The following is a 57,671-nucleotide window of genomic DNA, read 5'->3' on the forward strand; positions in this document are numbered from 1 at the left end:
AGTGAGCTCGGGATCGATCATTGCGCAGTCCGCCCAGAAGCAGTCGTTTACCATCGGCATTTTGATCCCGGCCCTCTGATTGGTAAACACGCCGACATTTGTAACTTCACTTCCGGTACCCGCCGTTGTAGGTATCAGAATCAGCTGTGCTTTCCTTGATTCAAGCACACGGTTTCCGCCGGCGTAGTAATCGTAGATACTTCCCGGATTGGTCACAAGGCAGGAAACAATTTTGGAAACATCCATTGCACTTCCGCCGCCCAGTCCGATCACGCAGTCCGCCTGAATTTCCCGGGCGGCCCGCGCCGCTTTATCCACACTTTCGCAGGATGGGTTTGGCTCGATTTCACTGAAATACACAGTGTTCTTTTCAGTCATAGCATCGCCCAGCGTTTTCGCCACGCCGGACTTGTAAAGGAACGGATCGCAAATCAGGAGGACGCTGTTCCCTTTCACATATTGGCTCAATTCTTTTGTTATGCCGTTTCCAAACCGGATATTAACCGGCATATAAAAACTGAATTGTTCTTTCATTTTTCTTTTACTCCTTCCGTCACGGTATTTTGCTGAAATTGGCTTTTTTTCTTTTGCTCCAGAAGAATTCCCAGAGCTCCGAGAAGGACTACCGCCATACCACCATATTGCATCGGTACCAGCCTTTCACCGAAAGCCATGTAGGAGACCAGCGCCGCCACAACCGGCATCAGCAGCAGAAAGACCTTTACGATCCATACGGGAAAACGTCTGAGGTTATCATAGTAAACGATATAAATCAGGGATTGGCCAACAGAGCATATCAGCAGTATCACAATAATAAATGCGTTGCCGCCGATTTTTGCAAGCTGCCGGAAATCCCCGGTAAACAGCGCAGACAGCGCGAAGAGCGCCATGGTGATAAAATTGTTATAGAACGCAACCACATGATCGCTTACCGCGCTTACTTTGCTGGTCTGTACGCTTTTGATCAGGAAAGCGTTGATAGATACGAACAGGGCGCTGAGGATGAAAAAAATATTGCCCGCATCGCCCAAACGGAAGCTGGAAAAATTGATCCCCATCACCAGAAAAACCCCAAAGAGCATTACCATGGAGCAGGCCCAATCCGCGCGAGTAAACCTATATTTGTAAATCAGTACCGAAATGATATTTACAAACAAAACATCGCATTTCAAAAGCGCGGTACCGCTGCCCGCCGGAGAAACCGAGAGGCCGATAAAAGCGGTCAGGTCCAGAAGATAGCCGAAGCCTCCTATCAGAAACAGCCTTTTGGTTACCCCCTTTGTATGGAACAGATCCGTAAACTTTCCCTCGGCCAGCATGATAACTGCCAGAATCATCATGGTGATAAAACGAACTACAATTCCTACTGAAAAAACCGACAAAACTCTGACAGCTCTTTGGGTGGCGACATAGTAAACGCCCCAGATTACTGAAAGCAAAAGCAACGATGTTACAGATTTTAGTTTCATGATTTTTCTCCTCAAAATTTTATCGATTTCGATACAATTCAGCAGCCATGAGGAAAATTTCGCACTTCCCTCAAACTTCTTCCTGTGCCACCTGGTATTCGTTCTCCATAATCATCATAGCGGCTCCGACCGCACCGATATTATCCTGCGCCTTGATGCATTCGACGCTGAAATTTTCAATGAGCTCGGAGGGCACACTGTCCTGAATCACACTATAGACCATATTGGAAAAGATCTCTCCGCCCATTCCGCTTTTGCTCGCAATAATCACCTGCTTGGGGTTAATGGCTGCCAGCGCCATTGCAAGGCTTTCGCCTAAATAAGCAGCTGTTTCCCTCATCAGATCTACGGAATCGGGATTTCCCTGCAAAGCGGACTCCACAAACATGCTCATAGAAAAGCGGTCCATATCACCCTGAACCATCTCTTTGATATCGGCAAAATATCCGCATTCCATCCGTTCAACAATTTTGGTCTTTATTGCTTTGAAGGAAGCCTCCGTATCCAAACATCCTTTTTTGCCACAGGAGCAATAACGGTAACCGTTTACCAGCCGGACATGGCCAATTTCACCCGCTGTGCCATTATTTCCGGAATACAGCTTATTCCCAATGATCATACCCATTCTGAGACCGTATTTCATGGAGAGCAGGACAAAATCATCCGCTCTTTCCCCATACTCCATCCAGCGATAGGCTATCGTCATGGTATTGATGTTGTTTTCAATGATGACCTTATAGCCGAATTTTTCTTCAATCATCCGTTGAATGGGGATGTTCCTCCATCCGTTGATATAGGCGTACTCCACACCGAGTCCTTTTTCCTTATTCACATAGCCCGGCAATCCGAGGCCGATTCCCAAAACTCTGGATTTATCTTCCCCCACGAAGTCCAGCGCACGGCGAATGGCGGTTTCAATTTTTTTAAGAATAGTCTCCGGCGTATCTGTTGAATAAAGCCTGTCATCTGCGGAAAAAATAACCTGAAACGCAAAGTTTACCACTACACAGTTCAGGCTGTCCGCATTGAATTCCACGCCAATGAAATATTGTCCATCCGGACAGATATGCAGCCATGTGGGCCTGCGACCCACCCGGACAGAATCGCAGTCTTCCTCAACGAGCAGCCTTTTTTCAATTAAATCATTGATTGTATTCAGCACAGTTGTCATACTGTAGCCAGTCCTTTTTTTGACTTCATGCCTTGAGATCATTTCGTTGTACCGGACTGTACTGATTATTTTATTTCTTTTCAGGTCTTTTCTGCTCTCTACGATTCCCTGTTCCATGGTACTGCCTCTCTTTGCTTTTTTCATCATTATAAATTAATTATGATGAATTTTGAATAGTCCACAAAGAATTTTTTCCATTGGGTATTGTTCTGACGCTCAACCCAAACCTTTTTAATCGTCTTCTTACCACCACTTGATCTGATCTGTAATATACTGCCTCTTTGCGATAAAATCAGGACTGGAAACATTTCTCGGTCTGGGAAGATCAATCACGGTTTCTTCTTTAATGTGTGTGGGCTTATTGGAGAGGATCAGACAGCGTTCTGCCATATAGACCGCTTCTTCAATATTGTGCGTAATAAAGATGATGGTTGTTTTCTCCTTCTGCCAGAGCTTGATCAGCTCATCCTCCAGCTTAAAGCGAAGCTCGATATCGAGCTGGCCGTAGGGTTCATCCATCAGCAGCAGCTCCGGATGCACTGCAAACGCCCTTGCGATAACCACTCTTTGCAGCATACTGGCGGAAAGCTGTTTTGGATAGTAGTCGCGGAATTTAGTCAGTCCCACCATTTCCATTACCTCTTCCGCCCGCTTTTTTTGGTCTGCCTCAGGTACTTTTTTAATATTCAGGCCAAACCGGACGTTTTGTTCCACGGTCAACCACGGCATTGTGGAATATTCCTGAAAAATGTAAGCGATGTTATGCTTTTTCAGATTCACCGGTTCACCGTCAATATAAATTTCGCCCGCGGTAAGCTCATTAAGTTTGGTCAGGCTGTTGAGAAAGGTCGTTTTGCCACAGCCAGTCGGTCCGACAATACATAAGAACTCTCCTTTTTTCACTTCAAAGGATATATCGTCCAAAACAAGCAAATCACCGAACTTTTTTGTAATGTGGTCTGCCTTTACTTTGATTCTGTCTTCAGCCACTTGAACTTCCCCCTTCCGTTTAAAGTGTCTTGTCCACTATATTTGTGATTTCTTCCCTAAGGCGTAAAAATTCAGGGTCCACATAGTCTCTCGGACGTTTCATGGTGATATTGTATTCACACTTTACACTCGCGGGGCAGTTTGTGAGCACGACGATCCGGTCAGCCAGATACAGGGCCTCTTCAATATTGTTTGTAACAAAAATCGCGGTCCTTTTTTCGGATTCCCAGATACGAACAAGTTCTTCTTGCATCAGGTATCTTGTTTGAGCATCCAGATGGCCGAACGGCTCGTCCATCAGCATCACGACCGGTTCGTTGCAGTACGCCCGGGCAATGCCGACGCGCTGCTGCATCCCTCCGGAAAGTTTGACTGGATAGGAGTTTTCAAATCCTTCCAGGCCGACTAATTTAATATAATGGGCCGTTCTTCTTTCTCTCTCCGCTTTTGATATTCCCCTTACCTTCGGTCCAAACTCCACATTCCCTTTGACGGTGAGCCAGGGAAACAGCGCCGTCGTCTGGTAAACCACTCCGCGTTCGGGATTCGGTTTGTTCACTTCCTTATTATTAACGATTATTTTTCCGGAGGTGGCGGGCTCAAGTCCCGCAATCAGGTTCAGCAGAGTGGTTTTACCGCACTGACCGGGGCCAAACAGAACAAGAAATTCATTTTCTTTCACCTTCAGTGAAAAGTTATCGGCGACCTTAAGGGTTCCCCGTTCCGTTGTAAACTCCTTCGTGACGTTTTCACAATCGATAATAAAATTATCCTTTATACTCCCCTGTTGTTCCATGCGCATAGTCTGGCCTCCGCTTCTCTCATAATAATGGCAAGGATAAACCCTACAATACCGATCGCAAGGATTCCCACCAGAATCTGTGTTGTGTCGTTCGTCTGCATTCCGCCGAAAATCAGCCATCCGACTCCTTCGGAGGAACGAACCATTTCAGCCGCCACAACCGTTGCCCAGCTGCTGGAAAGCGCGATCTGCAGGCCGGCAAAAATGTACGGAACGGAAAAAGGCATTACAATCTTGGTAAAGAGCTGCCGGTTGTTGGCCCCCAACATTTTAGCGGCCCCAACCAGAACCGGATCAACCGCTTTGGCACCCGCATATGCGTTTTGGGTGACATTTGTGAACGCCGCTAAAAAGATCAGGAAGAATTTCGTCATCTCTCCGATTCCGAACCACAGGATGGAAAGCGGAATCCACGCGATCGGAGGAATCGGGCGGATGACCTCAAAAATCGGACGGAAAATCGCCTCGATCGTCCGGTTCCAGCCCATTCCCATTCCTAAGGCGACTCCCGCAACACAGGCCACCACATAAGCAAGCATTACGCGTTCCAGACTCCAGAAAATATGCCCAATCAGCGTATACTGGCCAATATTGGAGTAGCAGTCCTTAATAAAATCCTGAAACACCACGACCGGTGTCGGAAGGAGCTTTCCAACTGCCGTACAGGCCGCGCCGTACTGCCAAAGCAGGATAAACAGCAGGATAGAGACAGCCCCGGCGATGACTTTTGTCATATTTTTCGATTTAAGCTTTTTTCCCATTACTGTTCTCCTCCTTTCAGCACGATCTTTTCAATCACGGAAAGCAGCTGCCCAAGCAGGGCGCCGATCGCGCCGATGGAGATCATCCCGACAATAATAACGTCCGGGCGGGATAGTCCTCTGCACTGCTGAATCATAAATCCGAGCCCTTTTGTAGACGCAAGCAGTTCGGCGGCTACCAAGGCTGTCCATGCGGAGCCAAGCGCAACTCTGCACGCCGTCATGACCATGGGCATCGCCGTAGGAATCGCGATCTTAAACAGCAGCTGCATGTTGGAGGCGCCGAACGTTTGCCCGACCCACAAATGAACTGCTCTTGTCCGTTTGATTCCCGAATAAGCGTTCACAATACACGGAACCAAAGCGGAAAGGAAAATAACCGCAGCCTTGGAGGCAATCCCGATCCCGAGAAAGATGATCATGAGAGGAATCCAGGCAATACCTGGAACAGGTCTCAGCAAGTCAAACAGGGGACGGAAAAACATGTCGATCTTTTCGCTCCATCCCATCAGTATGCCTAATGGAATGCCAATCAGAAGCCCGAGAAAGTAACCCAGCAGGGCGACCTGAAGACTTGCTCCGATATGCTGCGGCAGGGTGGCGCCGTCAGGGTTAACATCATACATTTTAATAAAGAAGGTTCTGACAACCTTAAGCGGACTTGGGAAAATAGAAGAGGGAAACATTTTTAATATATCTGTGACAAGATACCACACGAATATAACGATAACTACGGATAACACAGACAGCAGCAGGTATTTGGCTCCGTTCTTCTTGTTTTTCATTTTGCACCTCGTTTCTTTATCCGTTAAAATACGCTTATTTCGCAGTGTTGATCTTTACGCCAAACGCTTCCTCAATAACCGACGCATCAAAGTTCTTGGGAACATTGGGAAGAAGGTCTTTTTCAATTTTTCCTGCGTCGGCGAAGAAATTTGCCAGCAGCATATAGCTGTCACCCAAAGTATACCCGGACTGCTTGTAGTCTTCCTTGGTGATATAATCGCGTACGGAGATTTCATCATCCATCATTTTGTCCGTATATACCAGACCATTATCTTTGAAGAACTTCATGGAGAAGGTGTGTCTTTCATCTTTATCCTTCGCAAGTGCTTCGCAGGCTTTTTCGTAAACCTGAATAAATTTCACAACATCTGCTTTTCTGTCTTTGAGAACGCTTTTCCGTACGAGAATTCCGTCCTTCATCTTCATACCGGAAGCTTGTTCAAACGAAATGGCCCTTACTGCTCCGGCGGCTTCCGCCTGGAAGGAGAACGGAGGAGGAACGGAGATCGCGTCGCCCTCACCAGTTTTGAACGCCTGAAGAGCCTGTGCAAATTCCATGGAAACCTGCTCGATATCCGTTTCTTTAAGACCGAATTTCTGCGCATAGTTTATCGTAACATATTGAGATACGGTTCCCAGAGACCCGAGCACTTTGATTCCCTTAACCGTATCCTTGGAACCCAAAACGTCCGGGTTATCTTTCAGCTGCCCTTTTATCTTTGCGATCGGGCTGTCCTTTCTTACATAAAGTCCCATGCCGCCGGCCGTATTCGACTCATAAACCAGCGTACTGATATCGTTTGCCATAGAGAACACCGCCGCGGTCCCCGCAACTCCGATATCAAGCTGCCCCGCGGAGAGAGACTCGTTCATCGGCGTACCATTCTGGAACATAACAAATTTTACATTCAGTCCTGCATCCTTGAACCAGCCCTTTTCGTACGCATACTGTGCCGGCACGTTTACGGTAAACGGCATCATCCCAACATTCAGTACCACTCCGTCCGTTGCCGCGCCACTCACGTTCGCGGCGGCGTTTGTGTCTGAAGTGGAGGTTTTCGCTTGACACCCCGCAAAAGTGCTGATTAACAGTACAGTTGATAAAATCGCCGAAACAATCCTTTTCATTAACAATTCCTCCTTAATTTTTAGTGAAGAAAATTAAAACTCCCCGATGTTCCAAACAAAATCCCGATAACCTGATTCACACTTCCTTCCCGATTTTATTATGTTTCAACAGGCTCCAGTCGAACGGCAGAATCCCCCAAATTATCTGCTATTCTATTGAAATACACTGCTTGTTGTCACATTAATTTATCGTTTTCGATTATATTTTATCATAATTATATGTAATGTCAATATATTATTTCAATATATTTTAATTTATTGTCGAATATTATTGATTATTCGATATTTTTTTAACTAAATATTATTTTTTCGATATTTTATAAAAATCTCTATCAGTCTGATCAGTGGATCAATATTATCGCCAGATTCTTGTAAAGGACTTGAGAACAAACGGGAGCAAGATAAAGGGGCTGTTGCAAAACTTTCGTTTCGCAACAGCCCCTTTATCTAATTTTAGATCCATCTTCAAAAACAATTCAGATATTTTTCCACAACCCTTCCATTGCAGTTTGGGCATATTCCATCGCCTTATCCATCCTGGCAGTTCCTGCCTGCGCGTCCAGAAACGTTTTTACCAATTTTGCCGCTTCCACCGCCATATCCGTATTGACGTTTATTTTCCGTATTCCACATCGAATTGCTTTTCGAATATCATTGAATGGGATTCCAGAGCATCGACCCCGGTTTTGGCAGCGAACAGGGCTGCCTGACCGGGACTTGTATAATAATCGCTTTGAATTCGGGAACCAGTTCCGTCTTCCGGATTCACATATCCAAGTTCGCCTTCTACCGTCACGCCGTATTTTTTTGCATAATCTACGATTTCTTTTGTGTTCTGTATATTTTCTTCAATCGGTAAATGGGAACTGTCATACATCACAGAGGAAAAGCCTAACGTAATCGCCTGGAAGACTACCTCTTTGCTGCGAGCATGGTCAAGATGGAGAACAAACGGCATATTGTATATCCTGTCAAAGACACCGGCGAGTCCGGCTGTCAGTTCGAGAGGCATATGTGACAGATATCCCTCTCCGAATGCCGCAATCACTGGTTTTCCGTCCTTTTTTGCCACATTTAAGATGGCTGTCAGACTTTCTATATTATAAAAGTTGAAAGAAACAAGGCAAAGACTGCTTTGGAAAGCCGAATCTAAATTTATAAGCATTTTTACACCCTATCCAAAATTCAGTTACATTAATTTCGACACAATCCGAAACAGGCTTTTTTCATTTCCGACATTACCGGGGAAAATAATATAAGCCATACCTGGGAACTTACTTTCCGGCCCGGCGAGCCAAACAGGAATCCCCGGTTCGATTTGCCCCATTATTTTCGCCCTCCAGATATGCAGGGCTTTTGTGGCAATGTCGCTGGATGTGATTCCGCCCTTCGCAATCAGGAAGCGAGGCCGAACATCCAGACCGGCAATCACCCGGACGATAGCATCTGAAATTTTCGTGGATACTTCAAGCTGTTTTTCAGAGTCGTCCGTATCCAGATCCAGCCGGTCACGCCTTGTATGAATAGCGACGATCCTGCCCGCCCTGACAAGTCGTTCCGCCTCGGCGGCAACTTTCCGCGTCTCTTCCTGCAGTCCGTTTTTTTCTAAAACCCGGTGCTGGTCATACTGAATAAATTCCACCGGCAGATTTCCGTTTTTAAGGTATTCCAGCTGATCCGTCGTTTTTTTGCACATGTGAACCCACGATAATGATCCCGCCGTTTTGACTGGTATTGGCAAGCTCCTTTCTGCAGTCCAGCAGCGGGCGGCATGGCATCAAACTGTTTCTTCCCAAGCATACCGCGCGTTTCAGGAGTAGAAGGCATATGCAGGGAAATTACGCTGCATGCCGACAGGCATTCCTCCAATTGACCGTGATAGACATACCCGTACTTTTCCACGGTTTCTTGATTTATATAGGGATCAAAAACATGGACCTACATATCGTTGCGGAAAAACAACCCCGCCGTAATGCGTCCGATATTTCCAAATCCGATTACACCGACCTTATGATGCTCCAGCTCAATTGCCCTATACTGATTGCGTATCCCAAAATTCCCTTTCGCCGTTTGGGCATAACTTTCCACAACGTTTTTCGTTATGGTATAAGTCAGTGCGATCGCATGTTCCGCAACGGAACGCGCATTGGTGCTCGGTGCAATCACGACCGGTATTCCAAGCTCTGTCGCGGCTTTCATATCCACATTGTCAACACCAACACCCGGGCGGGAAATCACCCTGAGCTTTGGGCATCGTTCCATTAACTCCCTGTCTATTTTTCCTACGCGGATAATCAGACCGTCACATTTTTGCAAATCGGTCAATACCTTCCAAAAATCGGAAGTATCCGCGACAATCACATCGGCGTGCTCTCGCAGAAGCAGCATCCCGTCGTCATATAAAGCATGGGAAAGCATAATAGTCAGCATTCTTTCTTTTCCTCCTGTCGCCAAAATAAAATACCGTCTGTCCAGAATCGTTTATGAAGGAGGCAGAGCCGCCTTATGTGGCGGCCCTTCCCAGAGAAGGGGTTACCACAGCTATCTATCAGTATGCTGTTCGGCGCATCCCATTTTAGATGGCATACCCTCTTATCGGTTGTTTTAAGCAAGATATTCTTTCAATTCCACAAATATGCAATTACAACAAAACTATTTTTCCACATATTTTAAGGAATGCGTTGGATACACTCCTCAAAAGTATATCAATAAAAAGAAAATGGAAAAAGCGATCTCCCTGATTATGTCCGGTGATAAAACAATCACGCAGGTTTCCGAAGAACTGGGCTTTACCAGCATTCATTATTTCAGCCGCCTTTTTAAGAGAGAACTCGGTGTGCCGCCGAGTATTTTGGAAGAACCAGTATTGATATAGGGATTAATATCCAAAAGAACAAATATATTCCCCAATCGGAATTTGAATTTCGGGCTCAAAAAATGTGTTAATGCTCAAGTTCCATCATTACTCCGACAGCTTTCTTATATGTCGGAATCGGCAAAAGCAAAACCGGCAACCAGCAGTCTAACAGTTCTTGCAGATAAAAGCTAAAAATGAGAAATTCGCACCGAATCAAAGAATATGCAAAATCCGAATTTACATATCTTTCAGGGCGCGACGCCTATGTCTATCCTCAGGACAATTTGCTCTTGGATAAAGTTCGAGATCATCTTCAAAAACATAGGGTATGCGATATTCGAATTCTAAAGCCTGTAAGAATTGCCCTGCGAAATCGTCATGTACGACAAACAAATCTGTGAGAAATATGGCCTTCATCTTTTCCTGTACTTGCAAATGTTTTGAACCCGGATTACAATGGAATGAATTACATGGAGAACCGCTGTGACAAATTGCTCAAGGCAATCGGCAGCTCAAAAAACAGGAGTGATCAGTTTTTAATGGATAATCCGCAGACGCTGCTGAAACGTTATTTCGGCTATGATGCGTTCCGCCCCGGGCAGCGGGAAATCATTGACAAAATACTGCACGGAGAGGACGTCATGGCGGTTATGCCGACAGGCGCGGGGAAATCCGTGTGCTACCAGATTCCGTCGCTGCTTTTTCACGGCATTACGATTGTAATCTCCCCGCTTATTTCTCTCATGAAGGATCAGGTCGACGCTTTGTCTCAGTCGGGAATCCACGCGGCCTATATCAACAGCGCGCTTTCGTCCGGCCAGCAGTATGCAGTATTTGAGAACGCAAGAAGCGGAAAATACAAAATCGTCTATGCTGCTCCTGAAAGACTGGAAACCGATAACTTTCGCGAATTGATTGAAAAACTTGACGTTTCCATGATCGCCGTCGATGAAGCCCACTGTGTCTCGCAGTGGGGGCATGATTTCAGGCCAAGTTATACAAAAATAGCGGAAAGGATTGCTTTGCTTCCGTCCCGCCCAGTTGTTGCGGCCTTTACCGCGACGGCAACTCCGCAGGTACGGGAGGACATTGTACGATTTTTACAGCTTCGGCAGCCCTTTACGCTGACGACCGGATTTGACCGGGCAAACCTCTATTTTGAAGTGGAAAAGCCCCGGAAGAAAACCGCCGCGCTTCTTGAGTTCCTTGATAAACACAAAAACAAATCCGGGATCATCTATGCTTCCACAAGAAAAACGGTGGATTCCCTGTGTCAAAAGCTCAAAAGCAGCGGGTACCCGGCCACGAAATATCACGCCGGAATGCCGGAAGCGGAACGAACCGAAAATCAGGACGACTTCCTCTACGACCGCGTAAATCTGATGGTTGCAACCAATGCGTTCGGCATGGGAATTGACAAGTCGAACATTTCCTTTGTGATCCACTACAACATGCCGCAAAGTGTCGAAAGCTATTATCAGGAAGCGGGAAGAGCGGGACGCGACGGCGAAAGAGCCGAATGTATTCTTTATTATTCCGTATCCGACATCGTTACGGTTAAATTTCTGATTGAGAACGGCGCAAACGACAGCGATAAGGCGATCCGTTTTCAAAAGCTGAACGATATGGTCGATTACTGCAACACCGATAAATGCCTGCGTTTTTACATACTGAAGTATTTTGGAGAGCTGGACACAGAAAACAAATGTGAAAATTGCGGCAACTGCAACAGCCGGGTTGAGAGCACGGACATCACGGTGGAATCACAGAAAATCATGTCGTGCATTGTCCGCATGGGCGAGCGGTTCGGGAGCGGGATGATCACCGGTGTGCTGCACGGAAGCAACACGCGAAAAATAAAGGAAATGGGCTTCGACAGGCTCAGCACCTTCGGTATCATGAAGGAATATTCCCCGGAAACGATAAAGGAACTCCTGTCGTTCCTGGTTGCGGAAAAATATATCGGGCTTTGCGGGGATCAATATCCGATACTGAAGTTAACGCCCTCAGCCCGGGATGTCCTGCGCGGCGAAACTGCCGTTTCCATAAGACGTGCCATCCGGAAGCAGGATTCCGCCCAAAGAAGCGCAGCTCATCCGGATGAGAGGCTTTTCGAAATTCTTCGCGGAATTCGCGCCCAGCTTGCGCAGAAGGAGAGCGTCCCGCCCTTTGTCATCTTTTCGGACGCAACCTTAAATGAAATGTGCGGAGCCTATCCTGTTGATCAGGAAAGCCTGCTTGGAATTTCCGGCGTGGGCAGCGTAAAACTGAAAAAATTCGGGCGCTGCTTTGCGGAAGCCATTCAGACGTATGTCGAGGAAAACCATATTCAGGTCCCCCGGAATATTTTTGCGGACACCTCCAAAAAGCAAGAGCGGAAAGCGCCAGAAGCCGTCAGTGATACAAAGGAAGAAAGCTACCGGCTTTATAAAGACGGCCTTACTATTGACGAAATCGCAAAGGGACGCGGGCTTACCCCGGATACTGTGGAAAAGCATCTGCTAAGCTGTCTTCAGAACGGGCTGCAGATTGACCCACGCCTGTTTGTAACCGAAGGAGAGGAAGAACTGATTACGGAAGCCGTAAAACACTGCGGACGCGAGAGGTTAAAGCCCATCAAGGAAGCTCTGCCTGAAAAAATAAGCTACGGAGCTATCCGATACGTTCTATACAAAAACAGGCCGGATTGAACCGTCTCGCTTTCTGTTCGCCAGACGTTTCCCGCAACCGAGCGCGTCTGAGCTTTTCTCCCTTTCTTATTTGTCCATACCGGACACACAAAAGAAGATTGCTGCAAAATGAACCGCACCCCATTCGTAAGACAGTATGCTATACTGAAAACAAATGGACTATACCCGAAAAAATGGACAGTGAAAAAAGAGACCTCCTGTTGTAGAATGGAAACTATCACAGGAGGTCATTTCATGTCCAGGAAATATGCAAAAGTTGAAATTCTAAGCGAAGAAGTGTTTCGGAGAAAGGCAGCAGGCGAAACCAACCGAGAAATAGCGGAAAGTTATGGATTGACAAAATATCAAATTAAACAGTTGGTCAGCCGTCAACATCGGAAAGCACGTCTGCTTGCCAACGGCTATATTTCGCGCCCCAAAGGCAGACCACGACGGAAGAATCCGATTAATGATGAAACGTTGCGAAACAACGAATTGATTGAGCTGCGGATGAAAGTAGAACTGCTGCAAAATTTTCTGTCCGAAGCTGGAAGGAAGTGAAACTGAAATATCGCGTCATTGAACGATTTCGTGGTAAATACAGCATTGAGGCCATGTGCCGTTCCTTCGAGGTTTCCCGCAGCGGCTACTATGCATGGCGAAATCGGCAGGCAAAAGAAGCAAAGGACCAATGGCTGACGGACTTGATTACGGACTGTCAGCAGCGCTGCAAACAGACCTACGGCTGCCGCCGGGTGCGCCGCTGGATCCTGCGGCAGACCGGAAAGAAAGTCAATTTGAAAGCCATTCTGCGCATCATGCGAAAGGATGATCTGCTTTCACAAATACGTCGGCGCGGACCCTATGTCCATTACAAACAGGCAGTACATAAATATCCGAACCTGTTGCAGAGAACCTTTGAGCAGCCCTTGCCCAATCGTTTCTGGGTTACGGACATTACCTGCATCCCTACTGCAAAAGGAATGCTGTATCTGTGCGCGGTAGTAGACCTGTGCGGCAAAATGGTTTTGGCCTATCGTATCGGCAATGACATGACCGCCTCACTGGTGACGGATACCATCCGGGATGCCGTACAAAAAGAGAAGGTCGCTGGTGGACTTGCCCTCCACAGCGACCAAGGGTCTCAATACACCTCGCAAGCATACTTTGACCTAAGTCAAGAATATCATTTTCAGCCGTCCATGTCCAGCCCCGGGTGCCCTTATGACAACGCCGCTATGGAGAATTTCTTTGGTACACTCAAGACGGAATGCCTATATCGTATGAATTTTTCCTGCCGTACCGAAGTGGAACAGGCAGTGGCTGAATATGTTCAGTTTTACAATTATGAGCGAATCAATCTGAAAAACGGCCTCACTCCGTCCGAAATCCGGAGCAAGGCCGCCTAAATCCTAGCTATTCTGCGACAGGGCTTTTATTTCTCTGTCTGTTCGTTGGGGATCAGTCCATCTGCTTTCAACAAACCGGGCCTTTGTCCTTCCATAACTAGGAAAGCACCTTCTTGCGCCTTAAAGAACGGATAAGAATCTCATTAAATTATCCATGGTTTTTGCAAGATCGCTTTGACTCCTGTTCTTTAAAACAGAAAAGTCCAAGGCTACCTGATTGATACTGAAAATCGCGGAAACACCCATATCGTATGCGGGTTCGATATGATCGCCGATGTCGCCGACCACAGCAATAAGCGGAATCCCCAGCTTCTTTGTGCGTTTGGCAACACCGATAACCACCTTGCCCCGCAGGCTCTGGGAATCCAGCCTGCCCTCGCCACTGATCACGAAATCAGCGCCATCCGCGATCTCGTCGAACCGCACGGTGTCCAGTACGGTTTCAACACCCATCTGGAGTCTCGAGCCTAAAAACGCCACCATGCCCGCTCCCATTCCACCGGCTGCCCCGGCCCCTGGAAGATCAGTTATGTCTTTTTTAAGATCTTTGCGGATCACTTCGGCAAGATTAGCAAGGTTTTGATCCAGCCTCTTTACGGTGTCCTCATCGGCGCCCTTCTGCGGTCCAAATACCGCGGACGCTCCCTGCGGTCCACATAATGGATTGTCAATATCGCACATGGCAACCATTTCCACACCATTTAGCTCGGGACACAGGCCGGATGCATCGATCGTCCGAATCTGGTCCAGCGTACCGCCTACCGGTACGAATGAATTCCCCTTTCCGTCCAAAAAACGGATTCCCAATGCCGCCGCCGCTCCGGTTCCTCCGTCATTTGTCGCGCTGCCGCCCAACCCGATTACAATCTTCCGGCAGCCGGATTTTGCCGCGTGGGAAATCAGCTGTCCGACTCCGTACGTGGTGGTCCTTTCTGCGTGCTTATTGTCGCCAACCAGGGGCAGCCCCGCGCACGCGGCCATTTCAATGATGGCCGTGCGTCCGCTGTCTACCAGCCCGTAAAATGCGCACAGGTCTTCGCGGTACGGACCTTTCACGGTAAGGAACACTTTTTTCCCGCCCATCGCGGTCAAAAAAGCGTCCACCGTGCCTTCGCCGCCATCCGCGACGGGAATCTGCACAATCTGAGCGTCCGGCTGGTAGCGCCGTATCTGTTTGGCCATAATAGAACAAATTTCAGCGGAATCCATGGTTCCCTTAAAGGAATCCGGAATCAGTACCACTTTTTTTAGTATTGACACTTCCTCAGCCCCTATTTACAACATTGATTGGGGTGCCATCCTTAAATTTCTGAAGGTTATCCACCGCGATATCCATCAGTCGCTGGCGGCTTTCTTTTGGCGCCCACGAAATATGCGGTGTGATAATAATATTTTTTGCCTGTAAAAGCGGGTTATCCATCTTGATCGGCTCTGTGGAAACCACGTCGACCGCAGCTCCGGCCACCTTACCGCTATTCAGGGCGTCACGAAGGTCCTCCTCCACGATGAGCGGGCCGCGGGAATTGTTGAGGATCATTACGCCGTCCTTCATTTTTGCAATGGTATCCTTGTTGATAATCCCCATTGTAGAGGGAAACAGCGGGCAATGCAGGGCAATCACGTCGGATTCTTTCAACAGCTCGTCCAGCTCCGCATAGCGGCAGGTTGCGCTTTCCATCGTCGTGTCCCGGAAGGAATCGTATGCCAGGACCTTCATGCCGAGCGCCTGTGCGATCTGGCCTGTGCGGCGCCCAATCCTGCCGAAGCCGAGTATGCCCATGGTTTTCCCTGCCAGTTCTACCAGAGGATAGTTCCAGAAGCACCAGTCGGCGTTATTCGTCCAGTCACCTTTTTTTACACAGTCCGAATGTTCTCCTATATGATGGCACAATTCAAGCAGAAGTGCAATGGCGAACTGGGCGACCGCGTCGGTTCCGTAAGTCGGGATATTGGAAACAACGATTTTCTTTTCCTCTGCGGTTTTCACGTCAACAACATTGTATCCGGTCGCCAGTACGCCGATAAATTTTACATTGGAACAGGCTTCCAGCACTGCCTTTGTAATGGGAGTTTTATTGGTGTAGACCGCGTCGGCGTCACCGATCCGTTCAACAACCTTATTCGCGGGGGTACGGTCATATACGGTCAGAAGACCGAGCTTTTCAAGGCCTGACCAGGAAAGATCTCCAGGGTTTTCAGTGTATCCGTCCAAAACTACGATTTTCATTTTCTATTCCTCCTGAATTTGCAGGGAAGCATCCGCTGAATCGCTGAATGGTCGATGCAGGGGAATCCTCAGCCCGTACTTCCCAAGTTTCTATGGAATCTTTTTTCATAAAACCGTTCCCGAGGATACCTCCCCGGACATAGCAATACGCCGGCAGCGGAGTCTGATCCGTAAGCTTGAAATGAAACAGGCAGACCGAAATCCGCTAACGTTCATACTCAATGACGCCGTCAATCATGGTCATGTCAACAGCGATTTTATAAATATCCTCCTTAGGGTATGTAAGAATATCCTCAGACAGTACGATAAGGTCAGCGAGCTTGCCTGTTTCAATACTGCCCTTGATTTTTTCTTCATAAGCCGCGTAAGCTCCGTGCAGGGTATAAGCACGGATTCCTTCCAAAACAGAAATGCACTGTGTTTGGTCAACTTGAAAATCGGACATTCGGTCTACGCGGTTTACCGCCGCGTCAATCACAGACATGCCGCAGGGTCCGGAAGGTGAATCACTGTTGATACAGACCTTGAGCCCCGCGTCAAGCATACTGCGCAGAGCAAACATATATTTCATCCTTTCCGATCCAAAAAACGACGTGAAGCTTTTGCCAAGGTCTGAAAGCATTGACACATGGCACGTAGGACACAGCTCCAGCTTTGCCATGCGGTCAATCAGATTCTGATCAGTCAGCGAAGTATGTTCGATTCTGTGCCGCAGTTCCGGGCGGGGGTTACTTTCAAATGCTTTCTCGTAGCCTTCCACCATATATTCAACAGCTAAATCGCCGATGGCATGGGCGGTTGCCTGACAGCCCGCGTCATTGATGCGTTTGATATAGTCGGCAACTTCCTGGCGTTCCCATCCGAGGGTATACGGGAGCTCCGGATCGTGAGAATACGGCTGCCGGACGGCGCACGACGGAGTTGACGTCCCCCCGTCAATCATGAATTTACAAGTGCCGATCTTAAAGAAATTGTCTCCAAGCCCGGTTGTAAGCCCCAGTGACAGAAAATGTTCGTTGTCGGAGTAGGAATACGGTTTTCCGTAAATACTGTGGAGCATCATGTAAGTCCTCGGCTTGAACGTGCGCTCCCTGCACAATTTCTGCATAGCTTTGTAGGACGGGGCGTCACAGGCGCCAGGATCATGGATGGAGGTAATTCCGTGTTCAAGACACACCTTGTTGGACTTTAACGCAGCTGCATACTGCTGCTTCTGCGTATAATCCACCTTGCTCCACAGAAGGAAGGTCGTCTGATCCTTAGTCAATCCCGTCAGCTTTCCGTTTTCTACAATAAGCTCGTTCGACGGAAATCTTTTTGCATCCTCGGCGTTAAAGACGCCGATCGTAGCAAACGCCTTTGAATTATATACTGCACCGTGCCCTCTGTCCATGCACTGCACCGGATTGCCGGGAGCCACCGAATCCAGTTCTTCCAGCGTTACCCAGCGTTTTTCATCCACCAGAGCCGGATCAAAATTAACCATGGAAACCCACGCCCCGGGCGTCCGCTCGGTAATCGCCTTTTTTACCGTCTCCAGCAGCTGTGCGATCGATTTACAGTTTCTGTAACTCACGTCTATGATGGAAGCGGCCTCATCGGTGCCGAATAGCCCGCCTAAAATGGCGTGAAAATGGCTGTCGACAAATCCTGGGAGAAGCGATCTTCCTTTTAAATCGATTATCTTTGTTTTTTCGTCTATGATCTGTTCCAAATCTTCGTTGGAACCGACAAAAACAATCCTGTTACCTTTTACGCCAACCGCCTGTGCGATCCGATCTTCTTTATCCACCGTAACTACTTTACCGTTTATAAAAGCAACATCCACATAGGAAAAATCAAAATTCATAATTATCTCCTCGGTATTCTAAGTAAAATCCATCTTATATGGCTTTACAGGTGCTTCCGTCTGCATTTGGGAGCATGCAGCGACGACGGCAACGCGTGCCTAGTCTTATGAGGGATTGCCACAATGCAGCTTACAAAATCAGACTCCCAAATACGCGCGCTTAACGATATCGCTGTTAAGCAATTCTTTGCCTCCGCCTTCGGAAATGATCTTTCCGTTAGAGAGAATATAGGCGCGATCCGCCAATTTCAAGGACTGTTTTACATTTTGCTCTACCAGCAGTACGGTTACGCCGTTTCGTTTTATTTCCTTTATCAGCTTCATGATGTCCAGCACCACAATAGGAGCCAGTCCAAGAGAAGGCTCGTCCAAAATCAACAGCTCAGGATTTGCCATCAGTCCTCTGCCGATTGCACACATTTGGGCTTCGCCGCCGCTCAGGGAGCCCGCCAGCTGTTTTTCTCTTTCCTGAAGCCTGGGAAGCAGATGATACACAAAGTCAAGATTTTTTTCGCGATTGGCACGGCTGCGTTTATTATAGGCGCCAAGCACCAAATTTTCCTTGACCGTCAGCGCGGGGAACAGCAGACGTCCTTCCGGCACCTGCACCAGCCCCATATCGACGATTGTATTGGTTTCTGCTTTGTCGATTCGTTTTCCTTTGAATGCAATACTGCCTTCAAACGAAGTCATCGTTCTGGAAATACACGACAGCGTTGTCGTCTTGCCCGACGCATTCGCTCCAATAAGGGCGACAACCTCTCCTTCCTTTACTTCCATAGATACATCGTACAATACCTGTACTTTACCGTAAAAAGCATTTACTCCGGAAAGCTTAAGCATCCTCGTCACCGCCTTCTATCCCAAAATATGCGTCGATTACCTGCTGGTTTTCTGAAACCTCGTTCGGGGCCCCCTCCGCGATTTTTTTGCCAAAGCTGAGAACCACAATATGCTTTGACAGTGACATGATCGCTTCCATAATGTGTTCGATCACCATAATAGTTACTCCGGAAGCATTTATCTTTTTAATGATCTGCACCATCTCCATGACCTCTTGCGTGGTCAGCCCCGCCATAACCTCGTCCAATAAAAGCAACTTTGGTTGCGTTGCTAGAGCTTTCGCGATTTCCAGCTTTTTTCTTTCTCCTAAATTCAGTGTTTTTGCAACACTGTCCTTTTTATTTTCCAATCCGACCGTTTTTAAAGCGGATATCGCAATTTGTTCGGCATCTTTATAGTCGGAATGTTTGCAAAACCCGCCGACCATAGCATTCTGAAGCGTCGTCATGTTGCCGAAGGGCTGCACGATCTGGTAGCTCCGGGCAATGCCCGCTTTTGCAATCTGATGGGGCTTTTTACCCGAAATCTGCCGACCCTGAAAAACGATTTTGCCGTCACTGATCGGAGTAGAGCCTGTAATACATCCAAACATCGTGCTTTTCCCTGCGCCGTTCGGCCCTATAATGCCTAAAATGGTCCCTTCTTCCAAATCAAAGGAAACATCGGAAAGGGCGCACAGACCGCCAAACCGCTTGGTCACTGATTCAATTTGCAGCAGCATAACTTTACTCCTCCTTTCTTGATTTATCCTTGACAAGAGCGATAATTTGCGGCAGCAATCCGCTCGGCTTAAACAAAATTACGGCCATAAGAATCAAAGAAAAGATAAATCCATGCAGGCCGCTGATATAGGATAAATACCCGCGGAGCAAATTGGACAGCGGCGTTATAATCAGTGAACCCAGGAAAGGCCCGAACGCTGTTCCCAATCCGCCGATAATCGAGATAAGGATAAAATTGTTGGAGATTGAACCGGCTAAAACGGATTCCGGCTCAATGTACATATAATACTGGGCGAAAAGCGTGCCTCCGATCGACGTAAAAGCCGCACTTAACAGATAGGCCCATGTCATGGTTTTTGTAGAGTCCACTCCCAGGCTTTCCGCCGCGTTCTTGTTTTCTCCTACCGCGATCAGATAGTATCCGAATTTGGAATGTTCCAGCCTGCAGGATATAAAGATGACAAGCAGCATATAGGCCCATGTAAGGACGGCATATGCGATTTTACCGTCAAATATCATGTTCCCAAAGCTCGGCTTAAAAGGAATAAGCAAGCCGTTTGAACCGGCTGTAATATTCTCCTGCGTAACTACAGTAATCCGCGTAATTTCACCGAACGCGATGGTTGCCAGAACAAAAAACGTACCCTGAAGGCGCAGGGTCGCAACACCAATAACCAGAGCAAACAGCATGGATATCGCCACGCCCACAATCATTCCGATCCATGGAGAAAGACCGAAATGCAGGTACAGCAGTGTGGATGTATAAGCGCCGATACCCATGAATGCGGCGTGTCCAATGCTTGTCCTGTTGCAGTAGCCGCAATAAAGATTCCAGGATGATGCCAGTCCGGCCCATAAAAAAGTAAGTACGGCAATGTCTTGAAAATAAGTGCTTTTTGTGAAAAGAGGCACTAAAATAAGCAGAACCGCGATGATCCAGAGCACAGAATTCGGCTTTTTTAACAGCTTTTTTATCATATCGCAATTCCTCCTTTACGTAGACAATTTTCCGAACAAGCCGGTGGGCTTTACGAGCAGTACGATGATAAAAAGTACAAAGTAAGCTGCCTGCTGATAGGCCGGCCCAATGAAATACCCCGCAAGACTTTCTATTACCCCAACCAAAAGTCCGCCGAATATAGCGCCGGGAACGCTGGACAAGCCACCGATGACAACCACGATGAACGCCAATGTGCAGAAGGTATTCCCTATCGTCGGAGAGGCCGGATACATTGGCATCAGCAGACTGCCCGCCACGCCAACCAGCACAATTCCGATAACAAACGCGAGCAGGTAGGTTTTCTTCAGCTCTATGCCCATCAGCTGCGCTGATTTTGTATTCTGGGAAATCGCCCGCATTGCTGCGCCGGTATAAGTTTTTTGCAGGAATACGTACAAGAGGACGGAAAGCCCGATTGCTATAACAAATGCAATGATTCTTGGCAGACTTAATACAATTCCGCCCAGATTCAGTGTTTCATTATTGATCGGAATGCGCACATTGCGATAATCTGCTTTCCAGATCATCAGGGCAAAATTCTGAAGCAGCATCGACAGCCCTAATGTAAGGATGGTCTGTATGGAATGCTCCGAGCTTAACACCCGCTCAAATACAACCTTAAACATAAACAGAGCAATCAACGCCATTAATACAATATTAATCAGCAAAGACTGGTAAGGGTCCAAATTGAGAAGATTGAACGACCAGAAGGAAATATACATTGCCAGCATCAGGAACTCACCGTGAGCGAAGTTTACCATTCCCACAACGCCGAAGGTCAGGGTCAAACCTACGCTTATCAGCGAATACACACCGCCGGCCAGTAGTCCGGAAATGACAACTTGAATAATTTGTTGCACTTGATACTGCTCCTTTACTTGAAATATACACATCTCCTTCCAGCCACGCGGGCGGAAGGAGATGCAAAAGTGTAGCCGTTTTTATTTGCTGGCAATCGGCAGCGGAACATCCACGAGCTCGCCGTTCTTCAGCTTATCCGGATACACCGTTATGACCTTGCCGTCCTGCCATTGCCCTATATTGGCGGTGGCCAGCTTATTCTGTCCGTCTTCACCAAAGTCGAGTCCAAAACCAAGACTTACCAGATCAAGCTTTGTGCTTAACGCGGCTTCGCGCAGGTCATCCGCAGAAAGAGACTTTGCCTTTGGCAGAATATCATTGAGGAAAGTATAAGCGCCGCAGAAGGTGCACTCGGTTCCAACCGGAACAGAGTTAACCGACTGATCCATTTCAAGGTACTTTTTACGGAATTCCTCAACGGCAGATTTCAGTTCCGGGTCTGAATTGTAAACGTCGATTGAGAGATTGGTAGGCATATCCATGCAGAAAATACCGTTTGCGTCTTTACCGACGGTAGACGCAAAGTTCGGGTCTGTTGTTCCCGCGCCGCAGCCGAAAATGACCTTGGGCACGGCCTGATACTGACGCAGCGTATCCATCAGCAAAATCGCGTCGTTAATGTAGCTGACCGAAATAAGGATGTCCGGAGCAGCTTTTTTTACCTTCACCGCCATAGCGGACATATCGGTGATCTTGGCGGCATTGTAGCTTTCCTTATATACGATATTTACGCCCAACTCTTTTGCGCGGTCAACCGCGCCCTGCGCTACGGACGTACCATAACTGGAGTCTTCGTTCAGGATGGCCACCTTTAAGTCCTTAGGGTCCTTCCCGATCTTGGCCGCCAGGGTGTCGTAGGAATACTGGATTCCAAGCGCGCCGCGGTAGCTGCCTTTATCAATAATACGGAAAACGTGCTTGTTTCCAACGTCGGTAAGCTGGTCCGCGATTCCGTTGGACTCGATGAGCAGCGCGTCGCTTTTTGCAACAACGCTGCCGATTGCGACAGCATTGCCGCTCGACATGGAGCCGAACAGGATCTTAATGCCCTGCTGGTTGATTAATCGGCCCGCCTCGGTTGTGGCGGTAGTGGCGTCAGGAGCGTCCGCCGTTACGAGTTCAATCTTTTTCCCGTTAACGCCGCCCTTTGCGTTAACCAAGTCCACTGCGATCTGTGTGCCTCTGAGATTCTGCGTTCCCAGCAACGCTTTTTCACCGCTGGACGGATAAATAGCGCCGACTTTAATCGTTTCTCCGTTGGCCGCAGCAGCAGAATCCGTCGCAGACGCCGTTTCGCCGGCAGACGCGACAGCCCCGCTTGCCGCGGCACCGTTGCTGTTTGTTCCGCATCCGGTAAATAAGCTTGTAGCCAATGCTGCAACTAACACAATACTTGCTATTCTTTTCAATGATTTCTCCCCCTTATAAATATATAATATCGATTAACGCTGCAATGAACATTCGAAGCGGACGGATATTATGGCCATATGTCTTACAATATCAAACCTTTTAGGTTCATTCTTTTCCATCTGCATTCTTTCGCTCATTGTGTCGCTAATAATATTTAAGTGGATGGATGCAACCGCATCGGTAAGTGGAAATATGCGGACCGATCAAATGAATTCTGCGGGATATGTAAAATTACCTGAAAGATTTGGCCATTACTGTCGATTACGCATTCGTTTTTTGCGGGTTTTGTTTTCCAAGCAGAAGAACGATTGCATTGATCAGCAGCACTCCTCCCAGCAGCTGAACGCCTGAAAACCGCTCCCCCAACAACAGGACAGATAAAATTGTGGAAACCAGCGGTTCCAGTAAGGACGCAATCGACGCACTTGTTGCCCTGCACGTCCTCAACCCGAACTGGAAGAGCGCATAGGCAAGGGCCGACGGAACAACACCCAAATAAACGATGTAAAGCCAGCCGTGCCACGGTAAACTCGGAGTAAAGAAAATAATTGGAACAAGAAGCAGAGCGCCCAGGCTGAATACTCTTGAAATAATATATTGCGGTGGGTACTCTCCGGACAGCTTTTTCCCGCAGAGATTATAAAAGGCGTAGCATATTCCTGCGGCAACTGCCAACAGATACCCGAACTGCGTGTTTGTTCCGCCCCTGAAATTTTGAACGCCGATGACCATAACCGTGCCAATAACGCTCAGTGAAATCGCTATGACCGTGATTCTGCTGATTGGCTCTTTTACCAGAAACGGAGCCAAACAGGCTACAAAGATTGGCGCAAGACATAATGTAATAATGGATACCACGGAAACGGGAGCTATATTCAGAGCGGAAAAGAAACACAGCTGATAGGCCGCAACGGCAGCCCCATAGATGAAAAACCACGGCAGATCCTTCTTGCAGATGTTTTTTTTAGTTTCCCCCCTGTTGGAAAATTTTTCCCAGAGCATCAGGCAGGGCGCCGCAATCACAAGACGCCACGCAGCCGTACACAAAGCCGGGACATGATAGGATTCAATCAGCTTTCTCCCCACGACACCCGTCGTTCCCCAAAGAACCGCCGCAAGGGCAACCAGAAGCAAACCGTAACTCAATCTGTTTCCCGACGCCTGCCTGTCGTTTACACTTTCTCTTCTCATTGTGCCTCCAAAAGCTCTTACAGAGACTCCCATTCCCCAGGAAGAAACTCTGTACGATTAGAATTCAGCCCGCAAGAAGCTCAAATCTGGGGATTTTCCGGATGAAGCATGGTGGCAATGACTTTTTCGAGCACCTCGTCATCCCATATCTTCTTCCAGTCTTCACGCAGCACAAGACGGTTGCCAAGATCAATAGCTACTTTGCAGGCATCGGATACGGGCGGTTTGCCGGGCAACAGTCCCAGGAAGTTTGCAGTCAGGTTGTAAATGTGGCCAGTCAGGAAAGAGATAGCGGCATCACGCTCAATACCTCTCTCCTCCGCTTTGTCCACGGTTTCCGCCATGGCATACAGGCAGGTGGCGCCAAGCAGCTCAACAAGGGTCGGCTCCAGAAATGCGATCTGTTCAGATGACATGACATAGGCGTGCTCAACCGGCGCATACATATTTTTGGCTACCTCCACCATCTGCGCAAAACGATCATCCTCTCCCTGAATCTTGCTCATGACAATATCCTGCTTGCCTCCGCAGCCGCCGAAGCGATCCTGGCGCGCCTCATAGGTATCCTGATCCAAAAAATAGGAAGGATGGCAGGGATGGGCCACACCGAACGTGCAGTCATCCCGCAAGCTCAGTTCTCTGGCTACCGCGGCGGCAGGGTCCAGGATCAGCAGACCTGCGCCCGGATTCATCATGGGAACATAAATTGCGGAAAGCTTTTTGATCAGGGTGTCCGGTACGGCAAATACGATGATTTCGGAATTGGCAAAGGCGTCTTCCGCCGGGGTAACGTCCAGACCGCGGACACGAATGCTTTCAATGCCCTTGGGAGAATTCTCCACCAGTTTCAGGTCGAAAAGATCCGTCCTTTTTGCCAGATTATTGCTGGTACGCGTGCCCATTTTCCCACCGGCGCCAATAACAGCTACTTTGATTTTTTCCATTTTTATACGCGCTCCTTCAAAATTATAAACTTTTTGTTTTTTGATATTTTTATTTTGTCCAGTGATTCTGGGTTTGGGTGAGTTTACTTGCTTAACGCCGCACGGACGGCTTCTGCAATGGCTTCCGGGGAGAAACCGTAATAGTCCGCAAGGGGCTTGGCCGGGCCGGATTCGCCGTAAGTAGTGAGCGCGATGCGCCGAACCCTTGCTGGTTTGTTTTCACAGGCAAGACGGCTGATGTAGGAGCCGAGGCCGCCGTTTATATTGTGATCCTCCACAGTGAAGAGCCTCTCACTGCCGGCCATAACTTCCAGAAGCTTATCCGGATTTTTGCCGTACAGGATGTTAATATCGACTGCCGTTACGTTGATTCCCTGCTTTTTCAGCAGATCGGCCGCTTCCAGCACGCGATCCAGCACAAAACCATTCGAAAACAGCACCGCATCATCGCCGTAATTTCTCCATACGGTAATCCCGTCCGGAGAAAACGGCGTGTTCCTGTCATACACATCTGTTTCACGGCCGCTGCCGGCGCGGACATAAACCGGGCCTTCGATCTTCGCCGCCATCTTGACCGCGTGATAGCACTGCGCGGGGTCAGCCGGCGTGAAAATTGTAAAATTCGGCATGCTTGAAAGAATCCCCAGATCTTCATAGAACTGATGAGTTACACCTTCCCGCTCGCCGCCGAGCAGCCCGGCGTTTACACCAACAAATTTTGCGTTCAGGTTCGTGTATCCCACGAAAGTACGCATTTGCTCGCAGGCGCGCATGGTCAGAAATCCGCAGTAAGTACCCACAAAAGGCACCATACCGGCACTTGCCAAACCCGCAGCCACGTCTACCGCGCACTGCTCGGCAATGCCGCACTCCACATAACGTTCCGGATATTTCTCACCGAACGGTACGGCGCGCATGGCCTTTAAAGAGTCCGGGGAGATTACCATAACTTTATCGTTGGTCTCAGCCATATCCAGCATGGCGGCGGCGAACGCCTCTCTGGTTCCTTTAAATCCGGTCATCAGTCAGCACCTCCCAGTTCTTTTACAGCAGTCTCATACTGCTCGTCCGTCGGCACTCCTTTATGCCAGGCATTGTTGTTTTCCATGTAGCTTACGCCTTTCCCCTTTATACAGTCGCAGACGATGCAGCTGGGACGTCCCTTTACGCTTTTTGCTATCGTCACGGCCGCCCTGATGGCGTCGATATCATGTCCGTTGATTTCCTGCACATGCCAGCCAAAGGCGCGGAAACGGTCCGCCGGGTTGTTGCGGCCTACGGTAAATTCAATGCTCTTGTAGCTCTGCCAGCCATTACGGTCAACAAAAACAGTCAGGTTGTCCAGCCTGCGCCCCGCGGCCATATTTGCGCCTTCCCAGCATACGCCTTCCTGAAGCTCTCCGTCGCCGCAGATCACATAGGTGCGGTAGTCCTTCTTCTGCACTTTTGCAGCAACCGCCATGCCCGCGCCGATTGCGATACCGTTGCCCAGAGAGCCTGACGTCATATCGACGCCCAGAGTGCTGCGCATGGATGGATGTCCCTGAAACATACTGTGCAGCTGACGCAGATTGAAATGCTCTACCTTAGGCTCAAAGTAGCCTTTCTCGTTCAGCGCAGCATACCAGATGGGGCATGCATGACCCTTCGACAGCACGAACCGGTCACGATCCGGCCAATTTGGATCCCTGGGATCTACTTTCATGATATCAAAGTACAACGCGGTCACGATATCCGCTATAGATAGCGCGGGTCCGGGATGACCGTCTTTTCCCTCGTACACCATCCGGACTGCTTCCAACCGTAGTTTGCTGGCTAATTTTTGCAGTTCTTTCGTTTCCAATTTTCTTCCTCCTTTTTATTGAGAAACTTTATTTTTGATAACGGATTCAAGCAGATGCCTGAAATCCATTGGTAAGCTGTTTTATTACCGCCATTGGATTTACGCAAATCAGATCTCTAAATTTTGTTGAATTTTTAACAATATGTATATATTTCTATTTCTAATTTCGAATATACTGGTTAGATCATTAACCAACGTAGGATATTATGTTCCCGAATAAAAGGAGATACTTCATTCAGTAATCTCCCTTTTTATTCTTCATTCTGCAGGGTGATTCCCCAATATTTGTAGCAATAATCCAACACACTGTCCAAATCAGCGGTTCTGCGCTGTACAATGGTTTCTGTCAGCTTGCGGTGGGAATCCACCATATGAAAACGGTCATTGCAGGCAATCGCGTCCTCAATGGAACGCCTGCGGGAATTCATGCTTGCATATGTAATCATGTCGTTAAGGCGGGTCATCAGATGGTTGTGGGAAGCCTCACAGATTTTATCTCTGTATTTTATGTCGGCATAAAGGATATCGGATGAGGTCGCTTTTTCATCCTCTGCCCGACGGACAAAGTTTTCAAAAGCTTCATGAATCGCTTTCATATCCTCCTGGCTGCCTTTCTGAATTGCCAGCGAAAAAATTCCCCGCTCGATTTGCATACGCAACTCCAAAAGCGCGCGAGAATCGTCGTCCTCCAACAGCAGGCTGCACGCCCAAGGTGTCATCATTTTTTCAGAAAAGTGATTGACCACATACGTACCGTCCGCACGGCGGATTTCCAGCAGGCCCAAAGCCTCCAATACCTTAATCGCTTCGCGGACTGTGTTGCGGCTGACATCCAGCGTTTCCATCAGTTCAAACTCCGTCGGAATTTTTGTTCCCGGCTTCCATTGCTTATTGCTCACCTTGTCCATAATGTAGTCTACAGTAATGTCTACTACAGACCTTTTTCTGTGTTCTGTTGCCGAACTGCAATCGACTGAGTCCATGTAAAGTATCATAATTCAATGTCCAATGTCCTACGTTTATTTGATGACCTTATTATAATATAGGCCTTTCTCAAAGTCAACCTATTTTTTAAAAACAAGTAAACTTTTTTGTCTAATACACACTAACATACGGTATTATCAACCCGTCGCCCAGCAGCTTCAAACACTGGAATTTTGTCAGTGAGGTCAATCCGCCGTTCATCCGCGAATATAGGAACCATTTCAATGTGCAATGCTGTATCCGGCCCAAACAGGAACAAACCATTAACAACACGCAAAGGAGGAACACACAAATGTTAGATGAATTTCCCGATATCATAACCGTGCGCGAAGCGATGCAGGCGCCCGGCATCTTCAAAAGCACCGTTTTATCTACTGATACAGAACCGCCAGATTCCGGCTGGGCGGTAAGCGGTGGTGGATTAGGGATCACAGCCTATTGAAATATCTCAATTCCTTGTAATGCGGCTAGATTTCACTATTGACGCAGCAGAACGTCGCTTCGCGTTTTACTGAGGGCAATCAGATCGTCAGTAAATCCGTTGATGCTAAATAGAACATAGTGGTTATGACGCACCCGATTATTCCAGTCCACCTCTTTGGCCTTTTCTTCCAGAGCATTTAAAACATCCGGGCCAACCTTACCGTTCCAATATTTGCACTCACCAAAAATAATGTTTCCGCCTGTATTGTCAAGAGCCAAAATATCAATTTCGGTGCTGTTGCTCCACCAACGGCCAACCTTGTCAAAATGAAAACCCCACATGTTGTCAGAATTCATCTGCCACATTTCTTCAATGCAGATATCCTCGTACACATAGCTGACATGGCGATCGATCAGATTTTGACGGATTTTTCTCATGGCAAGCTCTTCGTTTCCGGATTCGATATAGCTCAGATTCGGGTAAATAAACTGGAACCAGAATAGAATAAAGTTATCTTTTATTTTATACAAACCCCGCTTGCTTTTTCCGGGGTTCTCTTCCGTCACCGGTACTTCACGCTCGAGAATATCAAGGTTTATTAATGTCTTTAAATATTTGGTCAAACCGGTTTGCTTGATTTCAAGAACGGTAGAGATTTTAGACAGCTTCTGATTCCCGGCGGCAATCGTTTTTATGACGGAAAAATAACTGCCGACCTCCGAAACCTCCCGCTGAAGCAGAAAATTGGGTTCATCATACAGAAAGCTTGCTTTATTTAAAATATTCGCTTCGATTGCACTGTAAATATCGCGGTTATCATAAAAAAGCTCTATATACTTGGGAACGCCTCCGGTAATACTGTAGTATTCAATCAACTCCTGACGGCTTTTTTCTGGAAAGAATTCCTTATAATGCCGGAAGGGAATTTGTTTCAATTTGATTTGCCCGGTTCTGCGGCCATACAAAGGACTGTTATAGTTCAAAGTCTGTGATTCCATCATCGAAATCAGCGACCCACAGAGGACCACCATCACATTCGCATCTTTCAACATAGTATCCCATATATGTTGAAAAACGGAGGGAAACGCCGGATTCGATTTGCCGAGATATTGAAATTCATCGATTGCGATGACGATCTTTTTGCCTGATGTATCAATTTTCGTATTCTGCAGTAACGTTTGAAAAATGAGTTTCCAACTGTCTACCGTGGCGTTTTTCAGCAAGGAGTCACCCGTAAAATCTGCAACAATATCCTGAAAGGCTGAGCGATTTTGTGCCTCGGACTCCTCTGTCACCAAGAAGTAAATCGCTCTCTTCCCTTTTATAAATTCAGACAATAGGGCAGTCTTGCCGACACGACGTCTGCCATAAAGGATTATCAGAGAGGAATTTTCACGTTGAAATTCGCTTTCCAAAAAGTTAAGTTCAGAATTACGATCAACAAATTTTTTCACTTAAACCACCTCATTAATTATTATACCAAAAATTATTATAATTTCAAGTATAATAATTTGTTGAATTGGTTCATTTTTTCTTCCTATTTGTCAAAAACAATACAATTATTTTTTGGCCGTAATCTCTTCCCAGATCAATATCAGAAAACCAAAGCAGTTCTCCGGACCCCAGAATTGTTTCCCCCACCGTCAAAAGATAATCGGCAGATGCTCTTATTGGCTGAATACGGAAATTCCATAGAAAGACTCCCGGAATATTTTGATCCGTGGTGCAGCGTATAGCCGATTTTGTCGGTGTACACAGCAAGGGGTTTGTTTGCCGATATCATCGAATCACGGAATTTCCTGTCCTACGATTGTTAACATAACCTGTACCTCATTCTCATAAAATTTAACATCCAGTGCGAGGGAGGAATCAGCTGTGAAAAAGCAATCTATCCATATTACGTTCCATAATCCCAATACCGACGAGGAAACCGCTAAATACCTGACAAAGCTGATCGCGGCGAATATTGCGGATAAAATTATTCAGGCGAAGGCAAGCCGGCAGTACATAGCGGATTCCAACTTATCCTCCTCCACGGTCGGCTTGACAATGTGATAGATTTCCAATAAACTATAGGCGTATCACGTCATACGTCTTGACTGAAATTTATAATTGCTGGGCGGGGACGAAAACGACTTCGCCCCGCTTTTGTTTTGTAACTATAAAGCAGCCATTATTTTGATAAAAAAGGTGATCGTATGAAAGCAGTTGCCTACTGCCGGGTATCCACCAATAAAGAAGAACAACTCGACAGTCTGGAAAGTCAACAGCAATTCTTTCTGGAATATGCAAGGCGCAATGAATATAACCTTGTAAAGATATACGCAGACGAAGGCAAAAGCGGCACAAAAATGAAAAACCGCACCCAATTGCTCCGTCTGCTCGCGGACGCCCAAGTTCATCAGTTCGATATTGTACTAATTAAAGACGTTTCCCGTCTGGCGCGCAATACTGTAGACTTTCTGACCAGCATTCGCAAGATGAAGGCACTCGGAATTAAAGTGATCTTTGTCAACTATGACCAGACCTCTTCCGACAGCTCTGAATTTATGCTGACCATGCTCTCCGCTATCGCACAGGAAGAAAGCTCGAACACTTCAAAGCGTGTCAAATTCGGCAAAAAACAGAACGCAGAAAAAGGCCGTGTTCCGAATCTGGTTTACGGTTATGACAAAATTCCGGATGATTATTTCAGCCTGAGCATCAATGAACAGGAAGCAAAAACCATTCGTGAAATTTTCAACATGTATCTGGAGGGGAACGGTGAAACCGTAATCGCGGTCGAGTTGAACCGCCGTGGGCTGAAAACCAAACGTAATTGCAACTGGAGCCAAAACGCGGTTGCCCGTATCCTGAGCAACCAAATCTATGTCGGTAAAATTATCAACGGAAAACAGGAAGTTTCGGACTTTTTAACGGGAAAGCGTCGTCAGCAGGACGAAGCCAAATGGCTGGTTACAGAGCGTCCCAAGCTCAGGCTGATTGATGATATTACCTTCCGGCGCGCACAAGCTATCATTGCGCAGAAAAGGGATACCTTCAACCACAGTGGGGAACGCAGCAGCCAGAAAAACACATTCAGCAAACTGATTAAATGCACCTGCTGCGGCAACTCGTTCCGGCGCTCCGTTCGTACCTTTAAAAACACCTACATCAAGTGGTCCTGCACCGGACGCAGTGCAAACGGAGTGGATACCTGCCCGAACCGCACGATTCTGGACGAACAGGAGCTGCTGGATTCCATCCGTTCCTATTTCCGTAAAATTCTGTCGGACAAGCCCAATGTGATTCGCGGCATTGTGGCGGAGTTTAACCGGCAATATCAAACCAAGGACGAGAACCAGATTTCCGAACGGGAACTGACCGCCCGACTGAACAAGGAAACGCGTTCAAAACAAAAGTATTTGGAAATGTATGAGAATGAGATTATCTCCATGGAAGAGCTGCGGGAAAAGACAAAGGAACTCAACGGCTCCATTGTCAAGCTGGAAGAGGAATTGAAGCTGGTACAAAATCACATCAGCAAAAGCGACTTACTGGAAAGCGGACTGAACGAAACATTCCGGGACATCGACACCGTTCTGAAAGCGGATACCATCACGAACGGCCTGCTTCACCGGGTGCTGGACAGCATTCAAGTGGACGAAAAAGGGAATGTGGATATTTACCTCAAGGTGCTGCGTGAAATCGGTCTGCCGGAAACCGTCCAATTAAGCAACGACTGTACATAAGGATGTGGCGCAGCGTTTGAAATATGTCGATCCCCAGCTATACAGACAGGTTAAGCAAATCCTTGAGATCAACAAGGCGCAGCGTCACATCCGCGGCGGAATGGCCACAAGGCTGAAATACAAGAAGACATAATAGAAACCCGTATGCATGGGATGAAATTCCGTGCATACGGGCTTTTATTAAAAATCGGAGGAATCGTATAAATTTCCCGTTATTACAAATAGTATCAGATGTATTGTTTTAACCGGGAAGGTGAAAAAATGGAAAAGAAAAGCGCGGACCAAAAGGAAGAAAAAGCTGCCTTTACCGGCAGGATCAGCGTCAACAAAAAACTGCTGCAGGGCATTTTTAAAAACGATGAAACACTGACTTTCAGGCCGGTCGAAAATCCGGCGTTCCCGTCCGTAGGATTCTGCCTTGTTTATATCGACGGAATGGTGAATAACAAGCTGATAAACGAGGACGTTATCAAACCGCTGGTCGAGTACAGACCGGGGCAGAAGGATGCCGTATCGCTGGATATCATCGCGAAGCAGGTAATGCTGTCCGACAGTGTGGAACGCACGTCGGACACGGACGAAATCCTGCAGGCGATCGTCTACGGAGACTGTATCCTGATGATGGACGGCTTTTCCGACTTTTTGATTCTGAACACAAAGGGCTGGGACAGCCGATCTGTTTCAGAGCCGGAAAACGAGAAAGTCCTGCGCGGCCCGCGCGAAGGATTCAACGAGGCGCTGATGATGAATCTTTCCATGCTGCGCAGAAAGCTGAGAACGCCGGATCTGAAAATGGAGTTCCAGCGTTTTGGGACAAGGTCCAATACAAAGGCCTGCATCTGCTATCTGGACAAGGTCGTCAACAAGGACGTGCTTGCAGAACTAAAGAAAAGACTTCGGACCTTTTCTATCGATGGTACTTTAGATGCAAATTATATAAACGAATTTATTAAAGACTCCCCGTACTCTCCGTTCAAAACGATCGGAAGCACGGAAAAGCCGGATATTGTCGCGGCAAAGCTTCTGGAGGGAAGAGTCGCCCTGTTTCTGGACGGCACCCCGGTCGTTTTAACCGTTCCGTTCCTTTTCATAGAGAATTTTCAAAGCGACGAAGATTACTACATCAACTATTTTTTTGCGTCCATCGGACGCATGCTGCGATTAATCGCCTTCTTTGTCGCCACCAGTGTTCCGGCGATCTACGTCGCCCTGACCACCTTTCACGACGAAATGCTTCCGCTCGCCATGACAATGAGTATTTCGGAGGCAAGGCAGGGCGTTCCTTTTCCCACTGTGCTGGAAGCGGTCTTAATGCTGATCGTCTTTGAAATGCTCCGGGAATCCGGGGCCAGAATGCCCGGAATGATGGGACAGGCACTCAGCATTGTCGGCGCGCTGGTCATCGGGCAGGCTGCCGTGGAAGCGAAGATCGTAAGCGCCCCGATGATTATTATCGTAGGAGTCACGGGAATCTCCGGCCTGATGATTCCCCGTGTAAAAGGAGCCGCCATTATCCTGCGTTTTATCCTGCTTGCCATGGCGTCCATTCTCGGGCTGTACGGTTATATGTTTGGAGCACTGGGACTGTCGATCCATCTTTTTAATCTCAATTCTTTCGGGATCCCCATTATGAGCAGCGCTTATGAAAACACTTTACAGGATAAAAAGGATATTGCGGTCAGAGCCCCGTGGTGGTTTATGAAAAAAAGGCCGAAATACCTCTCCCCAAACGAGACGAGGGAAGCTTCGAGGAGCGAAAAATGAAAACCGGTAAACGACTTTGCATCCTCTTGTTGATCCTGAGCACGCTCCTTTTAAGCGGCTGCTGGAATTATCAGGAAATAGAGCGCCTTTCCATGGTCTCCGGCTTCGCGATCGACAGAGGAACGAACGGGCATAAATATCATCTTACCTTTGAATTTTTGGACTTGTCCGGAGACAATCCGGGTTCCAAGCTGCTGGAAACCGAAGGGGACACCGTGTTTGAAGGAATCAGGAACGCGATCAGCAAAAGCCAGAAAAAACTGACGTTCAGCGAGTGTAAAATAGTAGTAATCAGTAAAGACCTCGCTTCGGAGGGAATCACCCCTCTTCTGGATTTTGTTTCCCGTGACGCCGAGCCCAGGCTGACATTGCTCCCCATGATTTCAGAGGAAAAAACAGCCGGAGAAATCCTTCAGCAAAAACCGGTAACAGATCACCTGATCTGTCTGGAAATCGACCAAATGCTGGCACAAAACGTAGCCAGCCTTTCGAAAACGCCCAGAATCAAGCTTTACCAGGCCAACAATATGCTTGCCGGGGAAGGCACCTCCCTGATTCTTCCCTCCATTAAAATTACGGAACAGCAGACGGCAACCACTGTTGAACTGGCCGGTACGGCCATTTTTAAAAAGGACAAGCTGCTTGGTTTTCTGAATACCGACCAGTCCCAGCTGATGCTGTTCATTAAAAACCAGATAAAGGGAGGGCTGCTGCTGACGAGCCCTGATTCCGACGGCAGGAACATCTCCCTTGAGATAGAGGAGAGCGGAACAAAAATCACCCCCGTCGTTACCCAAAATCCTCCGGCATTCAGAATCGACATCAAAACCGTATGTGCGCTCGGAGAAAACCAGACTGCTAAGAGCCGCATCACAACCGACAGAATTCAGACGGTTGAAAAAAGCGCGAAAAGCGGTTTGGAAACCAACGTGTCCAATCTGATAAAAACAGCCCAGGATCAATACAAATGCGATGTTTTCGGATTCGGGAATCTGATTTATCAAACCGATCCCCAGCTATGGGAGCAGGACAAATCAAAATGGGACGAAATTTTCACTGCGATGGATATCGCCGTAACGGCGGACATTAAAATCAATAACACGGCGAGAGTTGGTGACTGATATGAGCTCGGTGGTTGTTTTTTTGATTCTTTACGCTGTCCTGGTTGTCTTCGACCTGATCCCCGCTTTTAAAAAGGGGGACAAAAAGGCTCTTTGGTTTTCCGTTCCCGTCTACCTGATTACTCTGACGGTCAACATCATGATGAGCTTCGGCGCTGATATTACGAGTCCTAATAAAATCATCAGCCGGATCATTTCGTCTATTTTTCATTAGAGGTAAAAAATGAATCATAAGATAACGGAAAAACAGATTCAGTCCACGGTCATCATGTTTTGGCTGGGCAGCCTGGTGGTCATCGGCATCGACCCGCAAGCCAAACAGGATTCCTGGATCGCCGTCCTGTTTGCGGGAATTATGATCCTCCCCCTCCTTTTTCTGTATATCCGGCTGACGTCCCTGTATCCCGGAAAAAATTTGTTTGAAATCCTGACGCAGATTTTCGGCAAGGTTTTCGGCCGGATCCTGATCTCGATCTATGTGCTTTTTTCCATCCATCTCGGCGGCATCGTATTGAAGGTTTTTTCCACCTTCATTCATATCCTGAATATGCCCGAAACACCCGAACCGGCGATCCTGTTTTTCATTATCCTTTTATCCGTCTGGGCCGTAAAAAGCGGGCCCGAAAGTATCGGCAGAATGTCAAAATACACTTTCCCGATTCTCATGGTATCCGTTGCCGCCACTTTCATACTCGGCACCAAAGATATGGATATCGGCAACCTGAAGCCCATCATGAATACCGATCTGAAGACGCTGCTCGGCAGTGCTTTTTCCCTCTGCGTCCTGCCCCTGGGCGAAGCCTTTCTCTGCCTCTCCCTTTTCTCCGCACTCGACCCGCAGGCGAAACCGTCCCGGTTTTTTTTGAAAGCCCTGATCATGACACTGGCGATCATGATCGTGATCAATCTCAGAAATATTCTGATCCTTGGCTTTCCCTCTGCGACCATGTTTTATTTTCCTTCCTACGAGACCGTCAGCATTATTTCCATAGGCGACTTTTTTTCCCGTGCGGAGGTCCTGACCGGCGTCAACCTGATGCTGGCCGGATTTATTAAAATTGCCGTCTGCCTGTATTCCTCTTCTCTGGGTCTCGCCAAGCTGCTGAATGCAGCCGACCAAAAGCTCTATGTCGTTCCCTGCGCTCTGCTTATGGTTACCCTGTCCGGCATCCTTTACGAAAACACGGTGGAATGGGTGGAATGGATTCCAACGTACAAGATTTATGTGATTCCCTTCCAGATCATCTTCCCCATTATGATCCTGATCGGCGCGGAGATAAAGGCAAGAGCGCACCCCGAGACAAAAAATCCCCCCGCTGCAGACAAGGAAGCGGGAGGATCCTGAAAATATTTATTTTACGGCAGCTTCCCGTTTCAGCACCGTCTTGGCGCTGACCGGAATGCTGATCACGCGGCTCAGCGGCTTCCACACAAACAGGGCGATCCCAAAATCGATCATGCTGTGAACGATGGTGCCGACCCCGACCAGCAGAATCACGGACATAAAGTATCCGTTGGCATAATAATTTTTCGGCATGTTGTTTCCGAAATAAAACAGCGTAACGACGGTCACTTCACTGACTGCGTGAATCAGCGCCAGAAGGAGCCCAAACATTGTGGCCGTTCCAACGGAAGCGAGCATATCCTCTTTTCTTTTCAGAAGGAACGCGCCTGTCAGCGCAAAAAACAGATGGCTGAACGCGCGCAGCACCACCACGATCGGAAATCCGGCAAAGAAAAATCCGAACGCTGTTCCGACGGAAACCGCAGCAGCCACCGGCGGGGAAATAAACAGGGCGATAAAAATCGGCACGTGGCTGGCAAGGGTAAAGGACGCCGGTTCCAAAATGATTTTCGGGGCGAACATCGGAATGATGATCCCAATGGCGCAAAGCAGCGCCGCAATGACCATGCTGATTAGTTTCGTTTCACGATTCCTCATAATATCCCTCTCTGACAATCCTCATATTTTATCTTTACATCTGTCTTGACACCTGTAATTAGAATTGTAAAGAAAATTTTCGGATTTGTCAAGAGGATCTACCGGGAAAACAAAATTCCTTTTTCCTCCAAAGCGGCAAGAACCCTTTGATACGCGTCCTCCGACCGGCAGGAAATCGTATGCAGATGCACTCCGCCCGTCAGGTCGCACAAGGGCGACGCGTGGTCCTTCGACAGCTTTTCCAGAAAGCAGTCGGCGTCGTAGCGGGAAAAAATATGCAGCTGGCCGGAAAGCTGGCCGTAAACCGCGTGCTCCACGATCACGTCGATCAGGCCGCAGCCGTTGTCCACAATCGTATACAGCTCTTCCTTAAGGTTTTCCCTGCTGTGCCTGCAGGCGATCGTCCGGAGAAGCTGATCCCTGTCGCCGGCGCCGTCCGTCAGGATATAACCCCGCGGCGTGGCGGAAATAGCGATGTTCGCCGCCCGCAGGAGCGCGACGTCCCCCACGATAACCTGCCGGCTCACTTGGAACTGCCCTGCAATGGTACCGGCGCTGACAGGCTGCGCGCTTTTTTTCAGAATCTCAAGAATCTCCCGGCGCCTCTGCGCTGCATCCATCGGTATCCCCCTTCCCGCTGTTTTTCAGTATGGTATCATTTTATCCGGCGGTTTTCCACCGTCCCCTTATTTTGTCCGGGGCGTTTCCCCCTTACGCTTCTTGCCAGAACGCGCTGGGTATCGAACACGCGGCGGCCCGTTCCCGGTCGGATTCGGAAATTCTGGTTATTTCCACGCGGATTCCTCCACTGTCACGAAATACTTTTCCAGGATGTGAACGGGGTGATAGGACAGCTTGGAGGTTCTGAGCCCCAGGTCGCCGATATCCTCCTCACGATTAATATACGTCACTCTCTCATCCGCCTCATGTACGGCAAACTCCTTCACCATCACCTGATAAGAGCCCTCATATTCCTTCAGCGCTTTTTCAATATGGACAAACAGGGTGTCTCCCACGATTTCCCCCACGGAGAAGGAAACGATTTCCCCCTCCACCTCGATAAAGCCGCCGCGCAGCCCGAACCGCTCAAAATACGGGAGGATTTCCTTCGCTCGGAAGGATTCTTCTTTGGCGATGGGGTTGTCCTTGACGTGCTCTTCCGCATAGCTTCCGAAAAATTCGATCACTTTGTCAATATTTCCGTTTTCAATGGGAACATAGCGGTAATCGGGATATAGCTTTTTAAACTTATTGATATGGTTGCGCTGGCCGCTGAACCTTCTTCCGGCAAACGTCTGCATGTCGGAACACAGGTACAGATAGTCGAACCAGTCGCGGTTTTCCGTGTGGGTAATTCTGCCGCCGTACCTTTTTTCCAGTACGCCGAGCGCGTTCAGCGGCACCGTACAAAAACAGAGGGGGATGTCCTTTTCCCTTGCGTAATTTTCCAGCTGCGTCAGCGCGCCGTCAACGGAGCCGGGGCCGACCGGGAAAGTGAACGCGACCGCCCCGTTCAGATATGTAACTTTAAAAAGCAACATATTCTCATAGATATCATACTCGCTGTAGAAAAATTTCCTCCACATAAAGATTCCTGCGATAGAATAGTCGCAGGTCCTGAACTGCTGGTACTCGAAATACTTGGATAAAGCCAAAATATTATCGGCTTCGATTGGTTTGAACGAAAGCATACATTCTCCTTAAATTTTCTTTTTCTTTTGAGGATCATTCCTATTATACCACAAAACTCAAAAATTCAGCCCACGGGCAGCAAATTTTTTACGGGGCAAAAACTCCGCGTCGGCAAATAAGCGGAAGAAAACAGAAAGAGCATATGCGGAAATCGCCCGTTCCAGGGCTTTTCCGGATATGCTCCCTGATATCGAAGCCGGCCTTTTCACGCGGCCGCGGCTTTGCTACGCCGCCGCGATCAGCCTTGCGCTCACGCCGTGCGGCTTGGCGCCGTTTTCCACGGTGATCTGTGTCTGTACCGACTGGCCGCCGATGATTTCAAAAACAACGGCGCCGACCCCGGTCTGCCCGCCGGTCACCACATACAGGTCCAGCCCGCTTTTGTTTTTTCCGGCATAATCGACCGTAGTGCAGGCGTTCTGGGAATGGACATTGAGTTTCTTGCGGTCGATCCCGCCGATTTTAACGCCGATATAATATTTTCCGCCCGGGCTCATGGTATAAGAGGAGGTATCCACCACGATGCTGCCCGCGGCGATGGCCGTTATCATTTTTTCCCCGCCGACATCGATGGTCACTCCGCCCTTCGCAACGCCGGTAACGGGATACAGCCATCCGATTTTCCCGTTTTTGTTATACGCGGCGCCGGCTCCCACCGTCGCCACGGGGGAGTTGTAGGACATGGCTGCCGGCGGCGTTTTGGAATCCGTCACGGCCAGAACCCAGTAGGTGTCGCCCGCCCCGATGGTGACGGCATAGGTATCCAGCGTCAGCCCGGAGCCGGAGGACTGCGACGGCGCGCCGTAGGTCAGGACGCAGGAGTCGGACCGGTAGTCCGCCAGCCTGTCGCCTCTTTTGTCCACAAGGTAAGCGATCAGCGTCGCCCTATAGGATTCGGACGGCGTACCCTTTGCGGAAACCTTGCAGGAAAGGCCGCTCGCGCTGATCGTGAAGCCGCCGGTTTCCCCGTGCAGCTCCCAGACGACCTTCGTTCCCTCCGCGAACTGCGAGAAGGAGGGCTTTACGCTCGCCGAGACCGTGACCGGGTTTTTGCCGTCCAGCGCAACGGAGGATTTGCTCAGGGTGACTCCCTCTTTCAGGCTGTTGTTCAGCACAAATTCATCCATATCGCCGTCGTCCGACGTTTCTCTTTCCAGCTCAAAATCATACAGGAGGACCTCGTCTTCACCCACCATGCCTCTGTCGGCCTGAAAAGCCGTCTGGCCGTTTCGGGCGGAATTGTTGAAATTCAGCAGCGGCTTCCCCGATATCCCGTTGTGGATGGTCAGCTTTCCGGTATTGAAGGAGAGCGTTCCGGGTCCCGTCAGCGTATCCAGCTCCAGCCAAGAGGCGGTGACAAATTCCCCCTTCTGGGCAATCGTCAGATTGCCTGCGTACACGCTGCCGTTTGCCGTCACCGTGCTGCCGGCATCCACCACAATGGAGCCCATGTCCGTAAGGTAGGGCAGCTTTCCGCTGTAGCTCTTCAGATTGAGCGTCGCCGTATCTTCCCCGTCCAGTTCTTTGACCTTCAGTCCGTTTCCGGTCAAAGTAATGGCGCCGTCGGCCTGAATGGAGCCCGAAACCGTACTGCCCGTGCTGCCGGAGGCCGCCACCTCATTGCCGATGACTGATCCGCCCACGGCTACTTTTCCGCTGATCGTCACCTTCTGGTCGGACCGGGCGTCGCGTTTAACGGTACCGCCCTTCAGCACCATGTTCCCGTTTGCTTCCAAGGATCCGACGGTGCCTCCCGAAAGCTCCGCCGATCCGCCGCAGTCGACGTCGCTCATGGTGCCGCCGGAAATGGTCACCTTACTGCCGCTGCCGGACACCGTTACGTCCTTGATCTCCCCCGCCTTGATGGTCAGGCTGCCGCTGGCAATCACGTTGGAATTGGTCACTTCCGTAAAATTGTCCTCATTCCACGTAGTGCCCCACGCGGAAGCAGTTCCCTGGTAGGTTTTCGCACCGTGCTTATCGATAATTTCGTCACTGGACGCCGCCTGTACAGCCACCGGCGCCGACAAAACGATCATCGCCAGCGACAATAAAACGGAAAGGATCTTTTTCAATCAAATTCCTCCTTCTGTGAGCAAAGAACACCCGTTTCGGCTTCTGTTTTACCTTATTATAGAATATATCGGCCCGTTTCCCGATTTGTGAAGAGCGTTTCCCCCGGCCCCGGGCAATGTGGGGATATTTTCCATATTCCCTATTATAATGAATCGATGCAAAAACCGCAAGCTTAAAACAAACTTAATCTTCTCAGCCGCCGCCGAGCGCCCGTTCGGTAAAGCGCCGTGCGGATCTGCAAAATTTTAAAAATGATTATTTTTTTGCTTCAGGTACTTGCAATCGGAAGAAAAAGAGTGTATATTAATAGCAGTAAAACAATAACAGTTATTATTATTAAATTAATATTGGGAGGTCAAACAAATGCCAGCTTTTGCAAATCCCTTTCAGGGGAATGTCGAACGGAAATTGACGAAGGAGGAACTGGTCCAGGCAATCCGGCTGGATATCGCCGGCGAACTGGAGGCGATCTATCTTTACGACGCACATGTGCAGGCCACGGACAACGTGATGGCCAAAGAAGTGATCAGCGATATCCGGGACGAGGAAAAAGCGCACGTCGGGGAATTGATGACGCTGCTGCGGAACCTGGACCCGAAAGAGGCCGAATGGTTCGCTTCCGGGGAATCGGAGGTAAAAGAAATGCTGGAGGGACTCGGCCTTTCCGGCCCGCCCGCACAACAGAACGCCGAAACACACGCAGAGCTTACCGTAGGCGGCCTGTTGAACCAATAGAATATAGGAGGGATCATCATGAGTTACTTATCCAGAGAAAATGCGCCGATCGGGTCGGACCTATGGAAAAAAATCGACTCCGAGGTAATCGGCGCGGCACGCTCCGCGCTGACGGGAAGAAAATTTCTGCATCTCTACGGCCCGCTGGGGATCGGAGCGGAAAGCATCCGGGTGGACGACGCCCGGGTTGACGAAACTGAAACGGACGGCCTGATTACCGCGAAGGGCAGAAACTACGTTCAAATCCCCACGCTGTACGAGGACTTTACCCTTTTGGCGAAGGATTTGGAAAGCGACGGCAAAACCGGTTACCCGACCGACCTTTCCGGCGCGGCTTATGCCGCGGAAACCTGCGCCAGGAAGGAGGACCGGCTGATCTTTTTCGGCAGCGAAGCGAACGGATACGAGGGGCTGCTGACGGCGTCCGGAATCCACAGGATCAAACGGTCGGACTGGGCCGCTGATGAAAACGCGTTTTCCGACCTTGCCGCCGGCCTGGAATGGTTTACGGCAAACGGCATTTACGGCGCCTACGCGCTGATCGTCAGCCCGGACCTTTTCCTGAAGCTGCAGCGGATTCAGCCGGGAACCGGTCTGCTGGAAATCGAGCGGATCGGCAGGCTGTTAAAGGGCAATGTGTTCACCTCGCCGGTGCTCGGCGCTGAAAAAGCGGTTCTCGTCTGCTCCGAACCCAGATACATGGACCTGGTCATCGGACAGGATCTGGCGGCCGCCTATCTGGAGCAAAAGGACCTGAACCATCGTTTCCGCGTTCTGGAGACGGTGCTGCCGCGCATCAGGCGCAAAGAAGCCGTCGTGGCTTTTGAATAAATCGGCTGTGGAATCCCTGCAGGTCGGACCTGTATGATCAATCGGATTATAAATGGATGAATGAAGGAGAAATGTAAAATGTCTGAAGTTGCTTTCTATCGTTGTGAATTATGCGGAAATATGGTGGCCCTGATCAGGAAAGGCGGCGGAACGCTTACCTGCTGCGGTCAGGAAATGACCAAGCTGGAAGCCAATACCACGGACGCCGCACAGGAAAAGCATGTGCCGGTCGTTACCCGCGAGGGCGGAAAAATCAAGGTATCCGTCGGTTCGGTGCCGCACCCGATGCTCCCCGAGCACCACATTGAATGGATTGCCCTTGTCACGGACGACAGAGTGGAAATCGCCTATCTGAAGCCCGGCATGGAGCCGAAAGCGGAATTCAACGAGGTTGCTTCCGGCACCGTCTATGAATACTGCAACCTGCACGGCCTGTGGAAAGCGGATTTCTAACGCTTTCCGGACTTTCCCATACAACCTCAATCGGAAAAGAGCCTTGCGGTTTCGCAAGGTTCTTTTCCTTTAGCAAGGGGGAATTCTTTGCATTTAGCGAAAGTACACAAATTATCTTTCGTTTATTACTGAAATTTTTCCTGGAAAACGCTTGCATTCTCAGGGAATAAGGAGTATATTATAAACAACAAAACAATAACAATTACTATTATTGAATTTTAGGAGGTTTTCTTATGACAAGCAATTTCAATATCAACAACATGAACGGTATCTCGAACAAAGACGAGGTTCGCTTCGGCATCAACAACATGAACGCACTTACGGACAGGAATGACATTTCCTTCCGTTACGACAATGAGAACGGCGTATCCGAGCTGGACTCCGTTGTCTACCACATCAACAACATGAACGGCATCTCGTTCACATCCGCGCATTCTTCCCCGGCTCTGACCCTGTTCAGAATTTTAAGCTCCGTTGCAAAAGGGGATTCCCGCCGCCGCCTGCAGCCCGCGGAAGCCAAGTAACAAACCGGATATTTTAAGAATCCCATCAGGATCTTATCAAAATCAAGGAGGAACAAAGCAATGTCCGTAAAAAATGCAATGACTTTCGATTTTCTCCATTCCGCGTACGGCGGGGAAAGCATGGCGCACATGAGATATCTGATCTGGGCGGATGCGGCCCGCAAAGAGGGCTTCCCAAACATCGAAAAGCTGTTCGAGGCAATCGCCTATGCCGAAAGAGTACACGCGGGCAACCATTTCCGTGAAATCGGCGGCGGCACCGCGGACGCCGCGGTGACCGCCGGAGCGGTTTTCGGAACCGGTAAAACGGTGGAGAACCTTCAGGGCGCGATCAACGGCGAGCTTCACGAAGTGCAGCAGATGTATCCTGTTTACCTGAATGCCGCAGAATTTCAAAAGGAACCCGGCGCGCGGCGTTCCTTCCACTTTGCGCTTGAAGCGGAAAAGATTCACGCCGCACTGTTCCAGAAAGCGCAGAACGCCGCAAAGGAAGGGAAAGATATCGAATTGAAATCCGTTTACATCTGCCCGGTCTGCGGCCACACGATTCTGGACGGCGCACCCGACAGCTGCCCGGTCTGCGGGGCAAAAAAAGAACTGTACGTAAGGTTCTGACGGATAATGCCACAAATTTGATCCCAAAACAGAACAGCCGTTCCAATGAAAGGAGAATGCCTGATCGCAGGACATCCTCCTTTTTTCGTCAATGCGCGGGTGCCGCTCCCGCTGCGGGGAATACTGACGGCAGAGTGGAAATGTGGTATAATAGCCTCACCCGCCGGAGGAAACCTGCCGGCGGGAAAGAAGGGTATCCTATATAAATGAAAAACAATTTGACCGCAGCCATCTGCGTTTTAAACTCCAAATATATTCATTCCTCCCTCGCGCCGTGGTGCCTTTCGGCAGGTGTGGACGCCTACTGCGGGCCGGAAATTACCGCGGAGGTTGTGGAGGGCACGATCAACGAGCGACTGGAGGACGTCGCACAGCGCGTGCTGGCGCTGAGCCCCCGGGTGATCGGCTTCAGCTGCTACATCTGGAATATTTCCGCCACAAAGGAGCTGGTACGGCTGGTGAAAAGCCGCCTGCCCGGCGCCGTCGTCGTGCTGGGCGGCCCGGAGGTGAGCTACTGCGCGGAAAAGCTGCTGTGCGGGGAACCGGAGGTGCAGTACGTTCTCTCAGGGGAAGGCGAAAAGCCTTTTGCCCTTCTGCTGAACGCAATCAGCCGTGGGGAAGCACCCGAAAACATTCCCGGAGTCTGCTACCGCCGCGGCGGACAGGCAGTGACCGTTCCTCCTTATACTCCGGAGGAAGACCCGCCTTCGCCGTACACCCCAAAATACCTGAACGCGCTGAAAGGGCGCATCGCGTACCTGGAAACCAGCCGCGGATGTCCCTATTCCTGCGCTTTCTGCCTTTCCGGGCGGTGCGGCAGCGCGCGCTTTTTTCCCTTGGGCAGGGCCAAAAGGGAATTGCTGCTGCTGGCCCGCAGCGGCGCAAAGACGGTAAAGCTGGTCGACCGCACTTTTAACGCGAACCGCGGACGGGCCATCGAGCTGTTCCGCTTCATCATTGAGAACTACGGAACCGAAATTCCCGCCGGAGTGTGCTTTCATTTTGAAATCGCGGGCGATCTTCTGGATGAGGAAACACTGAGTCTTCTGGCGCAGGCACCCGTCGGCTCCATGCAGCTGGAAATCGGGCTGCAGAGCTTCAACCCCAAAACGCTTGCCGCCATCAACCGGAAAACGGACGTGGAGCGGCTGAAGGAAAACATCCGCCGTCTGACTGCCAACGCGAATATGCATATTCACATCGACCTGATCGCGGGCCTGCCCTACGAGGATTTCGCCAGCTTCGCCGAAAGCTTCAATACCGCCTGTTTTCTGAGGCCCAACATGCTGCAGCTGGGGTTTTTAAAGCTGCTGTACGGCGCGCCCATGCGGGAAAATCCGGAGGAATTTCCCTGTCGGTACGACGAACAGCCGCCGTATGAGGTAATACGGACGCCCTGGCTTTCCGAAGAAGAGCTGCGGCGGCTGCATCACACGGAAGACGCCCTGGAACGTCTTTACAACAGCGGCCGCTTTCGCAGGACGCTCGCCTATCTTCTGGAAAAGAGCGGAATGACGCCGTTCGAGCTGTTTGACCGGTTCGGCGAATTCGCCGCCCGAAAGGGAACGGATAAAATTCCGCTGGACGACTACACGGCCCTGCTCTTCACTTTTTTCAGCGGGCAGATCGGCATTGACAGGGAGGCTCTGCGCGACAGGATGGTCTGCGACCGGCTGTCCACCAACGCCTCGGGCAGGCTCCCGCCCGTCCTGCGCGTCCGTGATCCCGCGCTGGGAAGGGCGATCCGCGAGCTTGAGGCTATAAACCGTCCCTCCAAGGGGATCAGGAGGGGCTGCGCCCTGCTGTACGCCGGACACCGCCTGGTTTATGCGGATTATCAAAACCGAAATCCTGTCAGCGGGGAATATCCCCTCTTTGAATTCCGGCCCGGATTCTGGAAAGAATTCACGCGGTCCGCCGAATGTTAAGGTTGTCCGGCGGACTGCTTTTTTTATCCATTATGTATAAATATGTATCATCGGATTCCCTTCTGTTTATAAAATAATTCTCGCAATCGGCTTATAGTCACAAAACTGTTCTTTCAATTTTCCCAGAATCTGTATTTTTTTAAATTTATATAAAATCCACTCTAAAATCCGGAGAAAAAGGGTAAATATTGACCTTGCACATCTGCAAATTTTTGATTATCATAGATGTGCTTCTGTTATAAAAATAACATTTATTTGCCTTTCAGGGGAAAAGTGTTGTGTATTTGGTGTGTTTGCAGAAGAGAAACATGGAGAAATGGTGGTTTTATTGCAATGATCGTTACTCTCATAATCTTTCCTTTTATTGCAGCTCTGATTCTATCCATGGTCAAACCGGGAAAACTGCGGGATATGATTGTATTTTCAAGCTGCGCCGTCCTCGTCGTGACGGTGATTGCCTTTTCCGTAAGTTTCCTGCTTGGCGGGACGGACCAGTCGTACCTTTCGGAAACCGGACTGCTCGACAAGGCGATGCTTCTGGCGGAATTCGGGCTGATGGGTCTTGTGTTTTACTATTCCTTCCGGTATAAGCAGTATTACTGTGCCCTGCTTTCGGCGGCGCAGACTCTGCCCGTTGCATGGATGGAGCTTACCGGTCGTTCCGCGGAAGGCGGAAACCATATCGTTGTGGACGATCTGACCATTATCATGTGCATGGTGGTCGGTATCGTGGGGTGCCTGATCTGCGTATACGCGGTGGGATACATCCGGGAATACCACAAGCACCACACCGAGTACAAGGACCGGTCGCCCTTTTTCTTCGCCATGCTTTTTGTGTTTTTGGGCGCGATGTTCGGACTGGTTTTTTCCGGCAACCTGACCTGGATCTATTTCTTCTGGGAAATCACCAGCATCTGTTCGTTCCTGCTGATCGGCTATAATCAGACCCCGGAGGCCATCCGGAATTCTTTCCGCGCGCTCTGGATGAACCTTTTGGGCGGCCTCGGCTTTGCGGCGGCCATCCTGTACTGTTCCCTCCGGCTGAGGATCGCCAGCCTTCAGGAGCTGGTCATTCTGGGCACGGGGAACCGGGCGGCGCTCATCCCGGTGATCCTGCTGGCTTTCGCGGCGCTGACCAAAAGCGCGCAGATGCCGTTTTCCCGCTGGCTGCTGGGCGCCATGGTCGCGCCGACGCCTACCTCGGCCCTGCTGCACTCCGCAACGATGGTCAAGGCCGGCGTTTACCTTCTGATCCGCCTTTCCCCCGCTCTTTACGGCAACCTGGCGGGGATCATGGTCACCACCATCGGCGGGTTTACCTTCTTCGCCGCTTCCCTGCTCGCTATTTCGCAGAGCGACGGCAAAAAAGTGCTCGCGTATTCCACCATTTCCAATCTGGGGCTGATTACCGCGTGCGCGGGCGTCGGCCTGCATGAAGCCGTGTGGGCGGGCATCCTGCTTCTGGTGTTCCACGCGGTTTCCAAATCGCTGCTGTTCCTTTCGGTCGGCGCGGTGGAAAACAGCACCGGCAGCCGTAATATCGAGGATATGCACGGCCTGATCGTCAAGCTGCCCAAGCTTGCCTTCGTGATGATCGTGGGAATCTGCGGAATGTTCCTCGCGCCCTTCGGCATGCTGATTTCCAAATGGGCGGCGCTCAAGGCGTTTGTGGATTCCAAAAGCGTCTGGCTGGTGATTTTCCTGGTATTCGGAAGCGCCAGCACGCTGTTCTACTGGGGAAAATGGCTGGGCAAGCTGGTCGCGGTGATCCACCGTTCCGAACGGCTGCCCGACAAGCTGGAAAAAAGCGACTGGTTTTCGATTTACACGCTGGCGATCCTGGTTATCGTCCTGTGCGTTTCCTTCCCGCTGCTGTCCACCTATCTGGTGCAGCCTTACCTGATCCGGACGTTCCATGAACCTTTGATGACGCTCATCAGCAGCGGCGACCTCAGGATCATGTTCCTGATGCTCTGCACCATTCTGATTCTGCCGGTTATGGTGCGGCTGCTGACCTTCGGCAAAAGAAATAAAATCGTCATTTCCTATATGAGCGGCGCCAACACCGGCGACGACCGCCATTTTACGAATTCTTTCGGGCAGGAATCGTCCATGTATCTTGCGAACTGGTATATGGAGGACCTTTTCGGGGAAAAGAAAATATTGAAGCCCTCGCTGGTTCTCGCCGCCGCGGACTTGATCATTCTGATGATCGTTGCGATCGGGGGTGTGATCTAAGATGCAGATTTTACTGAAAATCATATTGTTCCTGATTTTTGCCCCTGTTCTGGGCGGCCTGCTCTCCGGGATCGACCGGAAAATCAGCGCGCGGTTTCAGGGCCGCCAGGGCCCGCCGCTGCTGCAGCCCTTTTACGACCTGTATAAGCTTTTTTCCAAGCAGTCCGTCGTGGTAAACGGCGTACAGGATTTTCTGGTCGGCGGATTCTTTGTATTCGTCGTATTTACGGGAGGTATTTTCTTCGCGGGCGGCGACCTGCTGCTCGTCTTTTTCGCGCTGACGCTGGCGGAGGTGTTTTTGATTCTGGCCGCGACCTCGGCGAATTCCCCCTACAGCGCCATGGGCGCGCAGAGGGAGCTGGTGCAGATGATGGCCTATGAGCCGATGCTGCTTCTGGCGGCGATCGGGTTTTATATTGCCGACGGCAGCTTCAACGTGGCCGATATCATACAGACCGGCACTTCCGCCATTACCGTTCTTCCGGGCATGTTTTTCGGATTCCTCTATATCCTGACGATCAAGCTTCGCAAATCGCCCTTCGATATCAGCACCTCGCACCACGCCCACCAGGAGATGGTAAAGGGCCTTACGACGGAGCTGTCCGGCAACGTCCTGGGGCTGGTGGAGCTGGCAAGCTGGTATGAAGACGTGCTGATGCTCGGCTTCGTCGGGCTGTTCATCATCAACCTTCAGGGGTGGAGCATCCCCGCCGCGGTGGTGGTATGCCTTTTGTCCTTTGTCCTTGAAACGTTTATCGACAATCTTTTCCCCCGTGTCAAATGGGATAAAATGCTCGGTTCCACCTGGCTGGTCACATTGGTCGCAGGCGGCATTAACCTGCTGATCCTGACGCTCGTTCATTAAGGAAGGTGCTTTAGCGAATGATGAAGATATCAAAATCCCCCTGGCTTCTGCATTACGACGGCTCCAGCTGCAACGGCTGCGACATTGAGGTGCTGGCCTGCCTGACGCCCGTTTACGATATCGAGCGCTTCGGCGTCGTCAACACCGGCAATCCGAAACACGCCGATATCTTTCTGATTACCGGCGGCATCAACCACCAGAACGAACTGGTGGTCAAACAGATTTACTCCCAGATGCCGGAAATCAAGGTGGTCGTCGCGGTCGGCATCTGCGCCTGTGACGGCGGGATTTTCAAGGAATGCTACAATATCCTGGGCGGCGTGGACAAGGTGATCCCCGTGGACATTTACGTTCCCGGCTGCGCCGCAAGACCGGAAGCGATCATCGACGGCGTGGTCAAGGCGGTCGCGCTTCTGGACAGGAAACGCGAGCTGAAAAAATCCGGCGCGGAAGCGCCGCACAAGGAGGCTTAATCATGCCGGAAAATATTATCATCCCCATTTCTTCCGAAGTCCTGCTGGAAGAGGTTCAGAAAATGAAAGGCAGCGGCTGCCGTCTGGTTCAGATCTGCGCCACAAGAATCCCCGACGGGTACGAGCTTTCCTATTCGTTCGGAAAGGATTTCGATCTGTACACCCTGCGCTTCAATATCGGCGAAGAGGTGACAATCCCCAGCATCAGCGGCATTTATGCCCCGTCCTTCTTATATGAAAACGAAATTCACGATCTTTTCGGCGTACCGATCGAGATGATTTCCCTCGATTATAAAGGCAACCTGTACCGTACCGAGAAGAAAACGCCTTTTAAATAAAATAGGAGTGATACCAGATGTCCAAACGCAGCATTGTACCGTTCGGTCCTCAGCATCCGGTCCTTCCGGAACCGATTCATCTCGATTTGGTGCTGGAAGACGAAAAGGTGGTAGAGGCGATCCCTTCCATCGGCTTTGTACACAGAGGCCTTGAAAAGCTGGTGGAGAAAAAAGACTTTAACGAATATGTTTACGTCGCGGAGCGAATCTGCGGAATCTGCAGCTTTATGCACGGAATGGGTTACTGTGCAGCGGTGGAAAACATTATGGATGTGGAAATTCCGCCCCGCGCCAAATACCTGCGCACCATCTGGTGCGAGATGTCGCGGATTCACAGCCATCTTTTATGGCTCGGCCTGCTGGCCGACGCGTTCGGCTTTGAAAGCCTGTTCATGGAAACGTGGAGAATGCGCGAAAAGGTGCTGGATATGTTTGAATATTCCACCGGCGGCCGCGTGATTTTCTCCGTCAATAAGATCGGCGGCCAGCGCAAGGATATGGACAACGACATGATCCGGGAGTTCCTCGCCGTTTTCGCCGACATGGAACGCGATCTGAAGGAGCTTGTCAAAACCTTCCTGAATAATTCCGCGGTCAACAGCCGCCTGCGGGACGTCGGTTTCCTGACCAAGCAGCAGGCGTTCGACCTCGGCGCCGCGGGACCGTTTATGCGCTCCAGCGGCATCAGCCGCGACACCCGCAAGCTCGGCTACGCCGCGTACTCCTTCCTCGATTTCGAGCCGATCACGAGCGACGTGGGCGACTGCTACGCGCGGACCGACGTGCGTATCCGGGAAATCTTCCAGTCCATCGACCTCATCCGCCAGGCGGCGGCAAAAATACCGGACGGCGAGGTGTCCGTCCCGGTCAAGGGCTTCCCGCAGGGGGAATATTTCATGCGGGTGGAGCAGCCGCGCGGCGAAGCGATTTACTATGTGAAGGCAAACGGAACAAAGTTTTTGGACCGGATGCGGGTGCGCACCCCCACGTTTGCCAATCTGCCGGCAATGCTGGAAACCATGAAGGGCTGTCAGCTTGCCGACGTTCCCATTTTAATATTGACGATCGATCCCTGCATCAGCTGTACCGAAAGGTGATGAAACAATGAATTTACTGACTTTTGCAAAAATCGAACTGCATAATTTATTCTCAAAGCCGGCCACCCGGCCTTACCCGGAGCAGCCGCGGGAATATCCCCAGCGCACGAGGGGCCATATTGAAAACGACGTGGACGCCTGTGTTTTCTGCGGACTTTGTTCCAAAAAATGCCCGACCGACGCCATTCAGGTGAACCGGGCGGAAAAAAGCTGGTCTATTCAGCGCTTCAGCTGCATCCAGTGCGGCTGCTGTGTGGAAAGCTGCCCCAAGAAATGCCTTTCCATGCGTCAGAGCTATACCGAGCCCGCTCAGTACAAAACCGTCGATACCGTTTGCCAGACCCCCGCGGAAAATCAGAACGCGTCTTAGAGACCATTAAGAACAAAAAGGAGCCGTTATCATGCACGATTATCATAAAGCCGCCGATTTTCTGAAGGAAGCCTCCGAAAAAGCGGAAGCGGCGGGAAAAAAGAAGGTCACAGCCGTCAACATTGCAGTAGGGGAAGATTCCGGGTACTCGGGAGAAAGCATCCAGATGTACTTCGAGGATTTATCCCAGGGCACCGTCTGCGAAGGCGCGCGGATGAACGTCCGTTCCGTCAAATCGAAGCTGCGCTGCCCCAAATGCAACGAACTGTTCGAGCGCAGGCGCTTTGATTTTTCCTGCCCCACGTGCGGCACTCAGGGAGAGCCGAGCGAAGTGGGCAGAGAAGTAAAGATAGAGAGCATTGAAATGGAATGAATGTTTTCATCACTGTTTCCGGCATCGTACAGGGTGTGGGATACCGTCCCTTTGTAGCCGGGCTGGCGCAAAGGCTGGATATTTCCGGCAGCGTGCGCAACAGCGGCGGGATCGTTGAGATCGCCGCCTGTGGGGAAAAACAGCGGGTGGAGGAATTTTTGCATTCCCTTCACACCGAAGCTCCGGACGGCGCGCTGGTGACGGAAATCCGGACGGCGCCGATGCCGGAGCAGCACTTTGACGGCTTTTCCATTCTGAAAAGCGGCTGGGCCGCGCAAAACGAAGCGGGCACGCCGATGATTCCGCCGGACCTGCCGATGTGCGACGAATGCAGAAAAGAGCTGTATTCGCCCGAAAACCGGCGCCGGGGATATCCGTTTATCAGCTGCGCTTCCTGCGGGCCGAGATTCAGTATCCTGAACGCCCTGCCCTACGACCGCGAAAACACCACCATGAAGGACTTTGCCATGTGCCCCGACTGCGAGCGCGAGTATACCTCCGGGCGCAGGCGCCACGCACAGACGATCTCCTGCCACAGCTGCGGGCCGCAGCTGCGGCTGCTCACCGGCGGAATCACGCTGGAAAAGCAGGAGGCCCTGGAACGGGCGGTTGCCCTCCTGAAGGGCGGGGCTGTTCTCGCCGTAAAAGGCGTGGGCGGATATCAGTTCGTCTGTTCCCCCTGTCTGGAAGACACGGTGGAGCGCCTGCGCCTTTTAAAGGGACGGGAAAAGAAGCCCTTTGCCGTCATGTTTCCCGATCTTAACGGCATCCGCAAAATGTGCGGTGTGAATCAGGAAGAAGAAGCCATGCTGCTGTCCGCTGCCCGCCCCATTGTCCTGCTGAGCAAACCGTCGGGCGGGTTTTGTTCCGGTGTCTGCGGGGAAAGCCGTTTTCTCGGCGCGTTTCTGCCCTGCACCGGCCTGCACCAGCTTCTGACGGACGCCTGCGGCCCCTTGATCGTCACGAGCGGGAATTTCACCTCCGAACCGATGATTTATAAGGACGACGAACTGCTTCGGTCGGACATTCCCTATCTTTCCGGAATCCTGTACAATACCCGCCGGATCGTGACCCCGCTGGACGACTCCGTCGGGCGTGTCGCGTGCTCGGTACCCCAGATTCTCCGCCGCAGCCGGGGGTATGTTCCCCTGCCCGTCCTGCTGGAGCGGCGGGCAGAGCATCCGGTTCTGGCCATGGGCGGGGACCTGAAAAGCTGTTTTTGCCTGCTCAGCGGCGACCGCGCCTATCTGAGCCAGTATTTCGGGGACGTCGAAAATTACAGAGTCTATGAGAATTACAAAATCGGCCTGAAACGCATGGAGCAGCTGCTGCGGATTTCCCCGCGGAGGATTGCGTGCGACCTGCACCCCGGCTATCAGTCCCACGCGCTGGCGCAGAGGATCGCGCGGGACTTCGGTCTGGAAAGCCCCGTCCTCATTCAGCATCACCACGCCCACGCCGCCTCCGTCATGGCGGAGCATCGTCTGGACGGCTGTATCGGCGTGATTTTCGACGGCACCGGCTACGGCACGGACAAAACGGTCTGGGGCGGGGAATTTTTGCTGTGCCGCGGCTCGGATTTTGAGCGCCGGGCGCATCTGAGCCGTGTTCTGCTCTGCGGCGGCGACGCGGCGGCGAAAAACGCCGTGCTGACCTCCGACTGCTACCGATTCGCCGCGGGCGAGGAATCCGGCAGCGAGCGCTTTCCGTTCGTCAGGGCCGCCCTCAGGCATCAGGTCAACACGCAGGAAAGCTCCAGCGCGGGGCGGCTGTTCGACGCGGTCTGCGCCATACTGGGCATCAAAGAAGAGAATTCCTACGAAGGGGAATGCGCCGTCGCGTTGGAAAACGCGGCCGCGGCCGCAGAAGAAGCCGGAGAAGAACCGGTGCCGCTCCATTTTTCCCTCAGCCGGAATCCCGCCGGGGAGCTGGAAGCAGATCAGGCCGATTTTATCCGCCGGCTTCTGCAGGCGGCTGCAAAAGGGGAAGACAGGAACCGTATTGCGCTCGGGTTCCACCGGGCGCTTGCCGAAATGATCCTGACGGTCTGCCGGAGCATCCGGGAAGAAAGCGGCGAAAGCCGCGTGGCCCTGAGCGGGGGCGTTTTCGCTAACCTTCTGCTCCTTCGGGACTGCCACGGCCGGCTGGCCGCGGACGGCTTTCAGGTCTATTTCAATTCCGCCGTGCCGTCCAACGACGGCGGCATCTGTCTGGGGCAGGCGTGGCTCTGCGCGCAGACAGAGAGCATTCGCAGATAAGCCACCGATGATTCGTAAGATTCCAAAAGGAGATTGCCATGTGTGTTGCACTGCCCGGCAGGGTTGTTAAAGTAAACGGTAGAAAAGCGACAGTGGATTTCAGCGGAAACACGCTGGAAGCGGAGGCCGGTCTGGTAAAAATCAAACCGGGCGACAGCGTTCTGGTTCACGCCGGGTGCATCCTGCAGGTGCTGACGGAGCAGGACCGCGACGCGCTGGAGGAGCTTTTGAAGGAAATGGAAGAGCTATGACGGATATCCAATCGTATCTGAAAGCCTACGACGGGCCGCCCCTGCGGCTGATGGAGGTCTGCGGGACCCACACGGCGCAGATTTCCCGCTGCGGCATTACCGGGATGCTCTCCCCCGCCGTCCGGATGATCTCCGGGCCCGGATGCCCCGTCTGCGTCACGGTCACCGCCTATATCGACAGGCTTGTCGCACTTAGCATGGAACCGGAAAACGTGGTCGCCACGTTCGGGGACATGCTGCGCGTACCGGGCGGCAGCCAAAGCCTGAACGACGCGAAAGCCGCGGGCGGCCACGTGCGGATGGTTTATTCCCCGCTGGACACGCTGAAGCTGGCGGCGGACGATCCCGCCCACACCTATATTTTCGCGGCGGTCGGATTTGAAACCACCGCTCCGGTCTACGCCATGCTGCTTGAAGAAGCGGTTTCAAACGGCATCTCCAACGTAAAGATTTTGACTTCCCTGAAAACCATGCCCCCGGTGATCGACTGGATCTGCAAAAACCAGGGCGGCGTGGACGGCTTTCTCGCGCCCGGACACGTCAGCGTCATTACCGGCAGCCGTATTTTTGAACCTTTGTCGGAAAAATACGGCATTCCATTCGCGGTAGCGGGCTTTGAAGGGCCGCAGATTCTGGCGGCGATCTACGCGCTCGTCCGGAAGAACGGAAAAGCCGGGGTCATGAACCTGTACCCCGGCGCGGTAACGAAGGAAGGCAACCGGACCGCGCAGAAAATGGTGGACAAATATTTTACCCCCTGTGACGCTGCATGGCGCGGGATGGGAAGCATTCCGGATTCCGGCCTGCTTCTGCGGGAGGAATACGCCCGCTTCGACGCGGGCAGCGCCGGCCTGAACGACGACCGCGGCGCCAACGCCCGCTGCCGCTGCGCACAGGTGCTGACCGGGGCGGTCTCCCCGAACGAATGTCCGCTGTTCGGCTCCGCCTGTACCCCGCAGACGCCGCAGGGCGCGTGTATGGTGTCGATGGAGGGCAGCTGCTACAATTATTTTACAAATATGAGGAAACGGTAATGAAAATAACCATGGCGCACGGCAGCGGCGGAAAAGCCACCGCCGAACTGATCGAAGACATTTTTGAAAAAAGCTTTCACAATCCCGTTTTGGCTAAAATGGAGGATTCCGCCGTTGTCCCCGGCGCGGAAAAAATCGCCGTGACGACGGACAGCTTCGTGGTAACGCCCCTGTTTTTCCCCGGCGGCGATATCGGCAGGCTGTCCGTCTGCGGGACGGTGAACGACCTTTTGATGAGCGGTGCAAAGCCCCGCTACCTTACCTGCGGGTTTATTTTAGAGGAAGGCGCCGACACGGAGGAGCTCAAAAAAATAGCGGCCTCCATGGCAAAGACCGCCTCGGAAGCCGGAATCAGTATTGTGGCGGGCGACACCAAGGTTGTGGAAGGCAAGGGCGGCGTCTACATCAATACCGCCGGCGTGGGCTTTGTGCCGCCGGACGTTTCGCTCAGCGCGGCCTCCTGCGAAGCGGGCGACGCGATCCTGCTTTCGGGCAATCTGGGCGACCATCACGCCGCCATTCTGAGCGAACGGATGAATATCCGAAACGCCATTCAAAGCGACTGCGCTCCCCTGAACGAAATGGTGAGCGCGCTTCTGGAAAGCGGTGTAAAGGTGAAAGCCATGCGTGACGTGACCCGCGGCGGCCTGGGAACGGTGCTGAATGAATTTGCCGGCGCTTCTTCCTGCTGCATGGAGCTTGAGGAAGCGGCGATTCCCGTTTCCGCACAGGTGCGCGGTTTCTGTGAAATATTGGGACTTGACCCCCTTTATATGGGCAACGAGGGAAAAATGACCGCCGTCGTAGCCGCCGGGGACGCGCAGAAAGCGCTTTCCTGCATAAAAAAAAGCCGGTACGGGGAAAATGCGGCCGTCATCGGAAAGGTCGTTTCCGGCGAGCCCGGCACCGTCCTGCTGCACACCCCCATCGGGGGCACCCGTATTGTCACCGTTCTTTACGGCGAGGGGCTGCCGAGAATCTGTTAAGGACTCATAAAAATATTTTTAAGGGGCTGTTGCAAAATTTTCATTTTGCAACAGCCCCTTTTGTTACGGTCATTCTTCCGCGTTTTGTTCCGCGATCCGGTCGGCCAGCTCATTCAGGTAGACCCAGCGCTCGGTTTTGGCGTCAAGCTCGGCTTCCAGCGCTTCCTTTTCCGCAATCAGTTCGGAAAGTAGGACGTAGTTGCTGGACTGCTGTGCAATTTCCCGTTCCGCGGCGGCGATTTTTTCCTCCAGGGCAGCGATGACCGAATCGATTTCCCCGTATTCCCGCTGCTCCTTAAAGGAAAATTTCAGCTTGGCCGGTTTTTCCCGGTAAGCGGCTTTCGGCTTGCTTTCCTTTGTCTTCGGCGTTTCCTCCGCCCCGGGCTTTCTCTGTTCCAGATAGTCGGAATAGCCGCCGGTATAATCGTGGATTTCCCCGTTTTCAAACGCGAAAAGATGCTCCGCGACCTTGTCCAGGAAATAGCGGTCGTGGGACACGGCGACAACGGCGCCCGAAAAATTCCGGAGATAATCTTCCAGAATGGTCAGCGTCTGGATGTCAAGGTCGTTTGTGGGCTCGTCCAAAAGCAGGACGTTCGGCGCCTGCATCAGAATACCGAGCAGATAGAGCCTGCGGCGTTCCCCTCCCGACAGCCTGCCGATCACCGAATACTGCAGATCGGACGTGAACAGAAACTTTTCCATCAGCTGGGAAGCGGTCAGCATCCCTTCCGGGGTCATGACCTCAGCGGAAATATCCTTAATATAGTCGATTGCGCGCAGACCGGGGTCCATATCCTCACATTCCTGCAAAAAACAGCCGATCCGTACGGTTTCCCCTACGGTAACCGTACCGCTGTCCGGCGCGACCTGTCCGGTAATCATTTTCAGCAGCGTTGATTTTCCGCAGCCGTTTGCGCCGATAATGCCGATACGGTCCCCGCGCAGCAGGTTGTAGGAAAAATTCCGGATGAGCCGCCTGTCGCCGTAGCGCTTTTCAATCCCGTCGATTTCAATGATTTTTCGGCCGAGCCGCGTGCTCACGGAGCTCATCGCCAGCTTTTCCCGCTCCGTCCCGACCTCCTGCGCGCTCAGCTGCGCAAACCGTTCCACCCGGAAGCGCTGCTTTGTGCCGCGCGCCCGCGCGCCGCGCTGAATCCACTCCAGCTCCTTTCGGAGCAGGCTCTGGCGCTTGCGCTCGCTCGCGGCCTCCATGCTTTCCCGCTCCGCTTTCAGCTCCAGATATTTGGTGTAATTGGCCTGATAGCTGTACAGATTCCCGTCCTGCAGCTCTATGATCCGGTTGGTAACGCGGTCAAGGAAATAACGGTCGTGCGTCACCATGAGCAGCGCGCCCGGGTAACGGGCAAGGTAGTTTTCCAGCCAGTCGACCATATCGTTGTCCATATGGTTGGTGGGCTCGTCCAGCACCAGCACCTCCACAGGGGTTACCAGCGCGCTGGCCAGCGATACGCGCTTTTTCTGCCCGCCGGAAAGCCGGCTGACCGGTTCGTCAAAATCCGCAATCCCAAGCCGGGTCAAAATCGCCTTGCATTCATAATCCTTCGATTCCCGCTGCTGCTGCGCAATCCCCTGTTTGACCTGTTCCAGCACCGTAACCCCCTCCGGAAAAACC

General features: G+C 50.7%; 56 protein-coding genes and 3 pseudogenes (2 of these 59 cut by a window edge). 29 read left to right on the forward strand and 30 right to left on the reverse strand.

Annotated elements, in window-relative coordinates:
- From ACQGQ5_RS03420 to ACQGQ5_RS03470, 11 genes and pseudogenes are all read right to left on the reverse strand, one after another.
- Positions 1–534, reverse strand: partial view of an iron-containing alcohol dehydrogenase family protein gene (locus ACQGQ5_RS03420; RefSeq protein ID WP_455735194.1) — the 5' end (the start) only. The gene continues 588 nt to the left of window position 1, outside the view; 534 of the gene's 1,122 nt are visible here — the first part of the coding sequence; the start codon lies at positions 532–534; its stop codon lies off the left edge, out of view.
- Positions 531–1,469 (reverse strand): DMT family transporter, encoded by a 939-nt coding sequence (locus ACQGQ5_RS03425; protein ID WP_455735195.1) that lies wholly within the window; start codon positions 1,467–1,469, stop codon positions 531–533. The genes ACQGQ5_RS03420 and ACQGQ5_RS03425 overlap by 4 nt, the downstream gene beginning before the upstream one ends.
- Positions 1,470–1,539: 70 nt before the next feature.
- Positions 1,540–2,757, reverse strand: a complete 1,218-nt coding sequence (locus ACQGQ5_RS03430; protein ID WP_455735196.1) for an ROK family protein — start codon at positions 2,755–2,757, stop codon at positions 1,540–1,542.
- 126 nt (positions 2,758–2,883) lie between these two features.
- Positions 2,884–3,630 (reverse strand): ABC transporter ATP-binding protein, encoded by a 747-nt coding sequence (locus ACQGQ5_RS03435; protein WP_455735197.1) that lies wholly within the window; start codon positions 3,628–3,630, stop codon positions 2,884–2,886.
- Positions 3,631–3,649: 19 nt separating this feature from the next.
- Complete coding sequence (locus ACQGQ5_RS03440; RefSeq protein ID WP_455735198.1) at positions 3,650–4,432, reverse strand: ABC transporter ATP-binding protein; 783 nt, start codon at positions 4,430–4,432, stop codon at positions 3,650–3,652.
- The gene (locus ACQGQ5_RS03445) at positions 4,405–5,193 is read right to left on the reverse strand and encodes an ABC transporter permease (RefSeq protein ID WP_455735199.1); all 789 of its coding nucleotides are present in this window, start codon (positions 5,191–5,193) and stop codon (positions 4,405–4,407) included. The genes ACQGQ5_RS03440 and ACQGQ5_RS03445 overlap by 28 nt, the downstream gene beginning before the upstream one ends.
- Entirely contained in the window at positions 5,193–5,978 is a 786-nt protein-coding gene (locus ACQGQ5_RS03450) for an ABC transporter permease (RefSeq protein ID WP_455735200.1), read from the reverse strand. Before ACQGQ5_RS03450 ends, ACQGQ5_RS03445 begins: the two co-directional genes overlap by 1 nt.
- Before the next feature lie 34 nt (positions 5,979–6,012).
- Positions 6,013–7,107, reverse strand: a complete 1,095-nt coding sequence (locus ACQGQ5_RS03455) for an ABC transporter substrate-binding protein (protein WP_455735201.1) — start codon at positions 7,105–7,107, stop codon at positions 6,013–6,015.
- Positions 7,108–7,583: 476 nt separating this feature from the next.
- Positions 7,584–8,272, reverse strand: a pseudogene (locus ACQGQ5_RS03460) (class II fructose-bisphosphate aldolase).
- Between the two features lie 24 nt (positions 8,273–8,296).
- A complete protein-coding gene (locus tag ACQGQ5_RS03465; protein ID WP_455735202.1) occupies positions 8,297–8,803 on the reverse strand; it encodes a nucleotide-binding domain containing protein in 507 nt (168 codons plus the stop codon).
- Positions 8,713–9,537 (reverse strand): annotated as a pseudogene (locus ACQGQ5_RS03470) (NAD(P)-dependent oxidoreductase). The gene ACQGQ5_RS03465 and the pseudogene ACQGQ5_RS03470 overlap by 91 nt, the downstream one beginning before the upstream one ends.
- 205 nt (positions 9,538–9,742) lie before the next feature.
- Between ACQGQ5_RS03470 and ACQGQ5_RS03475 the strand changes: the two are divergent.
- The 4 genes from ACQGQ5_RS03475 to ACQGQ5_RS03490 all read left to right on the forward strand — a co-directional run bounded on the left by ACQGQ5_RS03475 (position 9,743) and on the right by ACQGQ5_RS03490 (position 14,042).
- On the forward strand, positions 9,743–9,982 hold the full coding sequence (locus ACQGQ5_RS03475; protein WP_455735203.1) for a helix-turn-helix domain-containing protein: 240 nt from the start codon (positions 9,743–9,745) through the stop codon (positions 9,980–9,982).
- 443 nt (positions 9,983–10,425) lie between these two features.
- Positions 10,426–12,654, forward strand: coding sequence for a DNA helicase RecQ (recQ, locus tag ACQGQ5_RS03480; protein ID WP_455735204.1), 2,229 nt, complete (start codon positions 10,426–10,428; stop codon positions 12,652–12,654).
- A 234-nt stretch (positions 12,655–12,888) separates the two neighbouring features.
- A complete protein-coding gene (locus tag ACQGQ5_RS03485; RefSeq protein WP_455735205.1) occupies positions 12,889–13,194 on the forward strand; it encodes a hypothetical protein in 306 nt (101 codons plus the stop codon).
- The gene (locus ACQGQ5_RS03490; RefSeq protein ID WP_455735206.1) at positions 13,191–14,042 is read left to right on the forward strand and encodes an IS3 family transposase; all 852 of its coding nucleotides are present in this window, start codon (positions 13,191–13,193) and stop codon (positions 14,040–14,042) included. The genes ACQGQ5_RS03485 and ACQGQ5_RS03490 overlap by 4 nt, the downstream gene beginning before the upstream one ends.
- Positions 14,043–14,162: 120 nt before the next feature.
- Here the strand turns inward: ACQGQ5_RS03490 and ACQGQ5_RS03495 are convergent, their stop codons facing one another.
- From ACQGQ5_RS03495 to ACQGQ5_RS03555, 13 genes are all read right to left on the reverse strand, one after another.
- The gene (locus ACQGQ5_RS03495) at positions 14,163–15,251 is read right to left on the reverse strand and encodes a glycerate kinase family protein (protein WP_455735430.1); all 1,089 of its coding nucleotides are present in this window, start codon (positions 15,249–15,251) and stop codon (positions 14,163–14,165) included.
- 55 nt (positions 15,252–15,306) lie between these two features.
- Complete coding sequence (locus ACQGQ5_RS03500) at positions 15,307–16,269, reverse strand: D-2-hydroxyacid dehydrogenase (protein ID WP_455735207.1); 963 nt, start codon at positions 16,267–16,269, stop codon at positions 15,307–15,309.
- A gap of 205 nt (positions 16,270–16,474) precedes the next feature.
- Entirely contained in the window at positions 16,475–18,118 is a 1,644-nt protein-coding gene (locus ACQGQ5_RS03505) for an amidohydrolase (RefSeq protein ID WP_455735208.1), read from the reverse strand.
- A gap of 138 nt (positions 18,119–18,256) precedes the next feature.
- Positions 18,257–18,961, reverse strand: a complete 705-nt coding sequence (locus ACQGQ5_RS03510) for an ABC transporter ATP-binding protein (RefSeq protein ID WP_455735209.1) — start codon at positions 18,959–18,961, stop codon at positions 18,257–18,259.
- Positions 18,954–19,682 carry an ABC transporter ATP-binding protein gene (locus tag ACQGQ5_RS03515; RefSeq protein WP_455735210.1) on the reverse strand — a complete coding sequence of 243 codons (729 nt, stop codon included), beginning with the start codon at positions 19,680–19,682 and terminating at the stop codon, positions 18,954–18,956. The genes ACQGQ5_RS03510 and ACQGQ5_RS03515 overlap by 8 nt, the downstream gene beginning before the upstream one ends.
- A 4-nt stretch (positions 19,683–19,686) precedes the next feature.
- Positions 19,687–20,661, reverse strand: a complete 975-nt coding sequence (locus ACQGQ5_RS03520) for a branched-chain amino acid ABC transporter permease (RefSeq protein ID WP_455735211.1) — start codon at positions 20,659–20,661, stop codon at positions 19,687–19,689.
- 15 nt (positions 20,662–20,676) lie between these two features.
- Positions 20,677–21,543, reverse strand: coding sequence for a branched-chain amino acid ABC transporter permease (locus ACQGQ5_RS03525; protein WP_455735212.1), 867 nt, complete (start codon positions 21,541–21,543; stop codon positions 20,677–20,679).
- 81 nt (positions 21,544–21,624) lie between these two features.
- Positions 21,625–22,953, reverse strand: coding sequence for an ABC transporter substrate-binding protein (locus ACQGQ5_RS03530; protein ID WP_455735213.1), 1,329 nt, complete (start codon positions 22,951–22,953; stop codon positions 21,625–21,627).
- A 262-nt stretch (positions 22,954–23,215) separates the two neighbouring features.
- Positions 23,216–24,145 carry a DMT family transporter gene (locus tag ACQGQ5_RS03535; protein ID WP_455735214.1) on the reverse strand — a complete coding sequence of 310 codons (930 nt, stop codon included), beginning with the start codon at positions 24,143–24,145 and terminating at the stop codon, positions 23,216–23,218.
- A gap of 80 nt (positions 24,146–24,225) precedes the next feature.
- The gene (locus ACQGQ5_RS03540) at positions 24,226–25,089 is read right to left on the reverse strand and encodes a phosphogluconate dehydrogenase C-terminal domain-containing protein (protein ID WP_455735215.1); all 864 of its coding nucleotides are present in this window, start codon (positions 25,087–25,089) and stop codon (positions 24,226–24,228) included.
- Between the two features lie 83 nt (positions 25,090–25,172).
- Positions 25,173–26,111: a transketolase family protein gene (locus ACQGQ5_RS03545; RefSeq protein ID WP_455735216.1), complete on the reverse strand. Its 939-nt coding sequence runs from the start codon at positions 26,109–26,111 to the stop codon at positions 25,173–25,175.
- Positions 26,111–26,932, reverse strand: coding sequence for a transketolase (locus tag ACQGQ5_RS03550; RefSeq protein WP_455735217.1), 822 nt, complete (start codon positions 26,930–26,932; stop codon positions 26,111–26,113). Before ACQGQ5_RS03550 ends, ACQGQ5_RS03545 begins: the two co-directional genes overlap by 1 nt.
- Before the next feature lie 251 nt (positions 26,933–27,183).
- Positions 27,184–27,927 carry a FadR/GntR family transcriptional regulator gene (locus tag ACQGQ5_RS03555; protein ID WP_455735218.1) on the reverse strand — a complete coding sequence of 248 codons (744 nt, stop codon included), beginning with the start codon at positions 27,925–27,927 and terminating at the stop codon, positions 27,184–27,186.
- Between the two features lie 281 nt (positions 27,928–28,208).
- Between ACQGQ5_RS03555 and ACQGQ5_RS03560 the strand changes: the two genes are divergently transcribed.
- Positions 28,209–28,358, forward strand: coding sequence for a hypothetical protein (locus ACQGQ5_RS03560; RefSeq protein WP_455735219.1), 150 nt, complete (start codon positions 28,209–28,211; stop codon positions 28,356–28,358).
- A 35-nt stretch (positions 28,359–28,393) separates the two neighbouring features.
- On the opposite strand, the gene ACQGQ5_RS03565 is transcribed toward ACQGQ5_RS03560, so the two are convergent.
- Positions 28,394–29,794, reverse strand: a complete 1,401-nt coding sequence (locus ACQGQ5_RS03565; RefSeq protein WP_455735220.1) for an ATP-binding protein — start codon at positions 29,792–29,794, stop codon at positions 28,394–28,396.
- A 421-nt stretch (positions 29,795–30,215) separates the two neighbouring features.
- Between ACQGQ5_RS03565 and ACQGQ5_RS03570 the strand changes: the two genes are divergently transcribed.
- The 7 genes and pseudogenes from ACQGQ5_RS03570 (at position 30,216) to ACQGQ5_RS03600 (ending at position 36,301) form a co-directional block, all read left to right on the forward strand.
- Complete coding sequence (locus ACQGQ5_RS03570; protein WP_455735221.1) at positions 30,216–30,395, forward strand: hypothetical protein; 180 nt, start codon at positions 30,216–30,218, stop codon at positions 30,393–30,395.
- 143 nt (positions 30,396–30,538) lie between these two features.
- Positions 30,539–32,071, forward strand: a complete 1,533-nt coding sequence (locus tag ACQGQ5_RS03575) for a recombinase family protein (RefSeq protein WP_455735222.1) — start codon at positions 30,539–30,541, stop codon at positions 32,069–32,071.
- Positions 32,058–32,204: pseudogene (locus ACQGQ5_RS03580) on the forward strand (sporulation transcriptional regulator SpoIIID); the annotation flags it as partial. The gene ACQGQ5_RS03575 and the pseudogene ACQGQ5_RS03580, both read left to right, overlap by 14 nt.
- A 128-nt stretch (positions 32,205–32,332) precedes the next feature.
- Entirely contained in the window at positions 32,333–33,835 is a 1,503-nt protein-coding gene (locus ACQGQ5_RS03585) for a spore germination protein (protein WP_455735223.1), read from the forward strand.
- A complete protein-coding gene (locus ACQGQ5_RS03590; protein ID WP_455735224.1) occupies positions 33,832–34,956 on the forward strand; it encodes a Ger(x)C family spore germination protein in 1,125 nt (374 codons plus the stop codon). The genes ACQGQ5_RS03585 and ACQGQ5_RS03590 overlap by 4 nt, the downstream gene beginning before the upstream one ends.
- A gap of 22 nt (positions 34,957–34,978) precedes the next feature.
- Entirely contained in the window at positions 34,979–35,170 is a 192-nt protein-coding gene (locus ACQGQ5_RS03595; protein ID WP_455735225.1) for a hypothetical protein, read from the forward strand.
- A 9-nt stretch (positions 35,171–35,179) separates the two neighbouring features.
- Positions 35,180–36,301: a GerAB/ArcD/ProY family transporter gene (locus ACQGQ5_RS03600; RefSeq protein WP_455735226.1), complete on the forward strand. Its 1,122-nt coding sequence runs from the start codon at positions 35,180–35,182 to the stop codon at positions 36,299–36,301.
- A 6-nt stretch (positions 36,302–36,307) separates the two neighbouring features.
- Here ACQGQ5_RS03600 and ACQGQ5_RS03605 read toward each other — a convergent pair whose 3' ends face one another.
- The 4 genes from ACQGQ5_RS03605 to ACQGQ5_RS03620 all read right to left on the reverse strand — a co-directional run bounded on the left by ACQGQ5_RS03605 (position 36,308) and on the right by ACQGQ5_RS03620 (position 40,665).
- Complete coding sequence (locus tag ACQGQ5_RS03605) at positions 36,308–36,898, reverse strand: hypothetical protein (RefSeq protein ID WP_455735227.1); 591 nt, start codon at positions 36,896–36,898, stop codon at positions 36,308–36,310.
- 98 nt (positions 36,899–36,996) lie between these two features.
- Positions 36,997–37,518, reverse strand: coding sequence for a 3H domain-containing protein (locus ACQGQ5_RS03610; protein WP_455735228.1), 522 nt, complete (start codon positions 37,516–37,518; stop codon positions 36,997–36,999).
- 165 nt (positions 37,519–37,683) lie between these two features.
- Positions 37,684–38,589 carry a DUF2156 domain-containing protein gene (locus ACQGQ5_RS03615; protein WP_455735229.1) on the reverse strand — a complete coding sequence of 302 codons (906 nt, stop codon included), beginning with the start codon at positions 38,587–38,589 and terminating at the stop codon, positions 37,684–37,686.
- A 225-nt stretch (positions 38,590–38,814) separates the two neighbouring features.
- Positions 38,815–40,665 (reverse strand): hypothetical protein, encoded by a 1,851-nt coding sequence (locus tag ACQGQ5_RS03620; RefSeq protein WP_455735230.1) that lies wholly within the window; start codon positions 40,663–40,665, stop codon positions 38,815–38,817.
- A 364-nt stretch (positions 40,666–41,029) separates the two neighbouring features.
- Between ACQGQ5_RS03620 and ACQGQ5_RS03625 the strand changes: the two genes are divergently transcribed.
- The 17 genes from ACQGQ5_RS03625 to hypE all read left to right on the forward strand — a co-directional run bounded on the left by ACQGQ5_RS03625 (position 41,030) and on the right by hypE (position 56,035).
- Positions 41,030–41,401, forward strand: coding sequence for a demethoxyubiquinone hydroxylase family protein (locus ACQGQ5_RS03625; protein WP_455735231.1), 372 nt, complete (start codon positions 41,030–41,032; stop codon positions 41,399–41,401).
- Between the two features lie 18 nt (positions 41,402–41,419).
- On the forward strand, positions 41,420–42,232 hold the full coding sequence (locus tag ACQGQ5_RS03630; protein WP_455735232.1) for a family 1 encapsulin nanocompartment shell protein: 813 nt from the start codon (positions 41,420–41,422) through the stop codon (positions 42,230–42,232).
- 78 nt (positions 42,233–42,310) lie between these two features.
- Entirely contained in the window at positions 42,311–42,685 is a 375-nt protein-coding gene (locus tag ACQGQ5_RS03635) for a desulfoferrodoxin (RefSeq protein ID WP_455735233.1), read from the forward strand.
- 233 nt (positions 42,686–42,918) lie between these two features.
- Positions 42,919–43,209, forward strand: coding sequence for a hypothetical protein (locus tag ACQGQ5_RS03640; protein ID WP_455735234.1), 291 nt, complete (start codon positions 42,919–42,921; stop codon positions 43,207–43,209).
- A 60-nt stretch (positions 43,210–43,269) separates the two neighbouring features.
- Complete coding sequence (locus ACQGQ5_RS03645) at positions 43,270–43,824, forward strand: rubrerythrin family protein (protein ID WP_455735235.1); 555 nt, start codon at positions 43,270–43,272, stop codon at positions 43,822–43,824.
- A 206-nt stretch (positions 43,825–44,030) separates the two neighbouring features.
- Entirely contained in the window at positions 44,031–45,752 is a 1,722-nt protein-coding gene (locus ACQGQ5_RS03650; protein ID WP_455735236.1) for a DUF4080 domain-containing protein, read from the forward strand.
- Between the two features lie 411 nt (positions 45,753–46,163).
- A complete protein-coding gene (locus ACQGQ5_RS03655; protein ID WP_455735237.1) occupies positions 46,164–47,990 on the forward strand; it encodes an NADH-quinone oxidoreductase subunit 5 family protein in 1,827 nt (608 codons plus the stop codon).
- A 1-nt stretch (position 47,991) separates the two neighbouring features.
- Positions 47,992–48,855, forward strand: a complete 864-nt coding sequence (locus ACQGQ5_RS03660) for a respiratory chain complex I subunit 1 family protein (protein WP_455735238.1) — start codon at positions 47,992–47,994, stop codon at positions 48,853–48,855.
- Between the two features lie 17 nt (positions 48,856–48,872).
- Entirely contained in the window at positions 48,873–49,328 is a 456-nt protein-coding gene (locus ACQGQ5_RS03665) for an NADH-quinone oxidoreductase subunit B family protein (protein WP_455735239.1), read from the forward strand.
- A gap of 2 nt (positions 49,329–49,330) precedes the next feature.
- On the forward strand, positions 49,331–49,666 hold the full coding sequence (locus ACQGQ5_RS03670) for an NADH-quinone oxidoreductase subunit C (RefSeq protein WP_455735240.1): 336 nt from the start codon (positions 49,331–49,333) through the stop codon (positions 49,664–49,666).
- 17 nt (positions 49,667–49,683) lie between these two features.
- Positions 49,684–50,763: a hydrogenase large subunit gene (locus ACQGQ5_RS03675; RefSeq protein ID WP_455735241.1), complete on the forward strand. Its 1,080-nt coding sequence runs from the start codon at positions 49,684–49,686 to the stop codon at positions 50,761–50,763.
- Between the two features lie 7 nt (positions 50,764–50,770).
- Complete coding sequence (locus tag ACQGQ5_RS03680; protein WP_455735242.1) at positions 50,771–51,133, forward strand: 4Fe-4S binding protein; 363 nt, start codon at positions 50,771–50,773, stop codon at positions 51,131–51,133.
- A gap of 31 nt (positions 51,134–51,164) precedes the next feature.
- The gene (locus ACQGQ5_RS03685) at positions 51,165–51,506 is read left to right on the forward strand and encodes a hydrogenase maturation nickel metallochaperone HypA/HybF (protein WP_455735243.1); all 342 of its coding nucleotides are present in this window, start codon (positions 51,165–51,167) and stop codon (positions 51,504–51,506) included.
- A complete protein-coding gene (gene hypF / locus ACQGQ5_RS03690) occupies positions 51,503–53,764 on the forward strand; it encodes a carbamoyltransferase HypF (protein WP_455735244.1) in 2,262 nt (753 codons plus the stop codon). The genes ACQGQ5_RS03685 and hypF overlap by 4 nt, the downstream gene beginning before the upstream one ends.
- 38 nt (positions 53,765–53,802) lie before the next feature.
- On the forward strand, positions 53,803–54,015 hold the full coding sequence (locus ACQGQ5_RS03695) for a HypC/HybG/HupF family hydrogenase formation chaperone (RefSeq protein ID WP_038322697.1): 213 nt from the start codon (positions 53,803–53,805) through the stop codon (positions 54,013–54,015).
- Complete coding sequence (hypD, locus tag ACQGQ5_RS03700) at positions 54,012–55,049, forward strand: hydrogenase formation protein HypD (protein WP_455735245.1); 1,038 nt, start codon at positions 54,012–54,014, stop codon at positions 55,047–55,049. Before ACQGQ5_RS03695 ends, hypD begins: the two co-directional genes overlap by 4 nt.
- On the forward strand, positions 55,049–56,035 hold the full coding sequence (gene hypE, locus ACQGQ5_RS03705) for a hydrogenase expression/formation protein HypE (protein WP_455735246.1): 987 nt from the start codon (positions 55,049–55,051) through the stop codon (positions 56,033–56,035). Before hypD ends, hypE begins: the two co-directional genes overlap by 1 nt.
- Before the next feature lie 69 nt (positions 56,036–56,104).
- On the opposite strand, the gene ACQGQ5_RS03710 is transcribed toward hypE, so the two are convergent.
- Positions 56,105–57,671: the 3' portion of an ABC-F family ATP-binding cassette domain-containing protein gene (locus ACQGQ5_RS03710; RefSeq protein ID WP_455735247.1), read on the reverse strand. 224 nt of this gene lie beyond the right edge of the window; the window shows 1,567 of its 1,791 coding nt (coding positions 225–1,791); the start codon falls outside the window, past its right edge; the stop codon is at positions 56,105–56,107.

The sequence above is a fragment of the Caproiciproducens sp. genome (genome assembly GCF_053840905.1).

Coding starts and splice junctions, on each gene's coding strand:
- ACQGQ5_RS03560 (WP_455735219.1), top strand. CDS start 28,209: ATGTTAGATGAATTTCCCGATATCATAACCGTGCGCGAAGCGATGCAG.
- ACQGQ5_RS03695 (WP_038322697.1), top strand. CDS start 53,803: ATGTGTGTTGCACTGCCCGGCAGGGTTGTTAAAGTAAACGGTAGAAAA.
- ACQGQ5_RS03450 (WP_455735200.1), bottom strand. CDS start 5,978: ATGAAAAACAAGAAGAACGGAGCCAAATACCTGCTGCTGTCTGTGTTA.
- ACQGQ5_RS03600 (WP_455735226.1), top strand. CDS start 35,180: ATGAATCATAAGATAACGGAAAAACAGATTCAGTCCACGGTCATCATG.
- ACQGQ5_RS03575 (WP_455735222.1), top strand. CDS start 30,539: ATGAAAGCAGTTGCCTACTGCCGGGTATCCACCAATAAAGAAGAACAA.
- ACQGQ5_RS03675 (WP_455735241.1), top strand. CDS start 49,684: ATGTCCAAACGCAGCATTGTACCGTTCGGTCCTCAGCATCCGGTCCTT.
- ACQGQ5_RS03625 (WP_455735231.1), top strand. CDS start 41,030: ATGCCAGCTTTTGCAAATCCCTTTCAGGGGAATGTCGAACGGAAATTG.
- ACQGQ5_RS03665 (WP_455735239.1), top strand. CDS start 48,873: ATGATGAAGATATCAAAATCCCCCTGGCTTCTGCATTACGACGGCTCC.
- ACQGQ5_RS03475 (WP_455735203.1), top strand. CDS start 9,743: ATGCAATTACAACAAAACTATTTTTCCACATATTTTAAGGAATGCGTT.
- ACQGQ5_RS03685 (WP_455735243.1), top strand. CDS start 51,165: ATGCACGATTATCATAAAGCCGCCGATTTTCTGAAGGAAGCCTCCGAA.
- ACQGQ5_RS03515 (WP_455735210.1), bottom strand. CDS start 19,682: ATGCTGCTGCAAATTGAATCAGTGACCAAGCGGTTTGGCGGTCTGTGC.
- ACQGQ5_RS03440 (WP_455735198.1), bottom strand. CDS start 4,432: ATGCGCATGGAACAACAGGGGAGTATAAAGGATAATTTTATTATCGAT.
- ACQGQ5_RS03630 (WP_455735232.1), top strand. CDS start 41,420: ATGAGTTACTTATCCAGAGAAAATGCGCCGATCGGGTCGGACCTATGG.
- ACQGQ5_RS03540 (WP_455735215.1), bottom strand. CDS start 25,089: ATGGAAAAAATCAAAGTAGCTGTTATTGGCGCCGGTGGGAAAATGGGC.
- ACQGQ5_RS03590 (WP_455735224.1), top strand. CDS start 33,832: ATGAAAACCGGTAAACGACTTTGCATCCTCTTGTTGATCCTGAGCACG.
- ACQGQ5_RS03610 (WP_455735228.1), bottom strand. CDS start 37,518: ATGGATGCAGCGCAGAGGCGCCGGGAGATTCTTGAGATTCTGAAAAAA.
- ACQGQ5_RS03615 (WP_455735229.1), bottom strand. CDS start 38,589: ATGCTTTCGTTCAAACCAATCGAAGCCGATAATATTTTGGCTTTATCC.
- ACQGQ5_RS03680 (WP_455735242.1), top strand. CDS start 50,771: ATGAATTTACTGACTTTTGCAAAAATCGAACTGCATAATTTATTCTCA.
- ACQGQ5_RS03640 (WP_455735234.1), top strand. CDS start 42,919: ATGACAAGCAATTTCAATATCAACAACATGAACGGTATCTCGAACAAA.
- ACQGQ5_RS03495 (WP_455735430.1), bottom strand. CDS start 15,251: ATGGATTCCGCTGAAATTTGTTCTATTATGGCCAAACAGATACGGCGC.
- ACQGQ5_RS03635 (WP_455735233.1), top strand. CDS start 42,311: ATGTCTGAAGTTGCTTTCTATCGTTGTGAATTATGCGGAAATATGGTG.
- ACQGQ5_RS03535 (WP_455735214.1), bottom strand. CDS start 24,145: ATGAGAAGAGAAAGTGTAAACGACAGGCAGGCGTCGGGAAACAGATTG.
- ACQGQ5_RS03455 (WP_455735201.1), bottom strand. CDS start 7,107: ATGAAAAGGATTGTTTCGGCGATTTTATCAACTGTACTGTTAATCAGC.
- ACQGQ5_RS03510 (WP_455735209.1), bottom strand. CDS start 18,961: ATGCTTAAGCTTTCCGGAGTAAATGCTTTTTACGGTAAAGTACAGGTA.
- hypE (WP_455735246.1), top strand. CDS start 55,049: ATGAAAATAACCATGGCGCACGGCAGCGGCGGAAAAGCCACCGCCGAA.
- ACQGQ5_RS03670 (WP_455735240.1), top strand. CDS start 49,331: ATGCCGGAAAATATTATCATCCCCATTTCTTCCGAAGTCCTGCTGGAA.
- ACQGQ5_RS03500 (WP_455735207.1), bottom strand. CDS start 16,269: ATGAAAATCGTAGTTTTGGACGGATACACTGAAAACCCTGGAGATCTT.
- hypF (WP_455735244.1), top strand. CDS start 51,503: ATGAATGTTTTCATCACTGTTTCCGGCATCGTACAGGGTGTGGGATAC.
- ACQGQ5_RS03660 (WP_455735238.1), top strand. CDS start 47,992: ATGCAGATTTTACTGAAAATCATATTGTTCCTGATTTTTGCCCCTGTT.
- ACQGQ5_RS03655 (WP_455735237.1), top strand. CDS start 46,164: ATGATTGTATTTTCAAGCTGCGCCGTCCTCGTCGTGACGGTGATTGCC.
- ACQGQ5_RS03465 (WP_455735202.1), bottom strand. CDS start 8,803: ATGTGCAAAAAAACGACGGATCAGCTGGAATACCTTAAAAACGGAAAT.
- ACQGQ5_RS03645 (WP_455735235.1), top strand. CDS start 43,270: ATGTCCGTAAAAAATGCAATGACTTTCGATTTTCTCCATTCCGCGTAC.
- ACQGQ5_RS03425 (WP_455735195.1), bottom strand. CDS start 1,469: ATGAAACTAAAATCTGTAACATCGTTGCTTTTGCTTTCAGTAATCTGG.
- ACQGQ5_RS03485 (WP_455735205.1), top strand. CDS start 12,889: ATGTCCAGGAAATATGCAAAAGTTGAAATTCTAAGCGAAGAAGTGTTT.
- ACQGQ5_RS03585 (WP_455735223.1), top strand. CDS start 32,333: ATGGAAAAGAAAAGCGCGGACCAAAAGGAAGAAAAAGCTGCCTTTACC.
- ACQGQ5_RS03505 (WP_455735208.1), bottom strand. CDS start 18,118: ATGAATTTTGATTTTTCCTATGTGGATGTTGCTTTTATAAACGGTAAA.
- ACQGQ5_RS03650 (WP_455735236.1), top strand. CDS start 44,031: ATGAAAAACAATTTGACCGCAGCCATCTGCGTTTTAAACTCCAAATAT.
- ACQGQ5_RS03555 (WP_455735218.1), bottom strand. CDS start 27,927: ATGATACTTTACATGGACTCAGTCGATTGCAGTTCGGCAACAGAACAC.
- hypD (WP_455735245.1), top strand. CDS start 54,012: ATGACGGATATCCAATCGTATCTGAAAGCCTACGACGGGCCGCCCCTG.
- ACQGQ5_RS03445 (WP_455735199.1), bottom strand. CDS start 5,193: ATGGGAAAAAAGCTTAAATCGAAAAATATGACAAAAGTCATCGCCGGG.
- ACQGQ5_RS03605 (WP_455735227.1), bottom strand. CDS start 36,898: ATGAGGAATCGTGAAACGAAACTAATCAGCATGGTCATTGCGGCGCTG.
- ACQGQ5_RS03520 (WP_455735211.1), bottom strand. CDS start 20,661: ATGATAAAAAAGCTGTTAAAAAAGCCGAATTCTGTGCTCTGGATCATC.
- recQ (WP_455735204.1), top strand. CDS start 10,426: ATGAATTACATGGAGAACCGCTGTGACAAATTGCTCAAGGCAATCGGC.
- ACQGQ5_RS03545 (WP_455735216.1), bottom strand. CDS start 26,111: ATGACCGGATTTAAAGGAACCAGAGAGGCGTTCGCCGCCGCCATGCTG.
- ACQGQ5_RS03430 (WP_455735196.1), bottom strand. CDS start 2,757: ATGGAACAGGGAATCGTAGAGAGCAGAAAAGACCTGAAAAGAAATAAA.